Below are 57,579 nucleotides of genomic sequence, written 5' to 3'. Positions count from 1 at the left end.
CGACCTGTTCTTGGGACGTTACAGGAACACAACCTGCTGAACCTACTACCGAATGTTGGGAGACCGCTACGTTCAATAACACAACCTGTTCTTGGGATATAACTGGAACACAAGATCCAATGCCAACGGATCTGGAATGTTGGGAAACCGCTACGTTCAACGGTACGACTTGTTCTTGGGATATAACCGGAACGCAGCCTGCTGAACCTACTACCGAATGTTGGGAGACCGCTACGTTCAATAACACAACCTGTTCTTGGGATATAACTGGAACACAAGATCCAATGCCAACGGATCTGGAATGTTGGGAAACGGCAACCTTTAACAACAATACCTGCGCCTGGGTAGTGACTAACGATGGGGACAATGTAGACCCTATATGTAATGATCAAGACATTCTTATAGAATTAGACCAATTTGGAAATGCAACAATTACTGCCAATCAAATTGATAATGGCTCAACCGATAATTGTGGTATCGAATCTATAACAGTGAACCCAAGTTCCTTTAACTCTAGTGACATAGGAGCTAACATCGTAGAATTAGCAGTTACTGATTATAGTGGAAATACTTCTTATTGTAATGCCACAGTTACTGTAATGCAAAATACCTTAGGGAATACCATATTTAATTACAATGAAGTAAATATTCAACCAAATCCGTTTAATTCACATATAATTGTCAATTTACCGGTAATATCCAGTAATGATGAATTTAAAATTAAAATCTTTGATTTGAATGGTAGACTTGTTTACAACAAATTCCAATCGACTGTGAACGGAAAATTAAATATTAATGGACTAGACAATTTAGAACAAGCTCCATATTTTATTAAAATAACAAATTTAAAAGATGGACATACAATTATTAAAAAACTAATTAAGTTTTAACACTTATAATTGATTTAAACAGTGCTAATAGACATTATTAGCACAGTTTTTAATTAGCTGATTTTAAGCGAATTATTATTGTTGCTTTGCATTTCATCGAATAAATTTGCATTTCATGGATAAATAATTTAGATTTGTCCCCAAGCTATTAATAATTAATTATTTAGTCCCAAACTAAAATTTAACCACTTATGAAAAATTTTACTTATTTAGGTATTAAGTATGCGCTATTCGTACTTGTATCACTTGGTTACAATAATCTTTCTTCTCAAACAATAATAGGAGGTCCTTACGATTTTGAATCTGGAAGTCAAGGTTGGTCTTCAGGAGGATCTGATTCTTTCCGTTATAATAATTCTTATTATGCGCATTCTGGGAATTACACTTTACTAATTAGGGATAATTCAGGCAATAGTTCCTCAGTAACATCTCCTATAATAAGTACTCTTCCCTATGATAAAATTGATATTAAATTTTATTTCTCTTCTTATGATATGGAAGACGGAGAAACTTTTATTCTTCAATATAGAAGTAATTCATCTGCCTCATGGACAACTATTGCAACTTATAGAAGTGGCAGAATTGAGTATGGGACTAAAACGGGAGATTTTCAACGAGATGAAAATAACGGAACGATATATTGTAAAACTGCAACAATTTTCAGTAGTGACCATACTTTTTCATTATTATCTCAATTTAGGTTTGAGTCTATAGGAACTGATGATAATGATAGAATACATTTAGATAACATAACAATTACAGGAACAATCTTTGGTTCAGCCCCTAATGCTCCTGGTGGAGTTTCTTCTAATTTAGATTTATGGTTAAAAGCAGACAAAGTTAATGGTTCAGGGATAATATCTGATGGTAGTTCAATTACAAGGTGGACAGATTATAACAAAGGTAATCATGCTGAAGCTGTAGCTAGTTATCAAGCTCCTAACTATGCTCACAATGTCAATAGAAATATAAACTTCAATCCAACAATTGAGTTTGACAACAATCATAATACTGCCGATAAGGATATGACATACCTTAATAGCAGGGAAGAGCTGAAAGGGACTGGAGGATTTAATAGCAGTGATACTTTTGTTGTTGTTATTCCAGACCCAACAATACCTCTGAATGAAGATTTAAGTGAACTCCCTTTAGATACTTTTACAAGTACTGATCCAACAGGAAACACATACACTGAAGATGTTACTGGTTTTGGATTTGGTAGATATACGCAAAGATTTTACAATGAAAGCTTAACTTATTGTATTGGTACCACAAACGAAGAGGGGAACGGAAGTTCTTACCCTGGAAATGGTTACGGAAGGGCTGACACAAATTCTGGGACTAATTATAACCAAATTGGAATCGTAAACTTTAGGGAAAATACTGCCAATGACAATATGGAGCTGTACTATAACGCTAATAATGTTGGTAATGAAGATAATGATCCAACAAAGTATGCTCGTATTAATAACACACGTTATTGGATAGGACGAAGTCAATATTGGAATGGTAGCTTTGATGGTAGAATTGCAGAAATTATAACTTATGATTCTAGAAAAAGCGACAACAACTTAACCCAAGAACGTAATAGAATACAATCGTACTTAGCCGTTAAATATGGCATTACCCTTGGTGTTAACGGTACGTCACAAGATTATGTAAATAGTGATGGTACAGTAATTTGGGATGCTGATGCTGAAAACTTTAATTATGATATTGCTGGCATAGGTCGAGACGATGCTTCCGAATTACTACAAAAACAATCTAGAAGTGTTAATAATGCCACTGCTACGCATTTCCACCCAAACCTTGACAACAATTATAGAAGTCAAGGAGTTTTAACCATGGGATTAGCTCAGGTATATAGCACAAACCATGACAACATTACCAATAATGGCACAACATTTAATGATAAGCAATTTTTGATGTGGGGTAATGATGGTGTGGATTTAGATAATCCTGCTGTAGTGGTAGATGTAGACATGAGTACAGACATCACTCCTAGCATTCCTGGAGGAACCCATGTGCAATTTAATGGTATTGCCAGAACTTGGAAAGTAGTGGAAAGTGGTGGTGACATACCTACGGTAGAAGTCCAAATACTTAAAAACGCTATTCGAACTGCCACACCACCAGATGGACGTTATTTAATGTTCATTTCTGATACCCCTAACTTTGACCCAACAGCAGATTATCGTGTGATGACTGAAGGTTTCAATGAATTGGGCGAGGCCATCGTTAAAACCAATTACGATTTTGATGATACCAAATATATAACTTTTGGTTGGGCTCCAGAAGTTCCATTTATACGTTCAGTATATTTTAATGGTACCACCAATTACATTGACATGGAAGACGCCTTGGACTTAAATGCCTCTGAATTTACCTTGTCTGCATGGGTAAACAGAAAAGCCAACTCTTTAAACAAGTCTATACTATCCAAACGTGATGCTGCCTATACGCAAGGTTACGATTTTAAAATTAATGCTACTGGAAGGTTTGAGGTTTCTTGGAAAACTGCTGCTGGATCCTTACAACAAATTGTATCAAATACCACAATTCCAGAAGACACTTGGCATCATTTGGCTGTAATATATCAAAGTGGCACTGCCTATTTATATATTGATGGTGTGTTGGATAAGCAAGAAAACAAAACTTCCCCAAATAACACAACGGAATCATTCTATATTGGTGCAGCCTCAAAACTAACCCCTCAAGCGTTTTTCCACGGAAACATAGATGAAGTTCGTGTTTGGAATACGGCTCTAGATATCGATCAGTTAAGATATATCATGAACCAAGAAATTGAAAATAATGCTGGGTTTGTTGGTGCCTCATACTTTATTGGAAAAGGTATTTCCCCTACCAAAAACGAAGTCGCAAGCATCCCATGGTCTAGTTTAGCAGGTTATTACCCAATGTCAACTTATACTTACACCAATACCAAGGATGAATCTGGAAATGGACATCAAGGAGCTTTAAGACACTTAAGAACGGTAGATAGACAAACAGCACCTTTGCCATATATATCGAATGGAACAGGAAACTGGGATACCAATGCGACATGGATAAATGGTGATTTACAAACCATTCCTGGTGCAAATTCCATTGTGGACAATACCGTAACTGTAGATTGGAACATAGTGGAGACCGATCACAACATTCTTATGAACAACAGTAGCTTGGCTCCAGGAACCAATGGAAACAGAACCTTATTGGCTCTCATTAATAGAGATAACGAAATTACCATAGATGGAGACAATACAGCTCAAGATGGTTTTGGTTTAACTATCACACATTATTTACAGTTAGATGGAAAAATCGATCTTGAAGGCGAATCGCAACTCATTCAAACCATTGATAGTGACCTTTCTGTGGGTACATCTGGAATTTTGGAAAAAGACCAACAAGGTGTAAGGGATTTATTTACTTATAACTACTGGAGTTCGCCTGTAGGTTATACTGCAACAGCAAATCCTAACAATTATAGTTACACGCTTAACAATCATATTTTTAAAGATGGAACCAATTCTTTATCTCCAACCAATATATCGTTTATTGGAGGCTATAATGGTACCTCTGGTTCTCCTATCGGGATTGCACATTATTGGATATGGAAATTTGGCAATATGCCTAGTGGTGATTATTCTGCGTGGCAACATGTTAGAAATACAGGAACCATTAAAGCTGGAGAAGGATTTACCATGAAAGGTGTAGCCAACACAGCTGGAAATTTAACTCTGGAACAAAATTACGTGTTCCAAGGAAAACCAAACAATGGAGATATTTTAACATTAAACTTAAATGCTGGTAACGACTACCTAGTTGGTAATCCGTATGCATCTGCCTTAGATGCAGACCAGTTTATTTTAGACAATGGCCCATTAATCGATGGAGCTGGCACAGACCCATTAATAAGTGGAACCCTATATTTCTGGGAACATTGGGGAGGTGGATCACATGTCACTTCTGAATATCAAGGTGGCTACGGCACATACAACCTATCAGGTGGTGTTGCTGCTGCAGCTTATGGAACCCCAGACCCAGATGTGGCTCAAGTGGGAACTGGAACCAAACGTCCTGAAAGATACATTCCTGTTGGACAAGGATTCTTTGTTACAGGTGAAACTACAGGTACCATTAATTTTAATAATGGTCAGCGTAGATTCCAAAAAGAAGGAACTGGATCTTCCCTATTTATTAGACAAGCCCAAGATGAACAACAAACCACAAATGAATCGGCAGATACCAGAATGAAAATCCGTATTGGTTTCAACTCTGTAAACACCATTCACAGACAGTTATTGCTTACAGAAGACACCAGAGCTTCTTTAGGTTTTGATTGGGGATTTGATGGCTTACTTTACCAAAATCAAATGGATGACATGTATTGGTTGCTAAACAGTGAAAAATACACCATACAAGGTATAGACAATGTTTCGGAAAGCACTGTGCTTCCAATAGGTGTTCATACTTCAGATCCAGGTTTAAACAATATTGTTATTGATATTTTAGAAAACGTACCTGATAATTTAAACATCTATGTTCATGATAAGGAATTGAATATTTATCACGATTTAAGAGATACTAAATATGAAATTTACTTAGAGGCCGGAACATACTTAGACCGTTTTGAAATTACATTTACAAACCAAGCTTTAGGTGTAGAAGAAACTGAAATGTCAAACTCCATATCAGTATCTTATATCAATACCAATGAAAGCATTTCGATTCAGAATCCTACACTGATGAAGATTAAATCTATTGAAATGTTCAATGTTATCGGTCAATCCATATTCACTGTGGATGAAGTAAAAACCGAAACTCAAACAGAAATTAAAACAAACAAATTAAGTGTTGGAACTTATATCATTAAACTAAAAACCGAATTTGGCTTGGTTAATAAAAAAGTGTTAGTCAATTAATATGTTGCCCAAATCTATTATAAATTAGACTATGCTTTTGAGAGAGGAGTCCTGGAAAAATTTTCAGGGCTCTTTTTTTAGCCTTTAAAATAAAAATAGCCACAAACTAATTGAAGTTTGTGGCTATCATAATAATACACAATAAAATTTATTGAAGCTTAGAAATTAGATCTTTTAAAGTTACCGTTTCTTGCTCTCCAGATCTCATGTGTTTTAATGTATAACTATCAGATTTCAATTCCTTCTCACCTACTAAAACAACAAAAGGAATATTTCGTTTGTTAGCGTGATTCATTTGCTTTTTCATTTTAGCAGCATCTGGATACAATTCAGCATTAACACTATTTAATCGTAATTGTTTAATAGCTTTTAAACAAAATAAGGCTTCGGTTTCTCCAAAATTAATAAAGAGCACATCAATGTTTTTAGCAACCGTTTCAGGAAAAAGGTTCAGTTCTTCCAAGACCAAATAAATTCTATCTAAACCAAAACTAATACCTACACCACTTACATCTCTCAATCCAAAAATACCTGTCAGGTCATCGTATCGTCCTCCTCCACCTATGGAGCCCATTTGTACCTGTTTTGGAGCAGAGACTTCAAAAATGGCACCTGTATAGTAGTTCAATCCTCTAGCAAGCGTCACGTCCAATTGCAATGTTGCTGTTTGCAAACCAAGTTCCGTAATGGCTTTGTCTATAAATTCCAGTTCCTCTATACCTTTTATTCCTTCTTCGGAAGCGTTTAAAATAGTTTTCAATTGCTCCACTTGAGCACTAAAAGATCCCGAGAGCGTAAATAAAGGCTGAAGTTTTGCAATGCCTTCCTTTGAGATGCCTTTTTCAAGCATTTCTTCTTTTACCTTCTCCTCGCCTATTTTATCCAATTTGTCAAGTGCTACCGTAAAATCGATTAATTTATCACTTGCTCCTATTACTTCGGCAATTCCTGAGAGAATTTTTCTATTATTGATTTTTATGGTGACACCATCCAGTTTTAAAGCTGTAAAAACAGCATCGTAAAGTTGTACAAACTCCACTTCTTGCCATAAAGAAGTAGAACCAACCACATCTGCATCGCATTGATAAAATTCCCTGAAACGTCCTTTTTGAGGTCGGTCTGCCCTCCAAACCGGTTGCATTTGGTAACGCTTAAAAGGAAACTCTATCTCGTTTTGGTGCTGCACCACATAACGCGCAAATGGAACGGTTAGATCGTAACGAAGGGCTTTTTCTGAGATTTTTGATGTTATGGCATTGGAGTCCTTAGAGGCATAAAGCGCATCATCTACTTTATTTAAAAAATCCCCAGAATTTAAAATTTTAAAAATTAGTCTGTCCCCTTCATCACCATATTTTCCCATTAAGGTGTCCGAATTCTCAAAACTTGGAGTTTCAATAGGTTGAAAGCCATACAATTCAAATTGTTTTTGGATGGTATGGAAAATATAGTTGCGTTTTGCTACTTGTTCTGGAGTAAAATCTCTGGTTCCTTTTGGAATGCTTGGTTTTTGTGCCATAATATTTCCCACTAAGGTGGGAATTGCTTTTAAATTATACTAAATCTCAACAAAAATAAAGAATAATACATGTCATTACGAGCTTTTTTAATAGAAAAACATGCCAAACATTTAAGTATCTTAAGTAAAAACGTCAAACAGATTGCCTTGTACTTCCCATTGTCACTCGCTGTCTTTATTCAGACAGGCTTGCTATGACACTAATTAATCAACTTATCAAAATACTTAAATAAATCGCCTTTGGTTATTACGCCTCCTTGTTGAATGAGTTTAAACTTATCGGCATTTCTATCTTCAGAATAGTCTTTTTTAGCTTGTAAAAACTCCACATCGTCATCCATTAAGTTTTCTCTTAGCCAATTAAAACCGTCTGTAGTAGTTAAATCTATTGGATTCTTGATTTTTATGGCTATTAAGTGCATGTGTTCATCATTAAGATGAAACAAATGAATTTGCTGTGGCGAAATATGTTCTATGTACACAACCTTATTCAAGACACCTTCCCAAACCAGATCGCTAAACACATCCAATTCCTGTTCGGCCACTTCGGGTTTGTTTTTCTTAATATCATCCCATTCCTGAGCTGTAATGGTTTGTGTTGCAAGAAAATTTATGAATTCTTTATGCAGTTCTTCAAATTGTTCTTTTGTTAATCTCGCGTATTTCATTTGATGCTTTTATTGATTTATTGGACAAATGGTTCCCGTAAAACAGGCTTAAATAAGCATTATAAGTTCCGTGAACTTGCCTGTTGGCAGTTGCTCATAGAAATCCTATTTTAAAAAAAAAGCCCCAACAAGGTTGAGGCTTTTCATATGTTGACCAGAGATATTATGATTGAGCAATAACTTCAAAAGGGATTTCGAAAGTTACTTCCCTGTGCAAACGAATTACAGCATTGTACTGACCTAAACGTTTGATGTTTCCACCTGTAATACTAATGAATTTTTTGTCGATTTCGTGACCTGCTTTTTCAAAAGCTTCCACTAAATCCAATTTGGTAATAGAACCAAATAATTTATCTCCTGCAGAAGCACCTTCTGTAGCTTTAGCTGGGATTTTAATTTCCAATGCTTTAATTGCTTCAGCAGTTTTGCTAGCATCTTCAATTACTTTCTTTTCTTTATAAGCACATTGCTTTAAGTTTTCGGCAAGTACCTTTTTAGCAGAAGCTGTAGCCAATACAGCTAGCTTTTGTGGAATTAAAAAGTTTCTACCATAACCGCTCTTAACTGTTACAATATCGTCTTTAAATCCTAAATTTTCAACGTCTTGTTTTAATATAAGTTCCATTGTTATGAGTATTTTATTTTAATAAATCGGCCACGTAAGGCATTAATGCTAAATGACGTGCTCTTTTAACAGCCACAGAAACTTTTCTTTGGTATTTTAAAGAAGTTCCTGTTAAACGTCTTGGTAAAATTTTCCCTTGTTCGTTTACAAAACCTAACAACCAGTCTGCATCTTTGTAGTCTACATACTTAATTCCAGATTTCTTGAAACGACAATATTTTTTATTTTTGTTGGTTTCTATATTTAAAGGCGTTAAATATCTAATTTCTCCGTCCTTTTTTCCTTTTGCTTGTTGTTCTATAGATGACATAATTACGCTTTTTGTTTAAGTTTTTCTCTTCTTCTCTCTGCCCAAGCCACAGCATGCTTGTCTAAAGTAACCGTTAGGTAACGCATAAAACGCTCATCTCGTCTAAACTCCACTTCTAATGGATTGATAACTTCACCAGCTACTTGGTATTCGAATAAGTGATAAAAACCACTTTTTTTGTTTTGAATTGGGTAAGCTAATTTTTTTAGTCCCCAATCTTCTTTAGCTATCATCTTGGCTCCACGAGAAACAAGAAAATCTTCGTATTTCTGTACTGTTTCCTTTATCTGGGTCTCAGATAAAACGGGATTTAAGATGAAAACAGTTTCGTAATGATTCATATTAAATTATATTTATTGTTAAAAATGGGTGCAAAAATAGGTATTTTATTTATATATTACAACATTAAAAGAAACATATTTAATGCTTAAATTTGAAATGTTAAATTATGTTAAAATTAACGTTTTACCGATGTTTTTTGGTTTTTAACCGAATTTTTCGTACTATTGTCGATATCTTAACCGAAATAAACTAAATGTTATGACTTTAAACTGTGTAGTAGTTGATGACTCAGCAATTCAGCGCCTCTCAATTGTTAAGTTGATTGAAAATCATCCATCCCTTAACCTAATTGCAGAATACAATAGTGCTCTAGAGACTAAAAATGGACTTAATACCCATAAAGTTGACTTAATCTTTTTAGACATTGAAATGCCAGTGTTAAATGGGTTTGAACTTTTAGATGTATTAAACAACAAGCCTCAAATTATATTTGTTACCGGAAAAACCGAGTATGCTTTTAAGGCATTTAATTATGATGCCACAGATTACCTGCACAAACCGATAACCAGGGAACGTTTTAATACTGCTGTTGACAAAGCTGTAGAGCAACATAAATTAAAATTAGACTTTAACGAAACCGAAGGCGAGCACATTTTTGTAAAAAGCAACCTTAAAAAACGTAAAGTTTACATTAAAGACATTAAATGGATTGAAGCGCTTGGCGATTATGTAAAACTGGTTACCGAAGAAACCAGCTTGGTAGTACTTTCCACCATGAAAGCTTTTGAAAGTGAACTTCCTGAAGGCAAGTTTTTAAGAATCCATAAATCCTATATTGTCAATTTAGATAAAATTGACAGGTTTAACAGTAAGAATGTTGAAGTTGGCGCTTACGAAATCCCTTTAAGCAGAAACAAAAAGACCCAACTGGTAGATGCTTTAAACAACATCACTTAAAACTAGTAATTATCAACATTTAAAATTACTCTTACAGCCCTAAAATCTTTTACAGCGAAGAAGCTATTATTAATTTTAATAATAGCTTCTTTAGTTTTAGATACAGATTGCTTTGGTGGAATTTTAACAATTATATGTTTTATAAATTGATTTCTTATCCTGGAAACAGGTGGAAATTCAGGTCCTAAAATATCGGTTTTAAAAACCATACGCAAGGATTTGGCATACCAGTCGGCAGCAACATTTACCTTATTGTAATTACGGTGTTTAAAGGTAATTTTAATTAGTCTGTAAATAGGTGGATATTTAAAGTTTCGGCGTTCGTCCATTTGCTCCTCATACATTTCCATGTAAGAATTTGTAGTTACTTGCTGTAAAATCTTATGGTATGGATTATAGGTTTGAATGAGCACTTTCCCTCTTTTTTCGGTTCTTCCTGCTCGTCCAGACACTTGCAACATAAGTTGAAAACTACGTTCATGAGCCCTAAAATCCGGAAAATTAAGCATGTTGTCTGCATTCATGATACCTACCAATTTTACATGTCTAAAATCCAAGCCCTTGGTAAGCATTTGTGTACCAACCAAAATATCCACTTCTTGCTGTTCGAAAGCCGTGATTATTTTTTCGTAACCATATTTCCCTCTGGTCGTGTCCAAATCCATTCTAGCCACTTTATAATTGGGAAAAAGCTTGTTTACCTCCTCCTCTACTTGTTGCGTACCAAAGCCTTTGGTATCCAAATCCACACTCCCACAGGCTTCACAGGCTTTAATCATTACTGAGTGATAGCCACAATAATGACAACGCAGTTGATCTTTGTATTGATGGTAGGTTAAACTCACATCGCAATTTGGGCATTGTGGAGACACACCACAGGTTTGACATTCTACAATGGGCGAAAAACCTCTCCTGTTTTGAAACAGAATAATTTGATGACCTTCTTTAAGCGTTTCTGTCATTTCTTCAATCAATCTGTCGCTAAAATGTCCTGTCATGCGTTTGCGCTTATGCTTGTCCTTAATATCCACAAGCTCTATATCAGGCATCAATACATTATTGTACCTGGTGGATAATTCAACCAACCCATACTTCTGCAATTTGGTATTGTAATAACTCTCAATACTGGGAGTTGCAGAGCCTAAAAGTGTTTTACATTGAAACAAATGTGCCAAAACAATAGCTGTATCTCTTGCATGATATCTTGGAGCTGGATCAAATTGTTTATAAGACGATTCGTGCTCTTCGTCCACAATAACCAATCCCAAATCATGAAAAGGCAATAAAACCGAAGAACGAGCCCCTAAAATTATTTGTGCTTTAGACGAATGATGTATTAAGTGATTCCAAACCTCAACACGTTCCTGAGATGAATATTTAGAATGGAACACCGCTACTTTTTCTCCAAAATAATCCTGTAACCTATTTACCAATTGCGTTGTTAAAGCAATTTCAGGTAACAGGTACAGAACTTGTTTCCCTTGTTGTAAAACCTCTTCAATTAATTTGACATAAATTTCTGTTTTACCAGAAGACGTGACACCATGTAACAAAGTAATATGGTACTTTTCAAAAGATGCCTTAATTTCTTGAAAGGCTATTTTTTGAGGTTCATTAAGCGTTTTTAAAGGATTGTTTTTTTCTCCAGAATATTGAATCCTATCTGTTTGAATGTAATATTCTTCTAGAATGTCTTTATCTATCAATGATTTTACTATGGCTGAAGACGCATTGCTTTTGTCTGTCAATTCCGAAACTTTTATGGGCTTTTTGGTTTGAGCCGAAAGTGTAAACAATGTTAGTACGACCTCTCTTTGTTTTGGCGCTCTGCTAAGGTCTTCCAAAAGATCTTGCAGATGTTTTTCCGAAGAAAATTTTGTCTGTAATTTTACATAGCGTACCAGTTTGGGTTTGTATTTTTCATAAATTTCCTCTTCAACCAAAACAATGCGCTTATCCAACATGCTTTTAATAACAGGCAGCACATTTTTTTTATCCAAAATACTTACTATATCTTGGATTTTAAGGGATGTTTGATGGTTTAAAGCTTCAAAAATCAAAAACTCCTCATCCTGAAGTTCTGTCTCATTTACTTGTGTTTCGGTGTTTTTTGTGATGATGGTCTCACTTTCCAACAAGAAGGCGTTTGGCAAGGCTGCTCGCATGACATCGCCCAATGTGCACATGTAATATTCTGAAATCCATTGCCAATGTTCCAATTGTTTTTGGGTTACAATTGCTTCGTTATCTAAAATTTGATGAATGTCCTTGGCCTCATAGGCATGTGGTTCGGTAGTATGAATGTTAAACACCAAAGCTGTATAAAATTTTGCTTTTCCAAAAGGCACGGACACACGCATTCCTGGTGTTAAAAAACCGGCTTCAGCTTCCGTAATGCTATAGGTAAACAGTTTTGGAAGTGGTAAGGGAAGTATGACGTCTATAAAGTGCAAGGCTGAATGGTGTTTTTGTTAAGTTTTTTCTATCTGTTAAAAAAAGGGAACCTTAAGGTTGTTTATCCGTATCGTTTGGTTTATTGGTATTTAAAATATAAACATTACTCTTTATTTTTTTCAATCGGTTCAGTGAGGCGTTCAACTCGTAGCCCAAAAGCAAAATGTTGGAATTCAACCACAAATAAAACAGCAAGATCAATAAGGCTCCAATAGAACCATAAAGCTCATTATATTTGGAGAAATTTTCAATATATATTCCAAATAAATACGAACTTAAAATAATTAAAATGGTTGTAAACAAAGCGCCAACAGAGAAAAACCTGGATTCTTTACCTTCCCTGGTTCCAAAATAATACAATACAGCTGTAGCCAGGTAAACCATAATCACAAAAAACACATATTTAGCAAAAGGAATCCAGAATTGCAGATTGCTTTTTTCCAAAATTCCATGACTTTCTAAATTCCCCAATACATAAATTTCAAAATACCCTAGCACCACAACAGTGATTATCAATAAAAAAGATAATATTAAAGCCACTCCCATGGCAAATAGATATTGTTTTACCACATTTCTGGTGAGTTGTTCGTGGTAAGAACTTTCAAAACCAGCAAATACTGCGCTAATACCATTTGCCATTAAAAAAATGGACACTAAAAACACAGAGGACAATAAACCTCCACGCTCTGTAGCTTCAATATTCTCGAAAATATTTTTAAAGAAAAAATCGGATGTGGTAGGTGGTAAAAATGAATTTAAAAAATTTAAAAACTCTATTCTAAAATCGTCAATTGGGATTAATGGGATTATAATCAATATAAAGAGCAAAAAAGGAAACAAAGCTGTAAAAAAGCTAAATGCTATGGCACTTGCTCTGGTTGTTAACGCGCCTTTTCCAATACCTATAATATACAATTCCATTAAATCGTACAACGAAAGCCCTTCCAAACCAGGTAATTTAATTTTTTTCAAAAAGCTTACAATCCAGTTTAAAACAGGGATTTTGCTTAATTTATCTTCTATGGGCTTGGTCATTTATTAATTCAAGATTTTTAATTTAAGATTCAAGATTTTCTTGTTTTTAGACAAATTTTGAATGTTGAACTTTGAATTTGAAACTTTAAATTAAGAATCATACTGCTTTTAGGCTTAAGTCCATGTTGTAAACAGAATGGGTTAACGCTCCCGAAGAAATGTAGTCCACACCACATTCGGCATATTTTCTAATGGTTTTTTCGTTGATGCCTCCAGAAGATTCTGTTAAACAAGTATCTCCAATTAAAGCCACTGCCTTTTTGGTGTCCTCATAGTTAAAATTGTCTATCAAAATCCTGTAAACACCTTTGTTTTGGAGAATTTCCTGGATCTCTTCCAAATTTCTTGCTTCTACAATAATCTTTAAGTCCCTATTGGTGTTTTTAAGGTACGCTTTGGTTTTATTGATGGCTTTTGTAATGCCTCCAGCAAAATCTATGTGGTTGTCCTTTAACATAATCATATCGTAAAGTGCAAACCTGTGGTTTTCGCCTCCTCCAATTTTAACAGCCCATTTTTCTAAAGCCCGAATGCCAGGAGTGGTTTTCCTAGTGTCTAAAATTTTAGTTCCTGTACCTTCCAGCAAATCTACAAACTGCTTGGTTTTGGTAGCTATGGCACTCATGCGCTGCATGGCATTCAACACCAATCGCTCAGCCTTTAAAATAGATTGGGAAGCACCTTCAACATAAAATACAATGTCGCCATATGCCACCTTAGAACCGTCTTCAATTAGGATGTCCATTTTTAGGTCTTTGTCTATATGTTGGAAAACTGTTTTGGCAAACTCCACGCCAGCAATTATGCCATTGTCCTTGACCAATAATTTGGCCTTTCCTGTAGCCTGTTCCGGAATACATGCTAACGAGCTATGGTCTCCATCTCCTACATCTTCACGAATGGCGTTTGCAACTATTAATTCTATTTCTTTTTGGAACTGTTCTTTACTAATCATTTGCGAAATAATTTACCGTAAAAATACTAATTGAAAAGTAAATTCTTGGCATTCTAAATTCTTAATTCCAATTAAAACGTAAATTTGTTTTTAATTTTTAACAGGATTGGGGTTTAAGCTCTACTTATCAAGATATGCAAATAAAACTTTTAGCCATTGGCAAAACAGACAACAAGCAACTTCAAGCTTTAATAGACGATTATCAGAAACGTTTGGGCTTTTATGTAAAATTTGAATTTGAGATTATTCCGGATTTAAAGAAGGTTAAAAATTTAAGCGAAGACCAACAGAAACAAAAAGAAGGCGAACTGATTTTAAGCAAACTGCAAAATCAGGACATATTGATATTATTGGATGAAAACGGTAAGCAATTGAGTTCTGTTGGATTTTCGGAATATTTACAAAAACACATGAATTCTGGTATCAAGCAATTGGTTTTTGCAATTGGTGGTCCTTATGGTTTTTCCAATGAGGTTTACAGCAAAGCCCAAGGGAAACTATCTTTTTCTAAAATGACTTTTTCACATCAAATGATTCGGTTGTTTGTTGTGGAACAACTTTACAGAGGGTTTACCATTTTAAGGAACGAGCCTTATCATCATCAATAAACCCAAACCCTAAAATAAAATTCCTAAACCCAAACACATTAACGCTACAACAACTACCTTTGTCTTAACCAACAACTCTATATTGAACTTGCTTTATCTAATTATAAATCAACAAAGTGTTTTGACATTTAACATCATTGCGCCTATGCTAGAAAACAATGTTTTATGGGAAACCAAAAAATAACAAATACTCACAAAAAAACCACAAATTCACTATTACCAGTAAACTTGTGGTTTTATTTTTTTAAAAACGAATTTAAAGAAACTAATGTGTGGAATAAGTCTGCTTTCTTTTTTTAAGCTGAATATCCAAATCGTGAATGGTTTCTTTTACTGCCATCTCAAAATTTTTCTCTGTTGAAGTAGCAAATATTCTAGGTCCAGGCAAACTTAACTCCATATTACAAATTTTACCTTGTTCTTTTTGATTGTTATCTTGTTTAAAAAACACATCACAAGAAATTAACCAATCGTATTTTTTTGCTAATTTTTCTAATTTTTCGGTTGTGTATTGAGATAGGGATTCGCTGGAATCCATGTTTACGTATTGAATGATAATGTTCATGATAATTGTTTTTTATTGAATTTGTAATCTATTACAATATTATTTAAAAAGAAACATATTTCAACTGATATTTATCAATTACATAAAAAATACATCTTAAAAATTTCTTAAAAAAACTACAAGTCTCGTGTTCGTTTTTTAAAAGTTGGTTCACATATTGAAAAAATATCTATTGTTCCTAACCAATTTAAAAACAGTTTAATCACTCTTTCTCATAAGCAAGGCCAAACTGGTTACATTGGAATCTAATTTGGTTGGCCAAGGCAGTTCGCCCAATGGCAATACAACCAAATCGGCTCCTTCTTTAATGAGTCTTTCAACGGCCACATGAGGTCCATAAATAACAGTTCCGTTAGACCATAACGGTTTTGAGTTTGGAAAATAATCGTGCAATAAGATAACACCATTTTTCTTAAGCCTACTCAAGGCCAAAGGGACTTCTTTGTAAACAGTGGCTTGAGAATGGTCTCCATCCAAAAAAATAAAATCGTATTGTTTATCGTTTTTGGACAGAAACTCCAAAGAGGTATTGGAAATAAAAGTAACGAAGGAATCGTAATTAAAATTTTCAATCATTTCCAAAGGTGAATATTTAGTGCCATAATCCAACCAAGGCTTTGTTTTGGTACAATTAACATCTCTTATATCCAAAGTGGTAAAATCTACCTTGTTACCTTGTTTAACTTGACTGTGATAAAGTGCAGAAGCAATATTTAAAGTGGAAGCTCCTATGTGAGTTCCTATTTCCAGAATGGTTTGAGGTTTAAAATAATTAATTAAATAATAGATAGCTCTTCTGTCACCATAATTGACTCCACCAGTATTACCAGGAATGGTAAATTTTTCGATTTCTTTTTTGGATTGAGCCCATTGAGCTTCAATAGTATCCGAATTTAAGATACTTGAAAGCGATATACCATGTGCAGAACGTAAATTGGAAGCATCACAAGCAACTGTTTCAAGCTTACTGAATTCTTCTGCATCCTTCTTTAGTCCTGCTGCTCTCTTATACGAATGAATCTGGTTCATTATAAAATTTGGCATGGCTTTTTTTACCATCTTTTTAAGTCTCATATCTCTATTTTATTTTTGATTATTTTTAATTAAAGTCCACAACATAACATTCAGATAACTAGTTGTTTGTTTGCTAAAAATGTTGTTTGACCAAGTTAATTCTTTTTACAATAAAAACAAATCCTTTGTGTTTTAACTGAAAAACCTGTGTAATTTAAGGAGTGCTTTTAACCTATGATAAGCTGTTTAACACATATTTAATCGATTTATCCTGTCTATGCCTTTAATAAAATGAAACATCTTTGACCAAAAATTTTGTCACATAGCGAAATGATTATATGGATGTTGCATGTGACCTTGTAAAAAAAATAAATATAAACACATGAAATAAAAAGTGACATCGGGAAAATTAGCTGTAACTTTGCAGCAAATTTAAAATGGCATTCAAATTGTCATTCAACAAAAACAATCTATGTCATTTAACACATTAGGCCTTTCTGAAGCCATTCTTAAGGCAATCAGTAAAAAGGGATATAATGAACCGTCTCCTATTCAGCTAAAAGCCATTCCTCCTATCTTACAAGGTAAAGATGTCTTGGCTTCTGCCCAAACCGGAACAGGAAAAACAGCAGGATTTACCTTGCCTTTACTTCATATTCTTTCTGAAAGTGAAAACTCTAAATTTAGGCCAATTCGTGCCTTGATATTAACCCCAACACGTGAATTGGCTGCCCAAGTGTATGCCAACGTAAAAGAATACAGTGAATTTTTAAACATAAGAAGTGCCGTTATTTTTGGAGGTGTCAACCAAAAACCGCAAGCAGCAGCCATACGTCAAGGTATAGATGTTTTGGTGGCCACTCCAGGACGTTTGCTGGATTTGGAAAGTCAAGGGTTGTTATCGTTAAAAAGAGTAGAGATATTTGTTTTGGATGAAGCCGATAGGATGTTGGACATGGGCTTTTTGCGCGATATGGAACGAATAATGAGCAAAATGCCTGCCAAACGCCAAAACTTAATGTTTTCGGCAACCTTCTCAAAAGACATCAGGAAATTGGCAAACGGCATTTTACATCATCCTGTTCAAGTAGAAGCGACACCAGAAAACTCAACAGTTGATGCCATTAACCAAAAAGTATATCGTGTTGCAAGTGGTAAAAAAACCGATTTAATCATCAAGTTAATTTCCGAAGGCAACTGGAAGCAAGTATTGGTCTTTACAAGAACCAAACATGGCGCCAACAAACTGTGCAAAAAAATGGTGAGTGCCAATATTTCTGCAGCAGCCATCCATGGCAATAAAAGTCAAGGTGCCAGGACCAAAGCTTTGGCTGGATTTAAAAATGGAAGTATTCGTGTTATGGTAGCCACAGATATTGCAGCTCGAGGTTTGGATATTCCTTTGTTACCACATGTGGTTAATTTTGAATTGCCAAACATTTCAGAGGATTATGTGCATAGAATTGGCAGGACAGGTCGTGCTGGAGCCAGTGGAGAAGCCATATCTTTGGTAAGTGCAGACGAAACGACCTATTTAAGGGATATTGAAAAATTGGTAGGCATGAAAATCCCTGTAGATATCCTGGAAGGGTTTGAACCAGACCCAAATGCGTCAACAGAACCAAAAAAACGAGGTGGTGGACCAAACAGGAATTCCAACAGAGCTTTCTCCAACAAAGGCAAGAACAGTAATCGTAAAGCCAAACAGAATCCCAATAGAGCACCAAAAAGCAGAAGATAAATTTGTTGTGACAAAAGAATTAAAAAATAAAATAATAGCTGTTTGTAATCAGAAAATAGCCCAAAAAGGTACTCATGTTGGTTTGTCTTTTTATGCCTTTTTCGCAAATAAAAACGATAATCCGGAATTACTGATGGAAGCTGCCACCTGGTGGATTTTAACCCAAAAATTGGATCATTTTGAAAAAGCTGTGAAAATAAAAGAATTGGTTCAAGATTTATAAATGAGCACACAACCCAACAATCCCTTGCATGGTATTAAACTGGAGCAAATTGTAACAGAACTTGAAGCCCACTATGGTTGGGAGTATTTGGGACAAAAGATACGTATTCGTTGTTTTCAAGACAACCCATCCATAACATCCAGTTTAAAGTTTTTAAGACGAACGCCTTGGGCCAGAACCAAAGTTGAGAACCTGTATTTAAAGATGATAAAACATCAAAAAAATTAAAAAGGTGTTTTAAGCTTTTTATCCACCTTAATTTTATATCCTACAGAAATTTTGGCTTTGGTATTACTGAATAAGTAATTTAAGCCATAATCTAAATTAGTGGTATAAATACTGCTTCCATAAACCAACGTGGCATAAAAACGCTTATAACTATAACCAATTCCTGCATTATAATCCAATTTATACAACAAAGGATTGGAGACCCTATAATCATTTACGTCTGATTGTGCTTTTTTATACATAACTCCAATTCCTGGGATGACATTTAAAGTGGCAAAAAAGTTGGCTGGCAAAACAAAAACAGCCAATAAACCTCCCGAAATCCCCAAGCCAGTTCCTTTAAATTCGTTTAAATAGGCATCAGGATTAAATGTCTCATTGTCTGGAATCAAAGAGCTGTCTCCAGAAAAATTATCATAAACCATAAATCCACCAATACCACCTGTTATATAATGCTTTCTTTCTTCTTTAACCAAACCTGCCCTTAACGTTGAAGAAGAAAACGAAATTCTATCAAACGTGTACAAATAACTTAGACCTAATGATAGTGAAGTGATATCGTCCCTAAAAAATTCAGGAGCATTAAAATTGTTTTTTACATTAAACCCTTTGTACCTCTGAACGTACAAACTTACCAAATGATTATAACCTACAATCAAAGAACCTTGCATATCAAAACGTTGCGTAGGATTTTCTTCCTGACCTTTTAAATTAAAAGCAATATCTATAATTAATTTGCTGGTTCCCAAACCAAAACCCACACCAGCTCTGTTATTGGGTTTAAAAGACAACTTGTCGTTATCGTTTATCAAATTAAAACTTTGCCCTTTGTAATTGGTAAACAACCTAATGGACCAATTGTTCATATCCCTATCTATTAGCAAGGTATCCAATACTTCCCTGGCACTTAACGAATCCAACTCTTTTAATTTCTGGGCTTGCATAGACATGCAAAAACACAAAAGACAGATAAATAGAAGTGGTTGTTTCACCATAAAGATTTTGGAGATTGTAAATTTTTAAAATTTTCAATGAATTTAATATTATTTTCCGTTGTTTTGAAATAAAATAACAGGTCTTTTTAACAATTTATCGCCTATGCAACTCGTATTTGCCACCAACAACCTAAACAAACTCAAGGAAGTTCAAGTATTGATACCAGCATCCATTAAGCTGCTTAGCTTAAAAGATATTGGCTGTTTGGAAGATATTCCTGAAACTCAAAACACCATAGAAGGCAATGCCATACAAAAAGCAGAATACATTAAATTACATTATGGTTACAACTGTTTTGCAGACGATACAGGTTTGGAAGTTCCAATTTTACATGGTGAACCAGGAGTGTATTCTGCCAGATATGCAGGACCACAACGCGATGCCGATGACAATATGAATTTATTGCTTGAAAAATTAAAAGACAAAACCAACAGACAAGCCCAGTTTAAAACGGTTATAGCATTGCATCTAGATGGAGAACTAAAAACCTTCACAGGTATTTGCAAAGGGAACATTACCAAAGAAAAACATGGTGAACACGGTTTTGGGTACGACCCTATTTTTAAAGCCGAAGGGAACACAAAAACGTTTGCAGAATTATCCCTAGAAGAAAAAAACCAAATTGGACATCGTGGAAAAGCTGTTGGACAATTGGTTGATTATCTTAACACGTTAACAAATCAATACGCATAAGAACTACAGTTATATCCATTTAAAAATTGTTCTTGCAAACCTCTCATGCAACTAATATTTAGATTCTTACACAATTACCATTAACATATAAAATAAAAGTGTACCTTTGCACGAAATTTATCAGAGCCTAAAGTTCTGAAAAAAAATTCCTCAGAGAGAGGATGTGTTACTGGAGGTTTAGGTTTAAGTATGTCGATTCGCTTCTTTTGTAACACCACAAAATATAATCGAATACTTATTTAAACGAATGAACACATTCCAAGATTTAGGTCTTAATAACGACCTATTGCAAGCTATTACAGACATGGGTTTTGAAACCCCAAGTGATGTCCAAGCCAAAGCCATCCCTATTTTACTTGAAAAAGAAACCGATTTGGTTGCCTTAGCGCAAACCGGAACAGGTAAAACTGCTGCTTTTGGCTTTCCCATGTTGCAAAAAATTCAAATAGATAGCAGAACAACCCAAGGATTGATTCTATCCCCTACCCGTGAACTTTGCTTACAGATCACCAACGAACTTAAACAATACGGAAAATATTGCAAAGGACTTCATGTGGTTGCCATTTATGGTGGTGCCAGCATTACAGAGCAAGCCAGGGAAGTTAAAAGAGGTGCCCAAATTATTGTGGCAACTCCTGGTAGAATGAAAGATATGATTAGTCGTAACATGGTTGACATCTCAAAAATAGAATATGCTGTGTTGGATGAAGCTGATGAAATGTTGAACATGGGATTTTATGAAGATATCACAGATATTTTATCACATACACCACAAGATAAAAGTACATGGCTTTTTAGTGCTACCATGCCTAAAGAAGTAGCCAATATTGCTAAAAAATTCATGAAAAACCCTATTGAAATAACCGTAGGGAACAAAAACGAAAGTACCAATCAGGTGTCTCATGAATACTATTTGGTAAATGCCAGAGACCGTTATCAAGCCTTAAAGCGTTTGGCAGACGCCAATCCAGATATTTTTTCGGTTATTTTCTGTAGAACCAAACGCGATACTCAAAAAGTAGCCGAGCAATTAATAGAAGATGGCTATAGTGCTGGCGCTTTACATGGCGATTTAAGTCAGAACCAACGTGATTTGGTCATGAAATCCTTCCGAAACAAACAAATACAAATGTTGGTGGCTACAGATGTTGCTGCTCGTGGGATAGATGTGGACGATATTACACATGTTATAAACTATCAATTACCAGACGAAATTGAAACCTACACACACAGGTCTGGACGTACTGGACGTGCCGGAAAAACAGGTGTTTCCATGGTTATTGTTTCAAAAAGTGAGGTTCGGAAAATAAAAAGCATTGAGCGCATTATAAAAAAAGATTTTGTAAAAAAAGACATACCAGATGGGATGGAAATTTGCGAAGTTCAATTAATGTCGCTTGCCAATAAAATTCACCATACAGAAATCAACCATGAAATTGATAAATATTTGGAAAGCATCAACAAGCTCTTTGCTGACACTACCAAAGACGAATTGATTAAAAAATTCTTCTCGGTTGAGTTTACCAGATTCTTTAATTACTACCAAAAAACCAAAAACCTGAATATAACTGATACCTCACGTGGTGAAGACAGTCGTGAAAGTGGACGTGGTTTTGGCGGAAACAGCAACGACACACGTTATTTTATTAACGTAGGTAGGAAGGATGGTTACGACTGGATGAAATTGAAAGATTTCTTAAAAGAAGCCCTAGACTTAGGAAGGGACGATGTTTTTAAAGTAGATGTAAAAGAAAGTTTCTCATTCTTCAATACTGAAAAAGAACTTCAGGAAAAAGTATTGGCTTTCTTTACAGATTTTAAACATGAAGGACGCTTTGTAAATGTTGAAATAAGCGAAGACAAAGGTAAAGGAACCAGTAGGAACAAAAGACGTCGTGATGGTGGAGGAAGTAAAAGACGTAGTGATGATAAACCAAGAGGAGACAGACGTTCTGGTTCTAGAGGCGAGGGTAACAGAAGCGACAGACGCAGCTCTGTAAGCAACGAATCCCGACCAAGACGTTCTAAGTCTGAAGCTGGTTTATCAAGGCCTAGACGATCCAGACGTTAAACTTTACTGCCTTAACAGTCAGTAATTTTGTTAATTTTTAGTCAAAATATAAGAACCCTAGACGTATTTTCGTTTAGTTTAGTACTTTTATGCTCAATATGGCTTTAATGAAAAAACTATTTTTTCTTTTTACTCTTTTTTTAGGAACCTCCCTAATGTTTGGTCAGGAAGACACAACTGTTAAAGGGGTTGTTATTAATGCTACCGAAGGTGTGCCTTTGGAAAGTGTTAATATTGTTAATATCAATCAAGTAAAAGGAACAACTACCAATGCCAGAGGGGAATTTGAAATTAAAGCCAAAGCAACAGATACCCTTCATTTTTCGTATTTAGGGTTTAAGTCCATTCGTGTTCGGGTTACGAACGACTGGATAAAGTTTGGCAGTTCTACCATAGAATTGACTGAATTGGCTTTTGCCTTGGAAGAAGTAGTAGTCAACGAGTTTAAACTTACAGGTTTTTTGGAAGTGGATATTCAACAAGTTCCTATGAACACCAATTATCGTTACAGTATTTCCGGATTACAAACAGGATATGAAGCAGGTGGTTCATCATCAAATGCTGTAACCAGAGTCCTTGGCGCAGTTTTTAATCCAGCCGATTTTTTACATAGCATGTTTGGCAAACAACCCAACGAAATGCGTAAGTTAAAGAAAATGAAGCAAGACGACGAAATAAGAACCCTTCTGGCCAATAGGTTCGATAGGGAAATGTTGGTGGCACTGTTGCAAGTGGATCGAGTGGATTTGGATGAAATTATCAGACAATGCAATTATTCCAAGAATTTTATTGAAACTGCAAACGACCTGCAAATCCTGGACGCCATTAGCGAATGTTATGAAGAGTATAAAGTGCTAAGCCGAAATAGGAAATACGGCAAATTATAAATTAAAAAAACCGAAAGAAATTCTTTCGGTTTTTTTATTTATGTTTTCTGCGATATTGAAACAACTGCTAAGATGACTCATAAAACCGCTCCACAATCTCATCATAACTTTTAATGGTTTTCTTGATCCAATCCAATCGTTTTTGTTGCTGTTCTTCCAAACTAAGTTTCCAGTCTATATCTGTTTGTTTTAGTTTGGTGGTTACATGCTGTAAAACAATAGCTGCAGAAACCGAAATGTTTAAACTTTCTGTAAATCCGTACATAGGAATTTTCAAGAACGTATCTGCTTGGTCAATAACCTCTTGAGACAGTCCTTCTGTTTCTCTTCCGAAGAAAAAACAAGATTTTTTGGTCACATCAAATTCATGAAGCAAACAGTTGTTGGCATGAGGTGTGGTAGCTACAATTTGATAGCCTTTTTGTTTTAAATCCTGAATACAGGTTTTCACGGAATGGAACCTGTTTAAATCCACCCATTTCTGGGCTCCCATGGCAATTTCCCTATCAATACGTTTGGAATTTCTTTCTTCCACAATATGCACTTCCTGTATTCCAAACACATCACAACTTCTAATGACTGCACTGGTATTGTGAAGTTGGTACACATCTTCTGTAGCCACCGTAAAATGTTTGGTTCGTTCCTCTAAAACCTTATCAAAACGTTGCCTTCTGTTTTCGGTTAGGTAACTTTCCAGGTATGCCAATAATTTTAAATCTACCATGTCATAAAAATAAAAAACCTGACTGTGACATCAGGTCTTCAGTATTAAAACTTAAACATCTTAATCGTTTGCCCCTATATTGCCTTGAGAAACAATGGTTGGTTGTGCTTCACTTAAAAGTACGTTTATATGACCATTAACACCCAATACATCATCGTAACCAAATACAGCATTATCGTCCAAAGCAGATACATTGGTTTCGCTTATTCCTGTGTTACCATCCACTGGATTAAAAGTGAAGATAATATCACCAGTTGTAGCAACATCGTTGGAGTAAATATAGGCAGGATGCAGCCCATCCACAGGTGTGTTTTGCAACGCAATTACAGCCAAAGCCTCACCATTATTTCTACCGTAAAATGTAGCTGTTCCAGAGATTCCTGAGGTATTCACTTCGTTTAAAACATAAGATGTGGAAACACCAGACAATTCGTTTTGTCCAATGTCACCTTGTGCCACAATGGTTCCTAAACTCATATCGCTTTCATGCACATTAATATAACCATCAAAATCTATGATATCTATGTATAAAAACGCAACATCGTTATCCAAAGCAGCTATATTGGTTGCACTTATTCCTGTGTTCCCATCAACAGGATTAAAGGTAAATGCTATATCTCCACCTTCTACAGCAGTGTTGTTATGGATATGTGCAGGATGCATCATCCCATTTACTGCATTGGTTATTTGAATAATGGCAAGGGCTTCACCATTTTCCCTTTCATAAAAAGTGGCCAGTCCAGATATTCCAGGCACATCCTTTTCACTTAAACTGTATGTTTTGGAAACATCTGTCAGTTCGTTTTGTCCAATATCACCTTGAGCAAGAATATGGTCTGGTTGCGACTCACTATAAAGCACATTCACGTATCCATCAAAACTCAACAAATCATCATAGGTTATGCTTGTTCCACTATCTAATGTTGAAAATGTGGTGGTACTGAAGCCAGTAGTATCGTTAACATCATTTAATGTAATAGCAATGTCACCACCTTCGGCAGCAGTATTGAAATTTATGGATGCAGGATGCGATGTTCCAGTAGAAATTCCAGTCAAACGAATTTCTACGGTTGTAGAATTATCATCGTTTTTAATAAACTTTGCTGTTCCATTGACATTGTTATCGAAAATTGAGGATACAGCATAGGTTTTAGAAGTTAAACTTGAAGGAATAGGTGTAATGTGATCATCACTACTGCAACCCATTAACACCATACATGGCAACAAGACATTTAGCAACTTAAGCAGCTTCTTCATATTCAAAAAATTAATTATCTGTAATATTACACATAATATATAAATTTTTAAAATGAAGTCGTCTTCCTTTTTTGTTTTATTTATGAACTAAATTTTATAGTTTCACCAAATGAAACATCTAGTTGTACTTACAGGAGCAGGAATAAGTGCCGAAAGTGGCATTAAAACCTTTAGAGATGCCGACGGACTTTGGGAAGGACATGATGTTATGGAAGTGGCCACACCACAAGGTTTTGCCAAAAATCCAGAATTGGTTTTAAATTTTTATAACCAAAGACGAAAACAGTTGCTTTCTGTAAAACCAAACGAAGCCCATATAGCTTTAGCTGCTTTGGAAAGCACTTATAAAGTAACCATAATCACCCAGAATGTGGATGATTTACATGAACGTGCTGGAAGTTCCAACATCATTCATTTGCATGGCGAGTTGCTCAAGGCCAGAAGCAGTAAGAACGAACAGGATATTAAAACCTGGAAAACAGACATCCAATTAGGAGACTTGTGTCAACAAGGACACCAAATGAGACCACATATTGTTTGGTTTGGAGAAGCTGTGCCAATGATAGAAAAAGCAATTGATATTTGTGAAACAGCAGATATTTTGGTTATTATAGGCACTTCCATGCAAGTGTATCCAGCTGCCAGTTTAATGGATTTTGTTCCAAGCCAAACACCTATTTACTATATAGACCCTAAACCTGCAAGGGTTCGCAACCAGAAAATTACGGTTATCCCAAAATCGGCTACGGAAGGGGTAAAAAATTTATTGGATTTTTTAAAAAACCCATGAAAATTGAGACAGACTACTAAATTTAAGCTTTCTTTTTTTCCTTTTTAGGAGGCATGGTTCCAAATACTCTATCCCAAAACGTATTGGAAACACCAAACGCTTTATTGGGATATTTGTAATGATGCAGACTATGATGATGCCATAAATCCCTAAAACGTTTGGGAGGACGCATTACATGTGTGGCTCTATGCACAAAAGAGTACATTAAATAACCTATAAAAAAGCCAGGGAAGAACCCATAGACCAAATTTGAATACCCAATCATCCAAAAAACAACATAAAACATCCCGAACAACAAAGAAGCCAGGATGATACCAGGAACTGGTGGCATTAATAAACGTTCTTTATCTGTTGGGTAATGATGATGCGCTCCGTGCATGATAAAATGAAACCTTTGAGACCATTTAGCTTCTGTAACCCAATGAAACACAAAACGATGTAACATATATTCAGCAAACGTCCAAAAGAACAAACCAAATACAAACAAACCTAAAAAAGCCCAAACACTCAATCCTATAACACCAATAGCTATATAGACCAAAATGGCATTAACCAAACCATAAACTATAATATTTGAGATAGGATCTGTTTTGGTTAACCGTTCCAAAAAAGGGTTCTTAAATATTTCTGCCTGACCGGTTTGAAAATCTGTTGTTACTTCAGGTTTCATAATTCTAACTTATTTATTATTACAAAATTATAAAAAATTAAAAGATAGACTAAAAAAAATATCTATCTAGAATAATTTGGCGATTCTTTGGTAATGGTCACGTCGTGAGGATGGCTTTCATTAATTCCAGAGGCTGTAATTTTTACAAACTGTCCAGTTTCTTTTAAGGTAGCAATATCTTTTGCACCACAATATCCCATTCCAGCTCTCAACCCTCCTACAAACTGATGGATGCTTTCAAACAATTCCCCTTTATAAGCCACTCGTCCAACTATGCCTTCTGGCACCAACTTTTTAATATCATCTTCTACATCTTGGAAATAACGGTCTTTACTACCTTGTTTCATAGCTTCCACAGAACCCATACCTCTATAAGACTTGAATTTTCTTCCTTCATAAATAATGGTTTCACCAGGACTTTCTTTGGTTCCTGCCAATAGAGAGCCAAGCATCACGCAATCTGCTCCTGCAGCAATGGCTTTAGGAATATCGCCTGTATAACGAATACCTCCATCAGCAATAATGGGAACACCACTTCCTTTAATGGCTTCAGCCACATCCAAAACAGCTGAAAATTGTGGGAATCCAACTCCAGCAACCACACGTGTGGTGCAAATAGAACCTGGACCAATACCAACTTTTATTGCATCTGCTCCTGCTTCCACTAAATATTTGGCTGCTGCACCTGTGGCTATATTTCCTACTATGACATCCAGTTCCGGAAATTTAGCTTTTACTTGTTTTAAAACTGCCACAACCCCTTTGGTATGGCCATGAGCTGTATCTATTATAACAGCATCCACACCAGACTTTACCAAAGCTTCGGTACGTTCCACAGCATCTGCTGTTACTCCAAGAGCGGCAGCTACACGTAAGCGTCCATATACATCTTTATTTGAAATAGGTTTTTGAGTTAGTTTGGTAATATCCCTAAAGGTTATTAAACCTGCTAATTTATAATTGTCGTCAACAATCAATAATTTTTCAATTTTATGGTCTTGCAAAATTACTTCTGCTTGCTGTAAAGAGGTTCCAACTGGTGCTGTTACCAATCTGTCGCTAGTCATTACTTCAACTATGGGTTTTTCACCATCTTTTTCAAAACGCAAGTCTCTATTGGTTACAATCCCTTTTAAAAACCCTTGGTCATCAACAATGGGAATACCTCCTATACTGTGCTCTTTCATGTTTTGTTTGGCATCAACAACCTTGGCATCTGTAGTAAGCGTTACAGGATCTGTAATCATACCGCTTTCTGCACGTTTCACTTTTCTAACTTCGTTGGCTTGTTGTGCTATTGTCATGTTTTTATGAAGCACACCAATGCCACCTTCACGTGCAATGGCAATAGCCATAGCACTTTCTGTAACCGTATCCATAGCTGCAGAGACTATTGGGATGTTTATGGTAATATTTTTAGTGAATTTGGTTTGAATGTTTACTTCGCGAGGTAATACTTCTGAGTAAGCTGGTACCAATAGGACGTCGTCGTAGGTTAAACCTTCGCCAACAATTTTGTTTGAATGTGATGTCATGATGCAATTACATTTATAATTGCGTGCAAATGTACAATATTTATGGCGATTTAAGTTTTAAGTTTTTATTAAATTATTGGTATTCGGTTTTACAATAAACCCTTAAAGTGTTTAAAGCATAGTCATATCTATTTTCTTTGTTTGATAAATCGCCAGTAAATGCGACTTCCTTAGGTACCATAAACGTGTAAATGCATTTTCCTTTGGCCATTTTGTCGATGGTTTTTAAGGTCCTGGCATCAACCTCTTTATAAATTTCATCCAACCAGACATATTGTTCCTGGTAAATAATGTTTTCATCCCAAGTCAATGCTTCATCAGATTGTAATACCGAATCTGAAAAATAAAGTTCCCGAACCATTTCAAAAGCCTTCATAAAAACCGTTTCGCTACCTTTTTCTGCATAATGTTTCACTTCTTTTCCAGTAAATATGCTAAAAGGAAAGGATTTGATTTTTTCTAATTTATTTGAAATGAAATGTGCCATTTTAGGCCACACCACGTCCATTTTTTTTTCATTTAAAGCCTTGTTGAGCCATAAGTAAAAATCGGTTCGCTGTTTAATGGTTTGATATTCTGAAGAGAGATTGTGCTTTAAATTATACACATTGGCCTGTTGCCAAACCAAGGTGTTGTTTTTTCTGTCTTTCCGAAGCCAATCGGATGCTTGAAGTTCTGTGTTTCCTGTTTGGGATTGATAGGTTTTTAAACAGTTCCATTCTTTGGAATGGCTGTTTAATGTTGAAAAAAAACACAATAAAATAAAAAAATGCCTCATAAAAATTAATCATTTGTCTTGTTAAAAGTACAAGAAAATAAATTATGAAGTCTTTTTTTCAAAAAGTTGATATAAAATAATTAAAATTGAAAGAGAGTAACTTGCTGTCATAAAAAAACCGGAAACCATTACAATATATTTCATCCATACAAGTCCTGACCAAAGCAAATAGAGGCCTCCAAAAGTAAGCACAACAGATAAAAAAGGTTCAATCATTAAAAAAAGTTTCAGTTTTTTATGAAGCTTGGTCGTGCTTAAAACAAGACCAACCAAAAAGAAAATTAGGGACATGGAGAGAATGTGGTTATGAACCAAGGTAAGCATTTCTTGTTCGCTTTTTTTGAATTTCATTACAGTGGCATCTTCATTGGATTCGTTTCCCAAAAACTGCTCTTCAATCCCATTTGGGTTTGCCGTTGAAGTTTCGCCTACAAAAAGCAAACCTGTATAAAAACCAACACTCAACACAATAACAAAAGCTGCGATCAATAGCTTTATTTCTTTTGGGAACGTATGTAACAATCCGTTTAGCTGCATGTTATATAATTTCTTTGGAATGAAGTATTTTAAGTGATTGCAACAAGTTATTCATAGCAGCAGTCATGGATCTTACCGAAATGGTTGCTCCAGAAATGGCCATAATATTGTCTCCATATCTTAAATCGTCGTTTTGTGTTTTACCCACAAACTGTTTTAACCAACGTTTGCTGCCTATCTCGCCACCATAATCTTCTCTATACACTAAAACTTTGGCATTTAGCACCACCAATTCTGCATCTAAAAGTACCAAATAATCAAACTGGTCTGTTTTGCTTGGCGCTTTGGATACATAAGCATATCCAAGTAGTTTGTTATTAGTTTGAATTTGAAAAAAGTTATCTGATCCAAATTCAGAAGGCAGCTGCTTGGAAATTTCAGCAGGAACCTTAAAAGGATTAAATTGGAAGGTTTCTACCTGAAAGGTTTCAGATATTTCCTTATCCACTTTCTTTTGGATGTTTTTAGGCAGGCTTATATTTTGATAAACCAGAAAAACCACTAGCATGACAATATATTTCAAATTCATTTTACAAAGATATTTTAAATGTTTAGGCTTAACAACTAAAAAGCCAAATAGCTAAAGTGACATGTGCATATCAACTTTAGCTATAGGACAATTAAAAACTAATTCTTGAATTAGAACCAAACACCAATTCCAAAATTCAATTGGTTTGGTAAGTCGTTATTTGTGGCATCGTTTTTAAACTGATAATCTGCTTTTACAACAGCTCCAGGAGTCAATTTATAACTTAAACCCAAGGTCCATTCGGTTCTGTTAAAAGCGTCATTCACCAACAGGTCCCCTTCTACTTTTGCATTGGTATCATAGTCTTCATAACGAGCAAAAGCATACAGTTGTTGTTCTTTTGTTAAAGGCAATAAATTAAAGGCAGCTTCTAAATACCAACCTTGCATAGCACTTCCCAAGCCTTGGGTAGGATCTGCATCTAAATCGTAATACAACTCATTGTAAGCTTCAGTATCTGTTAATCCTGCATAAACAAATTGTCCACGAGCTGTAAGTCTCTTATAAGCATATCTGGCATCCAGTCCAACCATGGATAAACCAACGCTAGAGCCATCAATATCTTCAACATCGTCTTGTGCTTGAGAACGACCAACATATCCAGATAATCCCAAACGTAGTCCAGGAAGTCCGTAATAATCCAATTTTGCCGAAAGGTTAGGAGAATCTACCGTAGATTGAATCCCTTTTTGTCTTCCGTTTCTTAACCCATCTTTTCCTCCTAAAACTTTAGAACCGTTTACTGAAGCAAAACCTGTAAACACATATGCTTGATATCCTAGAGAAATCTCATCGAATCTACCGGAAACCCCAACCCCTATTTCTCTCCAGGTAGTTGGCACAATACTTTTATCCATGCTAGGACGCTCCACGCCATTAAAAGTAGTAGGTTCGTGATATTCGTTAACAATGCCCATAGGCACTAACATTAAACCTCCTCTAAGGTTTACCCTATCAGATAAGCTATATTGTAAAAAAGCTTGTTCTACATATACTTCTTCTACGTGTTCCAACTCCACTTCTGTTACAAACTGTACTTTATCGCTAAATTTGTAACCAAATAGCAATACAAGACGTTGCACATCCAACTCACCATTGTCTCCTTCTGGTTGGTTGTAAGTTATCTCTCCATAACCTCCAACGGTTACTCCAGAACTCACATTCCCAGATAAAATACGTTGTGCAGCATTTTCCTGTTGCTGTGGATTTGTGTATAAAGAGTCTGGAACGGTTTGCGAAAATGTCATGGTTGATATTAGTAAGGCCACGACCAATAATACGTTTTTCATTTTTAGTTAATTTGTTTTTATTTAGATTTATTATAAATAATTTTGATAAATATTTGGCAAAAGTAATACCTCATATCAAATCTTCAAAGTTTATTTAGATTAATTTAAAATAAAAAATGAACAAAATTTTTAACTTGCTGAAAACATGAAAATTATATGAAAAGAAATTTTAATGGTATGCTGAAAAAATCTTGGTGGCTTCGTTATAAGCGCTTTCAAAACTTAAAGCATTCAGGTTGGAAACTTTTTTTTGAGTGAAATATGAAAGCAACTTTTCTGTAGGCATATTACCTGTTAGCTCGTCTTTGGCCATTGGACAACCACCAAAACCTTGAATGGCTCCATCAAAGCGAGTACAGCCAGCGTTATAGGCTGCATCCACTTTTTCAAACCAGGTAGTAGGCGTGGTATGTAAATGTGCTCCAAATTCAATTTCTGGATACTTAGGTATTAAGTTTGAGAATAAATAACTGATGTTTTCTGGATTGGAACTACCAATGGTGTCGCTTAAGGACAAAATTTTAACTCCCATGTTATTGAGTCTTTCGGTCCACTCTCCTACTATGTCCACATTCCAGGGATCTCCATAAGGGTTTCCAAAGCCCATTGATATATAAACTACCACTTCTTTATCTGTTTTATCTGCAATCTCCAAAATCTCGTTTAACGTCACCACAGATTGCGCAATGGTTTTATGTGTATTTCGCATTTGAAAGTTTTCAGAAATGGAAAACGGATACCCTAAATAATCAATTTGTTGATGTACTGAAGCATCCTGTGCGCCACGAGTGTTGGCTATAATGGCAAGAAGTTTGCTTTCTGTTTTACTTAAATCTAGTTGTTCTAAGACCTTGGCTGTATCCACCATTTGTGGAATGGCTTTTGGGGACACAAAACTCCCAAAGTCTATGGTATCAAAACCAACCCGTAACAAAGACTGAATGTACTGAACTTTTTTTTCTGTAGGAATAAAGTCTTTAATGCCTTGCATGGCATCTCGTGGGCATTCTATAACTTTAACGTGTTTTGACATTAGTTCTTCATTGGAGATGTAAAAATAGTACTATTTTTTAGAAAACAAGATGAAAACAGCAATTCCAACAAACACAACAATTTGCAACCATTTTAAATATCTCCCTATGTGTTTATGTTGCTGTATGTAAATAGAAATAGTGCCAGCCAAAATTGCAATGGATGAAAAAATAATAAAAGACACTGCCATAAACAAAAAGCCCAAAACATAAAACTGTGTGACATCACTTAAAGTGGTACTGAACAAAAACCCTGGAAACAAGGCCAAAAAAAACAAGGAAACCTTTGGGTTTAAAACATTCATTAAAAAACCTTGTTTAAACAATTGTAACACTGTTTTCTTTGGCACATGCCCAGATTTAAAATGTAAAGAACCATCGCTTTTAAAAACCTTATAAGCTAAATACAACAAATAAGCAGCTCCAAAAAGTTTAATAATTAAAAACAAATAATCGTTCTTTTTAATCAATACCGAAACACCAAAAGCCACTAGAGTAGTGTGTACCAAACAGCCAGAAATCAATCCGGAAACCGTTGCCAAACCAGAAGATTTTCCGTGTGATATGCTTTGCATGAGTACATAAATGTTATCAGGTCCTGGAGAAATAGCCAAGGCCGAAGTAGCAATTATAAACGATATGAGAATGTCGTAATTCAGGTAACAAATTTCTGTAAATATAAAGCAGTAAATTTATTTTCTACTACAATAATGCTTTATTAATAGTCTTAACCAACTTAGGCCCTTCATAAATAAAACCTGTGTAAAGCTGTATTAAATCGGCTCCTGCATCTAGTTTTTCCAAGGCATCTGTGGCAGTATGTATGCCTCCTACTCCTATAATTGGGAAGGCTTTATTGCTTTTTTCTGCTAAAAACCTAATAACTTCTGTAGAACGGTTTGTTAATGGTTTTCCACTTAAACCTCCAGTTTCATCTTTCTTGTCACTTGTTAAGCCATCTCGCGAAATGGTTGTGTTTGTTGCAATTACACCATCAATTTTAGTGTCGTTAACTATGGCAATGATATCCATTAATTGAGAATCTGTTAAATCTGGAGCTATTTTTAAAAGAATTGGTTTTGGGTTTTGTTTTTTTGAATTTTCACTTTTTAGTTCTTTAAGAAGCTTTGTTAAAGGCTCCTTATCCTGCAACTCACGAAGGTTTGGTGTGTTTGGCGAACTTACGTTTACCACAAAATAATCCACATAATCATATAAGGCGTTGAAACAAACTTTATAGTCGTTTACAGCTTCTTCATTGGGAGTGAGCTTATTTTTTCCAATATTCCCACCAATCAAAATCCCACGTTCTTTAAAAGATTTCGAAGGTTTTTTAAGTCTTGTAACAGCTTCATCCACACCTCCATTATTAAAACCCATTCGGTTTATAATGGCTTTATCGGATTTTAATCTAAACAACCGCTTTTTTGGATTTCCAGGTTGTGCTTTTGGAGTCAGAGTTCCTATTTCAACAAAACCAAACCCTAGGTTTCCAAGCTCATTATAAAGTTTGGCATCTTTGTCAAATCCTGCAGCCAATCCTACAGGGTTTTTAAATGTTAAACCAAATAAGGTTCTTTCCAAACGCGAATCTTCAACAATATATAAACCTCTTAAAAGGCTGGGGATTAAAGGGATTTTATTGATGAAACGAAGCAAAGAAAATGTAAAATGGTGAATTTTCTCAGGATCAAAAAGAAAAAAAACGGGTCTAATAAGTAATTTGTACATAGTGGTTGTGTTGTTTGGCAAAAATACTATTCATTTGATTAAAAATGCTAACATTAGTTTTATAAATTATTGGTATTTTTGACAACGTTATCAACATCACATTCCTACAAAAAACATATCAAGATGATAGACAAACAACATATAATAAACAGATTTGTAAGCTACATAACCATAGACACGGAATCCGATCCTAAAAGCGATACCACACCAAGCACCAAAAAACAATGGGATTTGGCCAACAAATTGGCTGAAGAACTAAAAGCCATTGGTATGCAAGATGTTACCATAGATGAGAATGCTTACATTATGGCAACCTTACCAAGCAATGTGGATCATGAAGTACCAACCATAGGCTTTATATCGCATTTTGATACCAGTCCAGATTTTACAGGAGCCAATGTAAAACCTCAGATAGTGGAAAATTACAATGGCAAGGATATTGTTTTAAATGCCGAAGAAGATATTGTATTGTCTCCAGACTATTTTGAAGACTTGCTGCTTTACAAAGGGCAAACACTTATAACCACAGATGGTACAACCCTTTTAGGAGCAGACGATAAAGCTGGGATCACAGAAATTGTTTCGGCGATGGAGTATTTGATCAATCATCCGGAAATACAACATGGACCTATTCGTGTTGGCTTTACTCCAGACGAAGAAATTGGTCGTGGTGCCCATAAATTCGATGTGGAAAAATTTGGTGCAGATTGGGCCTACACCATGGATGGCAGCCAAATTGGTGAGTTGGAATACGAAAACTTCAATGCTGCTGGAGCTGTGGTAAAGGTAAAAGGCAAGATTGTACATCCAGGATATGCCAAAGGAAAAATGGTTAATTCCATGTATATAGCAACCGAATTCATCAATTCCTTACCAAGGTTGGAAACACCAGAACATACCGAAGGATATGAGGGCTTTTTCCATCTGTACTCCATTCAAGGGGAAGTTGAAGAAACCATTTTGGAGTATATTATTAGGGATCACGACAAACAACATTTTGAAGCCAGGAAAGAAGTTATGGTTAAATTAACCAACGATATCAATGAACAATACGAAAGAGAGGTTATTACCATAGACATCAAAGACCAATATTTCAATATGAAAGAAAAGGTGGAACCTGTTATGCATATTGTGGATATTGCCGAAGAAGCCATGAAACAACTTGGCATCAAACCTTTAATAAAAGCCATTCGTGGTGGAACAGATGGTTCACAATTAAGTTATATGGGCCTACCTTGTCCCAATATTTTTGCTGGAGGTCATAATTTTCATGGTCGTTATGAGTATGTTCCTGTGGAAAGCATGATAAAAGCAACCGAAGTTATTTGCAAAATAGCAGAATTAACGGCTTTAAAAGCCAAAAGCTAACGGATTTATAAATATTGTGATTTTTTAATTTCAAAAAACCCCATAATGAAAAAAGTAAGTTCTGTTGAAGAGTATATAGAAGAAAACTCCCATTTTGGTGAGGCTTTATCGCTTTTAAGAGATCTTATCAACACTACTGAATTGGAAGAAACCCTCAAATGGAATGCTCCTGTTTATACATTAAACGGTAAGAATGTGGTTGGATTTGGAGCTTTTAAAAATCATTTTGGGATATGGTTTTTTAATGGTGTTTTTTTAAAAGACCAAAACAATCTCTTGGAACAAGCCCAAGAAAAAACAAAGGGCTTAAGACAAATGCGATTTGAATCCATAGATGACGTAGACAAACATGCTGTTTTGGCTTATGTGACAGAAGCCATAGAAAATCAAAAATTGGGCAAAGAGATAAAACCAGAAAAAATGGGGAAAACGATTGTTATTCCCAAAGAGTTACAAATTGCATTGGAAACCAATAAAAACTTTCAAGCAGCTTTTAAGGCACTTACTCCAGGAAAACAACGTGAATATTGTGAGCACATAGCATCTGCCAAGCAGGAAAAAACCAAAATGTCCAGATTGGAAAAAATAAAACCCATGATCTTAAAAGGCATGGGTTTATTTGATAAGTATAAGAATTGCTAGATAGCTTACAATAAAAAGCGATAATTCAACGATACCAGAGCAGATTTCCTGTTTCCTAGTACACCAAATTCAGTTCTTAACTGCCAATGTTTGTTGTATTGAAATTGAGCACCAATAAGTCCGTTCCATTTTTGTTGAACTTGTTTGTCTAGTCCATATTTTATAACAGCTTCTCCATCGGCTGCTTCCAAACGCTCTACTATTGGTGTTAATATTCTATCGGCAATCACCTTTTCCGGAATGGTCGCTTCGTTGTCATACCAATCATAATAATTGTTAACAATTTCATCTCTTTTGGTTCCATCGGCAGCAGGTAAGGCGTCTTTTAATTTTAATTGTCCTGCTGTAACACTACCCATTTCCACAAACATGGCTCCTACCCAAACTGCAATATTCCTTTCGGGTTTATTTTTAAAAACAAAGCTGTGTCCTGTTCGGAGTCCTACAACCCTAACCTGAACTGCTTCATCTAATAATTCTGGTTTGTTCCAAGTAAAATTGGTATCCAATGAGAAAAATACGGGACCTACTGCTCCTGCAGCCATAATTCCTATACCATAAGTTGATATATTTTGCTTAACAATGGATTGCAGACTTATTGGATAGACTATGTTCACCTCTGTTGTTGACTGTCCATATCCTAAAAGTCCATACACATTTAAAAATGGAAAAACCCAGACATCTGGTCGAAAATTAACACTGTAGGAGGTATTTGTATTATTGCCAAATTCAATAAAGTTAACAGGAGTTAAACCTATATCTGTATTGCTTGACTGAATCCCTAATTGAAGATTGGATATGGTTATCCCCTGCTCCATCCAAACAAAATTGCCCATGGCACCAACAGGATAAGGAATATCGAATCCTTTGGAATAAGCTTTCTGTCCCCAAATTGGAAACATATGGTCATACTTTACCTGTTTTAAGCTATCCCTATAGGCTTCAAATTTTGGGCTAATTTTTATTGTAGGCTCTTGTGCAAATGCTGTGTTAACACTTACAGCTCCCATAATACATAATACCCATGTTTTAAATAATTTCATTTTTAATCTTTTACAGGTTAATTGTTGTTTGGTTCCATTTCATTATGCTTATTTGCGCTCTTTTTGGCTCCAATTGGCAAATTCATTTTTAAAAATAAGGAATTGTTTTTTGTGTTGGAATTTCCTTTGTACACGTTTACAAACCCTTGAAAAAATTTAACACCAACCGATAGGCCTCCTGTTTTACTAAACTTATAGCCAACACCCAAACCTGCTCCAGCTTCTATTGGGTTTATGTTGTTTTTATTCTCTTGCCTAATTCTAATCTCTACCTCATCGTTTTCGTAATAATATTCTACAAAAGCTTTATATCTCAAACCAAATTGTGGTCCAGCTTCTACGTATATTTTATTATCAAAAACATATTTTGCAAATGCAGGTACCAAAAAATAGTTGATTCTTTGCGAGTAACTTCCTTGGTCATCTATGTAATCTATCCCTGAAGCTTCAACATCAGATAAGCTTAAGTCATCTATTCCCAAATTAGATTTAACCAATACTCCAGTATATAAATACAGTTGATTTTTTAGTTTAAAATCGAAATAAAAGCCCAAATTGAAGGTGCCCAATCTATTGGAACTTTCCAAGCCTGAAATGTCAGACCAATTATAGCCTCCTTCCAAACCAAATTCAATATTTGGGGAATTGAGTTTTTCTCCAAACAAGAGTGTTAATAGAACTTGAGAACTTGTGGTGTGGCTAACAAATACCAAAAAAAAGCATAGTAAGTACTTTTGCATAATAAATCTATAACAGTAACAATATCGGAATTATTTATTTAAGTTTAATAAAAAAGTCACTCAAAATTTGAGTGACTTTTCATAATAATATTTAAGTAGTAACTTACTTTTTAGTTTCTGCAGGAGTATTCAACTTTTTACTCATTTCCATTGAAATGGCAGATTTGTCAAATTTTATTTTTCCAGCAAGTGTTTCTATAACACAACTGGAGTCAGCATCGTTTAACTCAACAATTTTTCCATGCATGCCACTTTTAGTAATTACTTTATCGCCACGTTTTAACTCGGCAGCAAACTTTTTTTCTTGTTTTTGACGTTTCATTTGAGGTGCAATCATAAAGAAATACACTACTACAAACATTAAAATAAACGGCAAAAAACTACTAATTCCTTCTCCCATGTAATTAATCGTGGTTATGACCTTCGTGACCTGGTTGTGTACTGGATTTTACGGCAGCTGGTGCTCCCATGGCTCCAACTGGTGCTTTTGCTTGAGCTGGTTTTACTGGTGCATTAGGATCTGGTTTAACAAAAGCAGTGATTTTTACAGTTTCTTTTCCTGCTTCTGTATTGGCAGTAATGGTAACTGTTTTAGAAACTTTATTGGCTCCAGTTCCATTAAACTTTACAGTAAAATGACCAGATTCCCCTGGTTGTAATGGTTCTTTACTCCAATCTTGAGGAACTGTACAACCACAAGAACTTTTAATATCTGTTATTACCAGTGGTGCTTCTCCAGTATTTGTATAATTGAAAACAGTTTCAACGTTTTGTTTGGATTCAATTTCACCAAAATCGTGTTCCGTTTTATCAAATGTAATTACTGGAAATTTTGAAGAATTTGCATCTCTTTCTGCTGCTACAGCAACGTTTTCTTCATTGATTTTTTTTGAAGCATCTTCTTTGCAAGATGAAAATGCTATGAAACAAAGAGCTGATAACCCTAAGATTGCTTTTTTCATGATAAATTATTTTTTTTGTTTAATTTAATTTGTAAAAGTAATAATAATTTCTAACTACATCAACCCTCTACCTGTTTTATTTAAGGTATCGGTTTCTTGATATTCTTTTACCAACTTATCCAAAATCCCATTTATAAAAATACTGCTCTTTGGAGTGGAGTATTCTTTAGCGATTTCCAAATATTCGTTTATGGTTACCTTTACAGGAATAGAAGGGAATTTCTGGATTTCGCAAATAGCCATTTTCAATAAAACCGTATCCAAACTGGCAATGCGCTCTGAGTCCCAATTTTGGGTCTTGCCTTTGATGACTTCAGAAAATTTGGATTGGTTTAACAGTGTTTTTTTAAACAGTTCAATAGCATAAGCTTTATCGTCCAGGTCTTTATAGAGTTTTGGTAAAAAGTACGTTGCCAAGGCGTCTTGTTTTACTTTACGTAAAAGTTTTAAAATGGCAGTGTTAACCACTGGAAGATCGTCTATCCATGTCAAGTTCTTATCTTCCAGATAATCGTATAATTTATCATTTGGAGCTATAATGTCGCTAAAAATATCTACCACAAAAGCTCTATCCTCTTTAAAACTGGTGGTTTTGGTTTGCATGTATTGAGCATACAGATCGCTTGCCAATATTTCACGGAAAATAACATCCACATATTCGGAATCCAAATCCCAATTGGAGATCTTTCTCTGTTCCAATTCATCTTGAAGTAAGACATTGTTTTTTAGCATTAAAAGCACTTCGTTGTTTACCAGTTTTTTGTTGGGATTTTTTTCTTCCTTGGTAGCAAGGTGTTTTTTACTGGTTTTGTCCAGGTAATCTTCAGATTTTTTTTGGATTTCTATTAGTAAGGAAATCAATAATAAATACAAGTTGTAAATATTATCTAAACTGTGTAGCAAAAACTTTTGCTCTTTATCAAAACTATCACTTTCACCTCCTTTAAAGGAATAGATAGTTTGCATGACTTTAATTCTAATATGTCTTCTGTTTAGCATATGTACAAAGAACTTTAATGTGTAATTTTATATGAAATTCCTGTTTTATATAAACAACAATCTGCTTTCAATTAAAAAGGCGAAAGTTTTGTAACTCTCGCCTGGCAAAAATAATATTATTTTAAAGAATTATCTCTTATTCTCTTTTTTTCTTGTATCAATTCTATTTTGAGCTATGTTTAAAGCTGCATGGTTGGTTGTGATGTTATGCGTTTTAGCATTTGATAATATTTCCAAGGTAGTATTGTATATATTTTCGGTTTTACGCATAATCTCCTTTCTATCGTAACCTTCCAACTCTGCGTACACATTTATGATACCTCCAGCATTAATTAAAAAGTCTGGTGCATATACAATGTCTCTTTCTTGAAGGATTTTACCATGTTTTTCTTCAACAGCCAACTGATTGTTTGCTGCTCCAGCAATAACTTTGGCTTTAAGTTTGTATATGGTATCATCGTTAATAGTGGCTCCTAAAGCACATGGCGCATAAATATCCATGTCTTCTGAATATAAATCGCTTCCACCATAAATGGTAACACCATATTTTTTTCTGATGGCTTCCAAACGTTCCTGGTTGATGTCTGCTATGGTTACTTTGGCTCCTTCGTCCACTAAATGTTCTACAAGGGCTTCCCCAACATTCCCAATACCTTGAACAAAAACCGTTTTGTCTTCCAAGACATCTGAACCAAATTTAAATTTAGCAGCAGCTTTCATTCCCATAAAAACGCCATAGGCTGTAATAGGAGACGGATTTCCAGCTCCTCCCAACTCTTCGGATATTCCTGTTACATAAGGAGTTACCTGTCTTACCAAATCCATATCTGCTGTTTCCATTCCAACATCTTCAGCAGTAATATATCTTCCACTTAGAGAATGAACAAACTCACCAAATTTTTTCATTAACTCTGGCGTTTTTTGAGTTTTTGCATCTCCTATGATAACGGCTTTACCACCACCAAGGTTCAATCCGGTTATGGCAGATTTATATGTCATACCTCTAGAAAGACGAAGCACATCATTTAAAGCTTCCCATTCATTGGTGTAATTCCACATTCTGGTTCCTCCAAGTGCTGGACCTAAAACAGTATTATGGATTCCAATTATTGCTTTTAATCCTGTATCTTTGTCGTTGCAAAACACAACTTGTTCATGATTATCGAATGAAAGTTGACCGAAAACCGGATCAGCTTTGTGAAGTTCGTTTGCGTTGATAACGTCTGTAACCATTTTTTTATATTTTAAAGTTATAGGTTGTGTTTTTAGATTTTTTTTAAAAACAACGTGCAAAATTAGTCCATTATTAAGGTTTACACAAATTATTAATGCTAAAAAGCGAAATTGTTAAAAACTTTATCTGTTTCCATAAGTTAAATGAAAGAGCTACAACATCTTAACAAGTATTTTTTTAAGTATAAATGGCAAATAATTATTGGGATCCTAATAACCATTGTCTCTAAAATTTTTCTCTTGTTCACTCCAGAACTTATTGGGAGTTCCATTGATGTGGTTAACGAATACCTTCAAGGTGAAGTTTCAGATATTGCTACTGTTAAAAAAGAGCTATTAATAAACATAGTATACATTATTGGAGCTGCCTTGATTACTGGTATTTTAACCTTTTTTATGAGGCAAACCATAATAAATGTGTCGCGATACATAGAATACGATTTAAAAAATGAAATCTATAAGCATTACCAAGTGCTGCCTTTAAAATTCTATAAAAACAATCGTACTGGAGATTTAATGAACAGAATAAGTGAAGATGTTGGGCGTGTACGCATGTATGTAGGTCCTGCCATTATGTACAGTATCAACACCATTACCTTATTTGCCATATCCATAGGTTTTATGTACAAACAAGCGCCTTTATTAACGCTTTACACCATTATTCCTTTACCTATATTGTCTTTTATTATTTATAAGTTAAGTAAGGAAATACATAAAAGAAGTACCATAGTCCAACAATATTTGTCGCATTTATCCTCTTCAACCCAGGAGTCTTTTAGTGGCATTTCCATCATTAAAGCCTATGGTTTGGAAACCATAACCTCAAAAAACTTCCATGATTTATCAGAAACCAGCAAACAAAAACAATTAAACCTTGTAAAGGTAAACGCCTTCTTCTTCCCTATGATGATTTTACTCATAGGTATTAGCAACCTGATTGTAATTTATGTGGGTGGACTTCAATATATTCATGGTGACATCAGCTTGGGTGTTATTACAAAATTCATCATATATGTAAACATGCTTACTTGGCCAGTAGCAACCGTTGGTTGGGTAACCTCTATTGTCCAGCAAGCAGAAGCTTCCCAAAAGCGAATCAATGAATTTTTAAAAATCACACCGGAAATTACCAATACAGCCCAAGAACCTTCAAACATTATTGGTGACATTGAGTTTAAAAATGTACATTATACCTACAACGATACGAATATTGAAGCCCTGAAAGGCATTTCTTTTAAACTAGAACACGGTAAAACCTTGGCCATTATTGGTAAAACAGGATCGGGAAAATCCACCATTTTAGATTTAATAGGAAGGCTTTATGATATTGATAAAGGCGAGTTACTCATAGATCAAAAACCTATAGACAAACTTCATTTAACCAGTTTAAGGGACAGCATTGGTTATGTACCTCAAGATGCTTTTTTGTTTTCTGACACCATAAAAAACAACATTAAATTTGGGAAAGAAGATGCTACAGACCAAGAAGTTATTCAAGCTGCAAAATATGCACAAGTACACAATAACATCATGGGCTTTTCCAAAGGCTACGATACCGTTTTGGGAGAAAGGGGCATCACCTTGTCAGGAGGTCAAAAACAGCGTATTTCAATTGCAAGAGCTATAATTAAAGACCCAAAGATTTTATTGTTTGACGATTCTTTATCTGCTGTAGACACAGAAACCGAAGAACAGATATTAAAGCACCTGCAAGATTTGGCTCAAGGTAAAACAACCATTATTGTGAGCCACAGAGTCTCTTCGGTTAAAAATGCCGATCAAATTATTGTCCTGGACGATGGTAACATTGTACAATCTGGAAATCATGAAAGCTTAATAAACACTGATGGTTACTACAAAAATCTATACTTAAAGCAATTAAGCGAAACCAATCAATAACTATTAAAGGACAGTTAGTTACAATAAAAGTTGTTTTAATTCTAAACATTTGTTGTAAATTGAATGAAAAGAAATAACACAAAATGTTGGTTGGTAACTCTTTTTTTTAGATTTTTGGAAAACTATTATAAACAACAATACGATTATGAATAATAATGATATGATGGAGAAAGAAGAGATTTTTTCTAAAGTATTAAGAGCTGGAAGAAGAACTTATTTCTTTGATGTTAGATCTACTAAAGCTGGAGATTATTACCTAACTGTTACTGAAAGTAAAAAGTTTACAAACGATGATGGTTCGTTTCATTATAAAAAACATAAAATCTATCTATACAAAGAAGATTTTACAGAGTTCAACAGTATTTTAAATGAAATGACAGATTATATCATTAACGAAAAAGGAGATGAAGTCATCAGTGAGCGTCATCAAAAAGACTTTAAAAAAGAATATGATACAGACACAGTGGAAACGTCTGTGGATGGCTCTTCTACTGAAAAATTTACGGATGTGGATTTTGACGACATTTAAAAAACAAAACTTATACCTAAAAAGCCATTACTCCGTAGTGGCTTTTTTTATACATAAAAATTACAATTTGACACTTAGCAAAGCTATAATCAAGACAGTTATAAAATAGACCAAGGCATAGACAAACCCAAAATAAAATGCCATAAATACAGCACAAAGCAACATCCAAATAGGCACCAAGGTTATGGCAATGGCAAACCTAAATGTAGCAATGAACTCTACCTCGACTATTTTAGGCTTTACATAATATCTCCAAATGAATACAGGCACAAAAAGACTTAAAACGAGTAAACCCCTAAAAATTTGCTTGATTACGTTGTTATTGGTTTTTGCTGTACTTTGACAATCTTTGAAATGTGATTCAATACATTTGTTAACTGCTATCGGATTTAAAAAATCAACCTGCAACAAGTTTAATTTCTCAATGGTTTGCTTGTAAACCTCTGCATCTATATGTGTGGTTAAGCCCTTTAATTTTTCTTGTACAATGTGTCTTAAAGCTACTATTTCTTGATTGGAAAATGTAGAAACCATGGTTCTTGCTGGAATGGGTTTGCCATAATACAAGGCCACGCTATCTCCAAAAGTAGTCCCTTCTTTGTAATTTAAACCAATAGGAACCAACTGCAAATCCAATTCCGGGTATGTGGTCAAGGTTTCAAAAATAATTCGGGTAAACCCTTTGCTTAAGGGCCTAACCGATCTGTTTATATGATGATTCCCCTCAGGGAAAAGCGCAACTGCTTCGTTGTTTTTAAGCTTCTGGGTACAAGTTTTAAATATGTAATTGTTTTTACTTATGGTACTCCAACCATCCCTAACCCTATATACTGGTAACATGTTTACACTGTATAGCAATTTTGAAACCAACTTTTTCTTAAACACACTAGCTCGCGTTAAAAAATAAGAAAACCTTCCAGAAGTGGTAGCTATCAATAAAGCATCAATTAAAGCATTCTGGTGGTTGGACAATAACAAAATAGGTTTGTTTTTAGGAATACCTTCTTCCTTAACAACACTTATTTTTTTGTAATAAAAAAAAAGTCCCATGCTAAGGTAAACCCTAACCATATGTAACCAAAGTTTTTTCAAGATACTTCCAATATTTTCTTTTCTTTATAAGACCAATAATAAGAGATAACCAAGCCTGAAACTATATGCCATATGCCCCAAAATGCAGCCATAATGGCCATTCCTCCCAAACCATTGAAAAAAGTAAAAATGAGCAGCAATCCCAATCCAGAATTTTGAATTCCAGTTTCTATAGCCAATGTTTTTTGATTTTGATATGACAGCTTAAAGGCTCTTGCAACCATAAAACCAAGTAAAATGGCCAAAAAATTATGCAGGACTCCAATACCAATTACATGATGTGCATAGGTATTGAATACATCAATATTATTGTTAAAAGCTATAACAACTATCACCACAAACACTAAAATAGATAATGGTTTTAAACGTTTGGAAATTAATATTGCCAAGTTTTCGTTTTTTGCCCGAAACAACATACCCAAGACCAAAGGGATTCCTAATACAACAACCACAAGCTCCAATAATTCCAAAGGATTTAACTGAACTTCTTTTAACAGTAAAGAGGTTGGCTCATACAAATAACCATAAAACTGAAAGTTAAATGGCGTCATAAACACAGCAATAAAAGTGGCAAACGCAGTTAAACTAACCGATAGTGCTGTATTTCCATTGGCAAGATGCGTCATAAAATTGGAAATATTACCTCCAGGGCAAGCTGCAACCATCATCATACCCAAAGCTATGCTTGGTTGCGGCTGTATAATTAAAACCAGTAAAAAAGTAATCAATGGCAATAAAACAAATTGTAGCAACACCCCAATCAACACCAGTTTGGGCTGTTTGAACAAGCGTTTAAAATCCCCTGGTTTTATCCCCAAAGCTACACCAAACATAATCACTGCCAAGGCTATGTTTAATACCCAAAGGCTTTGATTATCGAAATTAATTTTTACCTTATCAAGTTCCAACATGAATTTATGAGACTGGTGTGCCGTTTTTCACCTTATTTTCAGGGTTCAACAAAACAACATCTTGTCCATTTACTGCTCCTAAAACCAAACAATCGCTCATAAAAGTGGCAATTTGTTTTTTTGGAAAATTTACAACGGCTACGATTTGTTTTTGCAGCAACTCTTCTTTTTTATAAAGTGTTGTTATTTGTGCAGAGGTTTTTTTTATTCCCAATTCACCAAAATCTATGGTTAACTGATAAGCTGGTTTCCTAGCTTCAGGGAAATTGGCTACCTCTATAATGGTTCCAACCCGTAAATCTATTTTTGCAAAGTCTTCAAACTGAATGGTATCACTCATTTTTAAAATTTGATTGGTTAGTTTTTTAAGTGAAAATTATATTGATTTTAAACAAATAAAGTTGCAATATAAGTATATCCAAGTAATTCCTTTCCATTTGGATTATTGATTATAAAATTGTAATTTATATTTTTAGATAAAATTTACAACATATGGCTAGAACACCTTCAAACATGCTTCCTTTAGGAACAAAAGCACCTACTTTTAATTTATTGGATACCGTTTCGGAAAAAAATTATTCTTTAGAAAAACTAAAAGGTTTAAAGGCAACGGTTATCATGTTTATTTGCAATCATTGCCCTTTTGTAAAACACGTGAATAAAGAAATAAGCCAAATGGCGAAAGATTACAAAAGCAAAGGGGTGAATTTTATTGCTATTTCCAGCAACGATGTTGAAAATTATCCAGAAGATGCACCAGACAAAATGAAACAAAATGCCTTGGAGCAAGGTTTTATTTTTCCATATTTATATGACAAATCCCAACAAGTGGCAAAAGCATATCAAGCTGCCTGCACACCCGATTTTTATGTGTTTGACCAAGATTTAAAATTGACTTACAGAGGGCAACTGGACGATTCCAGACCTGAAAACAATATTCCCGTTACAGGAGCAGATGTGCGCCATGCCTTGAATTGCATAATAGAAAACAAGAACAACAACAATACTCAAAAACCAAGTATTGGCTGTAACATTAAATGGAAAGAGTAACATCTTACTATTTGTTTTTCTCTTCAATCCATTTGCTTAAATATTTTGTGCTTTGCAGGTATTGATGTTGCAGCATTTGTCCTGTAAAATTTTCTAATCGATGCGTTTCCAGTTGCATGCTAATCCCTTCTATTCTTTCCAATATATTGTTTTGAAAGGACGCTTTTTGAAAACGTTTATTTAAAACTTCAAAACCGTTTTGTTGTTTTTCAAACCATAACTTTTCATCCAGATATAATTTCACACTTTTATAGGAGAAATCTTTAGGGTTATCCACCACAAAACCATTGGGTTTTAAAGAACCAAACATTCCTTCAGCTCCTACTGATGTGACAACACATGGTGTTCCAGACATCATGGCATCAACCAGCTTTCCTTTTAAGCCTGCTCCAAAACGAATGGGAGCCAAACACACCTTTGCTTTTTCCATTACTTTGGATACATCTTCAGCAAACCCTTTAATTAAAAAACCTTGGGTTTCATTATGCAAATTGGTCACTTTTTGAGACGAATAAGCTCCAAAAACATGTAATTCTGCCTTAGGCAACTGTTTACGTATCAAAGGCCAAATGGTTTCCTTTAAATATAAAACAGCATTGAAATTAGGCTCATGAAGAAAGTTCCCAATCGTTATAAAATGCTGTCTTTCTTGAAAATTAGGAAGCTTTTCAATTTTAGATGTCGAAAGGAGGTTAAGTAAAAATGGCACGTATAGCAACAAAGATTCTGGAACTTTAAAATCTGTTTTCAAAAGGTCCATCTCTGCTTCAGAAATAATCAAACTTAAATCGCACCTGTAAATACTTGCAATTTCACGTTTTGAAGTGTCGTTGTATAAATGATTCAAATTGAACGATTCTCCTGCCTTTAAAGCCACTTGTCTTCCTTTTCTAAGACCATGTAAGTCTTCAGTGTCTAGTATTTTAATGGCATTAGGACATTGCTCTGCCACTCTCCAACCAAATTGTTCTTCCATCATAAATCTATCAAACAAGACTATTTGTGGATCAAGTGTTTTTACAAAAACATCAAAGCTAACATTGTTGAGCTCTATAGCAACTTGCTTCACGCCTATTGTTTCCAGATTAAAAGCCTTGTCGCTTTTGGCACAAGGACTCGCAAAAGTAATGGTATAATTATACGATAGGAAGAGCTCTATAAGTTGTAGCATTCTACTTCCTGCAGCAGAACTGTTGGGTTCTGGCCATACATAACCAATGATTAAAAGTTTTTTTGTCACAAATACTCGAATGTATTTTGTTAATGTGGCAGTCACTAAATCTATAAACCACAACTAACATTTTTTTATTCCGGTTTTGGTTCCAAGCTATATTTAAATCGCACTTGTTTTGCCCAAGAAACCATATCCTGTATTTGGGCATCAGTAAGTTTGGCTTCGGTATGTGTCCAAGTATAAGAAGGCAAAGGCATTTCTTTTTCTTCAACCATTTCTATTAATTCTTCAAACTTATGGTCCTTTTTCTTTGTAGATAAGCCTTCCCAATTAGACATGTTAAAGTGCTTTTTTCCATCTTTTACATGCTCTGCCAACCAATAATTAACAGGTGTAATGTTATTGTACCAAGGATATCTGGTAACATTGCTATGGCAATCATAACAACTTTCCTTTAAAATGGCCTTAATATTTTCTGGTGGATTGGTCTCTGACAAAAAAGGTTCAATGGAAGCCAATTCACCTACGTTTTTCTCTGGCCCAAAAAATTGTGCAACCACAAATACCACAAGCAATAGAATGAGTATTTTTTTAATGATTTTCATATCTCTGTTTTTTTTATGTTACATAATGGTTTCTTAAAACCTTGAATGTTGAAAATTAGCATTCAAAACACATAATAAATACATGATTTTTACATGTTGATTCATTTTAATTATTTTTAAAACTTAAAAATATGAATTTCCAGTGACTAAAGACCAACTTTATAACGAATTAAATTATGTAAACCATTCGCGGGAAAAGCGTTTGCATTATGCCAATTATATTATTGAAAACCCAGATTTGTTGCCAGAATTATTGGAAATACTATTTATGGTAAATGATAACATATCCTGTCGTGCTGCTTGGGTCCTGGAATTTGTATGTGGTGAAAATTTGGAAATGCTCTTACCTTATCTGGATGTGTTTACTGAAAACATACACAAAGTTCATTTAGATCCTGCTGTAAGACCCATAGCCAAAATTTGTGAGCATGTTGCAAAAGCTTACTACTCCAAAGAGCAAAATACCTTAAAACAAACCTTAAAAGCCAAACATAAAGAACGGATTATTGAAACGTGTTTTGATTACATGATAAACGATGAAAAAATTGCTCCCAAAGCCTATTCCATGAACACGCTTTACTTGTTTGGAAAAGATGTTGAATGGATCCATCCAGAGTTGGCGCTCATTTTAGAACGGGATTTCCAAATGCAAAGTTCCGGTTTTAAAGCAAGAGCAAAACATATTTTAAAGAAAATAAAAAAATAGGTTCAAAAAATTTAAAAATCCTATAGGAATATGTTATAAAAATAGAAAAAAATCGTTATGCTTTAAGCGTCTATCGTTAATGATTTCCTTATCTTTGCAGCTTTCAAATTTGCATTCAAACGGTAGTGAAAATGCACAAAACCAACACAACACATGTCTTTAACATCCTTAAATGCTATTTCTCCTATTGATGGCCGTTACAGAAATAAAGTAAACGAATTGGCACCATTTTTTTCTGAAGAAGCTTTAATAAAATATCGTGTTCAAGTAGAAATTGAATACTTTATTGCTTTATGCGAACAGCCTTTACCACAACTAAAAACCTTCAACACTGGTTTGTTTGAAGATTTAAGGGCTATTTATAAAAATTTCACAACCATAGATGCTTCTGCCATTAAGGAAATTGAAAAAGTGACCAATCACGATGTGAAAGCTGTTGAATATTTTATAAAAGAAAAGTTTGATGGTTTGGGCATTTCAGAATACAAGGAATTTATTCATTTTGGGTTGACCTCACAAGATATAAACAACACAGCAGTTCCTTTAAGTATCAAGGAGGCCATGAATCAGGTGTATGTTCCAGAATTCAACATACTTCTAAACAAACTTAAAGAGCTTTCCAAGGAATGGGAACAGATACCAATGTTAGCCAGAACCCATGGACAACCGGCTTCCCCTACGCGTTTAGGAAAGGAAATTAACGTTTTTGTTGTAAGAATGGAAGAGCAATTTAATTTGTTGAACGATATTCCAAGTGCATCAAAATTTGGTGGAGCCACTGGAAATTTCAATGCTCATAAAGTGGCTTATCCACATATAGACTGGAGAGCTTTTGGGGAAAATTTCGTGCAAGGAAAACTAGGTTTACAACACTCTTTTCCAACCACACAAATTGAACATTACGACCACATGGCTGCATTGTTTGATTGCATAAAACGCATCAATACCATTTTAATTGATTTAAATAGAGACATCTGGACCTATGTGTCCATGGATTATTTTAAACAAAAAATTAAAGCTGGTGAAGTTGGCAGTAGTGCCATGCCACATAAGGTAAATCCAATAGATTTTGAAAATAGCGAAGGTAATTTGGGTATTGCCAATGCCGTTTTTGAGCATTTATCAGCCAAACTTCCTATTTCCAGATTACAGCGAGATTTAACCGATAGTACTGTGTTACGTAATGTAGGTGTGCCTTTTGGGCATACACTTATTGGGTTTAAATCCACTTTAAAAGGACTCAACAAATTATTGCTAAATGAAAGTAAGTTTGCAGAGGATTTAGAAAACAATTGGGCTGTTGTGGCTGAAGCCATTCAAACCATTTTACGTCGTGAGGCGTACCCAAATCCTTATGAAGCTTTAAAAGGTTTGACCAGAACCAACGAAAAAATCACTCAAACCTCCATTTCAAACTTTATTGATACCTTAGAGGTTTCAGATGCCATTAAAAAAGAATTAAAAGCCATTACACCAAGTAACTATACAGGAATATAACATGATACTTACAGACAAACAATCGCTAATTCTCTGTACTGTGGTGGTTTTAGGGTTTTCTATCTCTGGGATAATTGGTATTCTGGATAATTATGTGATTGTTGCTGTGTTATTGGTTTTGTTCTTATTGGTGGTTTTTAATCTGTTCACCAACAAAAAATTATTTGAAAAAGAACAAAAAAGTCAGGAGGTTGCAGAGGAAACCGTTTCAGCCCTAAACGAAGAGGATATTTTATAATTTACAAAAAAGGCTTCTAATTATTTAGAAGCCTTTTTTATTACTTTCAAGCCTGTTGAAAGGGTGTTATAAAGGTTGTTATTTAAAAAATCCTGCAATATCTTCTAATTGCGAGCTGTCTATATCTGCGTTTTGTATGGCATTAACTAAGGTTGCCATTTTTTCAGGTCTCATATCGTTTCCTAAAATTCTTACAATCCCAAAGCCCATATCCTTGGAGCTGGTAAACACAATAAATTCATCGGCTGCATCATCATCACCTATATATTTAACCACTACTTTTGCAGCTCTATCGTTAAACTCCATAAGTTCAATGTACTTTTTGTCATTTAAAATAGATTTTACTTTTGAAAGTTCCTGGGCATAGGCATCTTGGTTGTTTTCGGTAAGTTTAAATCCTAAAAAATTTAATCTTTTAACCGAATTATATGCTTCCTTTTGGTCCTCTGTTAAGGTGGTTTGATCCAATTCCACAATGGTTGTAGGAATATCGGCAGAAATAAAGTCTGGTGTTTCTTGATTATCTACAAAATACGTTTGTAAAGATTCCCCATTATTACAACTTACCAGCATGATACATGCCAGTAAGCTAAAAAATGTTAATTTGATTGATGGATTCATGGAATTATTTTTTTTCTTGTTTTTCTAAATGTTCACCACCTTTAATGTTCATTTTTTGGGTAAGTTTCGATATTTGGTTTAAATCTATATCTCCCGTTAAAGACACCACAACGGTTTCAAACTCTCGTTTTTCGCCATTCATATTAATATTTGCGTCTTTGGTAACAGCACTTAAACCATCAACAAACATAAGGAATTCGCTCACATGATCTGCGTCTCTACCTTCTTTTACATAGAAAGTCATGTTTACGCCATCGTCTTTTACAACCATTAATTCCTCTAAAGAACTTTTTCTGGATTGAACCCATTTGGATACATCACTGGAAATGGCTTTGTTATCTGTAGTGATCACTTTAAAACTGGTTATACTATTAACCATTTTAATGTATTCTTGAGCTTCAGGATCATCAGAATTGATGTCCATCTTAGCTAACATTTGAAACATTTTTGGTTTAATGGACACATACGTTACATCTGGATTTTCGCTGTATTTGGCAAAAATATCCTGTGCCATGGATGTTAATGGCAATAACATGATAGCCATTAAAAAAAGGATTGCTTTATTTTTCATTTTACTTGTTTTTAAATTATTAATCGATTTCATTTTTTGTTCATTGTTTAGTCCTTTAAGCTTGGCGTAAAGGAGGTTTATTTAAATATAATTTTGCTTTTGGTTTCCATTTCGCCTAGATAATTAACTTTAGACATGCCTGTTTCCACTTGATTGAGATAACTTATTTTTTGGGTGCCTTTATTAAGACTGGTGGAAATTAACTCCAAAGATTTAACCACTTCGTTATAAGCCATCATAGGATCGTCATAAGTTCCTAGATCGTCATCTTCTTGAAACAGTGGCATGCTAAAATAGAAACCTAATAAAAGAACTGCCACAGCTGCAACCGAAATCCACTTGTAATTAAAGATTCTTTTGGTTTTTAATGGAACGGTTTTGGTAAACGTTTCTTTTTGATTTACTGAAAAGTAGGCAAACATAGGTTTGTACATTTCTAAGTGAGGCGCAACGGTTTCTCGTGAAAAATAGCTTTTTAACTGTTGCTCTTCGGCTAGGCTTGTTTCCCCATTTTCGTACTTTTCTAGTAACTTTTCTATTTTATTTGGTGCCATAACTATGCGTATTGGTTAATTGTTCTCTTATTGCTTTTCTCGCTCTGGACAAAGCCACTCTAACTGCAGTGTTGTTCATATCCAACATTTTTGCAATCTCATCCAATTCATATTGTTCTATATCCCTTAATTGAATGACCATTTTCTGTTGTTCAGGTAAATTTTCTATTATTTTTCCCACCCAATCAACACTGTCGTTTAATTCTATTTGTTTTTGTAAAGACGTGTTGTTGTCTTGATAATTACTATGTACAATTTTTAAATTTTGTGCATGTTTTGATTTTAATTTATCCAAACAAAAATTTTTTGTCATCGTCATAGAAAATGCTTCCACATTTTTATATTCCTCAATTTTTGTTTTATTATTCCACAGTTTCAACAAAATTTCCTGTGTAGCGTCCTCAGCTTCTTCTTTAGAAACCAGCAAGCGTTTTGCTAAACGAAATACTTTGTCTTTAAAAGGCATGACAATATGTAAAAATTCTGCCTGTGTCATAGTTTTGTTTGGTTTGTAACAGTTGGTTTATGCCTGTTTACTATTACGACGATACATGTATTGTTTTGTTACAAAAAATTTTTAGTCTAAGATAAAGTAAGTATTTTTATTCCTGTTAAAAGTTAGAAAAGCCTTGCTATAATTATGAAAAACCTAAAATTACTCTTCATATTATTTTTTATTTCCTTAATAACTGTAGGTTGCTTTGAAGATTTGGACGATAATCCTATTTCCACGAAAGACCTAAACGACTTTGTTTGGAAAGGTTTAAACAGGTATTACTTGTATAAAGATAACGTACCAGATTTAGCAGATGATCGATTTACAGCTTCTGAATACGAAACCTTTTTAAATAGTTTTACTGCTCCCGAAGACTGTTTTGAAAGTCTTATGTACCAAAGACAAACCATAGATAGGTTTAGTTGGATAACCGATAACTACATAGAATTACAACAACAACTAAACGGAACCACCTACAATAACGGCATGGAGTTTGGCCTGGTGAGGTTTTCCAGTACCAGCAATGATATTTTTGCTTATGTACGTTATGTGTTACCAAATACAGATGCTGAAAACAAAGGCATACAACGAGGTATGATTTTTAATGCAGTAAATGGTGTCTCGTTAAACCTAGAAAATTACAGACAGTTATTAAGCCCAAATAATTACACTATTAATCTTGCTACCTATAATGATAATGGCACACCAGAGATCGAAGATGATTTTGTAGTACCAACCAACACGAGTGTGAACCTAACAAAATCACCATATACAGAAAACCCTATTTTCATCAAACAAGTTCTGCAAGTTGCAGATCAAAATGTGGGCTATTTAATGTATAATGGGTTTACAAGGGATTTTGATTCGCAATTAAACGATACCTTTAATTATTTTCAATCCCAAAACATTCAGAATTTGGTACTGGATTTAAGATACAATTCCGGTGGATCTGTTAATACTGCTATTTTATTATCCAGTATGATTACCGGACAATTTACAGGACAGACTTTTGCAACACAACAATGGAATAGCGACATACAATCGCAACTGGATCCAAATGCTTTAATTTACACGTTTACAAATAATGATGATGGCACACCATTAAACAGCTTAAATCTTGGAAAGGTGTATGTACTTACATCCAAAAGCACTGCTTCTGCCAGTGAATTGGTGATTAATTGTTTAAATCCATATATTGAGGTTATACAAATTGGAACAGCTACCACTGGAAAGTACCAAGCCTCCATAACCCTTTACGATTCTCCCGATTTTAGTGGTCAAAATATTAACCCAACACATACCTATGCCATGCAACCCTTGGTTTTAAAAACACTGAATGCTGTTGGAAACACAGACTATATTGATGGTCTTTATCCAAATTTCCCTGCTAAGGAGACGTATGGGAATTTAGGGACTTTAGGAGATCCTGATGAAACTCTGTTGGCCATTGCTTTACAACATATTGTTGATACTGGTAAGATGTCCTTGCAACCGTTTAGCAACCTGGAACTGGTTGGAGATAGCAAGGATTTCACTTTGACAAAAAACAGGATGTATATTGATGGAAAATAGCAATGTCATTCAAAAAAAAGTGATGAATCTCATTTTAACTAAATGAATGATGCTTCAGTTGTACCTACCTGTCGGGAGACAGGTAGGTTTCTGATTGACAAATTCAATTATACTTACAAAGTAAGACTAAATCCAATATTCACATTTCTGCCTTTTGTAGAATAGCCATACAATTCTTGATAATCTTCGTTTAAAATGTTTGTAACATTAGCAAAAAGAGTCATTTTATTATTTAAAATGTTATGGCTCACATAAAAATCCAACAGGTTATAACTTTTTAAATTAACCTCTTCATTCATATAGCTTATGTTATTATAAAATGAATCTGTTCTACTATCTGTAAACTGGTAAGAAACACTCATAAAGGTTGATTCACAAAGCTGATAGCCCAACAAACCATTTACTTTCAATTCTGGAATTCTTAAACTTAAATCTTCGTCCACCTTTGTATAAGTGGCATTTGCCGAAAGTTTTAATGCTTTTGTAATATTATAATCGGCAACAAATTCAATACCACTTGCCGTAAAGTTTTCATTAACATTTTGATATTGATAAACCCAACTTCCCAAATCAACAAAATCTATAAAATTTTCTTCCTTTCTGTTAAAATAAACCACACTTACAGTTGCTTTATCGTTGAAATGAATTTCTGCTCCAACCTCAAACGTGGCATTTTCTTCTGGCTGCAGGTCCTTGTTGCCATATATGGGATCAAAAAGTTGATATAATGAAGGTGTAATATAGGCAGTACCATAACTAGCCAACCCTTTTAAATAGCCAAAATTAAAATCCTTTTTATAAGAAGGGTTTAAACTGTAAACCACATGGTTGCCATATTCACTATGATTGTTTAAACGTGCTCCAGCATTTACTTGTAAACCAAATGCTGAGACATAAACCACATTTGCATAAGGATCTACATTTGTATATTTGGCAATCTCCGGATCAATACCTTGCTCAAAATCGGTTCCACCAAAAGGAATGGTAAAACTCTCCATATGGTCTTGTTTTACCTGCACACCCAAAACTGTATAAAGTGTTTTGCTAAAAGTATATCTGTTAAACAAATCGGCTGTAAAACTTTCAGCATTGTATAAAGCAGGATAACTGGATTCTATGTCACGTTCTACTTTATTATAGGCTGCATTCAAGGAGAGACTCCCTTTTTTATAGGTGTATTCTGGCGAAAATCCGTATCTCTGTTGTTTGGTTGTTGATAGGTCGTTGGAATCCATACCAGCAAACCCATCGTCAAAATCGGCTTTAAACTTATCCCAACTTCCGTACACTGTCATTTTAAACGCTTCAGAAAATCTATAACCCAATTTCAAGTTACCATTAATGGCGTTGTACACATCTGTTTCGGTGCCATTTGCTAAAGACGACAAACCATCTGTATACTGATTTCCAAAACTCGCCAAGTAGCTTAACTTATTTAAAGTACCATTTACAGAAACATTATTTTGAAAGTTATTTAAGTTGTAATTGGTGTCTTCTTGGGACTGATTGGTACCAATAGTACTTTTAAAATTTGCAGATATCGCTTTTTTGGATGCTTCTTTCAGTTTTATGTTAATCACTGCTGTTCCAGCTCCAGATCCATAAAGTGTACTGGAAGCACCTTTTAAAATCTCAATGGATTCTACTTGATTGGCATTTAATAAACGTAAATCGTAATCGTTAGCTATTTGTGAAGGATCTGATACAGCTATGCCATCTATAAGAATTAATACCTGTCGGTTTTTTCCTCCTCTTACATAGTAATTTAAATTTTGTCCAGCTTGGCTATTGGCACCATTGATTTCAATTCCTGCTGTTGCATTAATAATTTCAGCAACCGATTTTCCTTGCTGCTTTTCAAGCTCCTCTGAAGTTATTTTGGTAATAACCTTTCCGGAATTTTCACGGTTTAAATAAAATTTAGAATCTGTTATTACAACTTCTTCTAAAGTTTCTACTTCTGTTGACACGGCTTGTTGTTGTGCAACAGTAAATAATGACATACCACAAAGTACGCCAAAAACAAATGTTTTTTTGTTCATTTCAATTAATAATTGCTCGAGAATAGCATGAATTTCATACCCAACTTTTGTCCCGAAAGTTTGACTTATTTTTTGTTGAATTTGGCAGGTCTCCTGACTTGCGTCTTCATGTTAGGTCTTCCCATTCCGAAACATCGGACAGTGACATTGAAGTTTACATGAAGCTTAATAGCTTACAGTTGCGGGAACAGTTCAAGAATGAAGATTGATGATTTGTTTTTGATTACTGATTTTGGAACCCGTTGTCCTTCAATCGGCAATCTGTAATCAACAAGCTTTTCACTTGATTCCCTTTTAATTGGCGAAACCATCCCGAACTTGTTTGGGGACCTTTTAAACAATCCTCGAAAAAAATTCTTTGTGGCAACATCAAACCAAAATTCTCTGCAAAAGTAATGGAATAAAAATGTATTTCTATAAAAAGATTACTTTTTCTTATTGAGTTTGTAGATAAGATAAATAAACCCAACTAAAAAATGAAATATTATGATTCCTGCTACTATATATATTGTTAAATT

General features: G+C 34.7%; 58 protein-coding genes and 1 riboswitch. Of the genes, 20 read left to right on the top strand and 38 right to left on the bottom strand.

The window, feature by feature from the left end; translation table 11 throughout:
- Positions 1–890: T9SS type A sorting domain-containing protein (locus tag D778_RS09380; RefSeq protein ID WP_040492033.1), on the top strand; the 890-nt coding region annotated here is incomplete at its 5' end.
- A 191-nt stretch (positions 891–1,081) separates the two neighbouring features.
- Positions 1,082–5,815 carry a DUF8202 domain-containing protein gene (locus tag D778_RS09375; RefSeq protein ID WP_007650023.1) on the top strand — a complete coding sequence of 1,578 codons (4,734 nt, stop codon included), beginning with the start codon at positions 1,082–1,084 and terminating at the stop codon, positions 5,813–5,815.
- 148 nt (positions 5,816–5,963) lie between these two features.
- Here D778_RS09375 and hisS read toward each other — a convergent pair whose 3' ends face one another.
- The 5 genes from hisS to rpsF form a co-directional block, all read right to left on the bottom strand.
- The gene (gene hisS, locus D778_RS09370) at positions 5,964–7,334 is read right to left on the bottom strand and encodes a histidine--tRNA ligase (RefSeq protein WP_040492031.1); all 1,371 of its coding nucleotides are present in this window, start codon (positions 7,332–7,334) and stop codon (positions 5,964–5,966) included.
- Positions 7,335–7,534: 200 nt separating this feature from the next.
- Positions 7,535–8,002, bottom strand: coding sequence for a DUF6495 family protein (locus D778_RS09365; protein WP_007650020.1), 468 nt, complete (start codon positions 8,000–8,002; stop codon positions 7,535–7,537).
- Positions 8,003–8,165: 163 nt separating this feature from the next.
- Positions 8,166–8,627, bottom strand: a complete 462-nt coding sequence (rplI, locus tag D778_RS09360; protein WP_007650018.1) for a 50S ribosomal protein L9 — start codon at positions 8,625–8,627, stop codon at positions 8,166–8,168.
- Positions 8,628–8,640: 13 nt separating this feature from the next.
- Positions 8,641–8,937 (bottom strand): 30S ribosomal protein S18, encoded by a 297-nt coding sequence (gene rpsR / locus D778_RS09355; RefSeq protein ID WP_007650017.1) that lies wholly within the window; start codon positions 8,935–8,937, stop codon positions 8,641–8,643.
- 2 nt (positions 8,938–8,939) lie between these two features.
- Complete coding sequence (gene rpsF, locus D778_RS09350; protein WP_007650016.1) at positions 8,940–9,278, bottom strand: 30S ribosomal protein S6; 339 nt, start codon at positions 9,276–9,278, stop codon at positions 8,940–8,942.
- Positions 9,279–9,477: 199 nt separating this feature from the next.
- Between rpsF and D778_RS09345 the strand changes: the two genes are divergently transcribed.
- Positions 9,478–10,176 carry a LytR/AlgR family response regulator transcription factor gene (locus D778_RS09345; protein ID WP_040492027.1) on the top strand — a complete coding sequence of 233 codons (699 nt, stop codon included), beginning with the start codon at positions 9,478–9,480 and terminating at the stop codon, positions 10,174–10,176.
- A 2-nt stretch (positions 10,177–10,178) separates the two neighbouring features.
- Here the strand turns inward: D778_RS09345 and priA are convergent, their stop codons facing one another.
- From priA to nadC, 3 genes are all read right to left on the bottom strand, one after another.
- Positions 10,179–12,629, bottom strand: coding sequence for a replication restart helicase PriA (gene priA, locus D778_RS09340; RefSeq protein ID WP_007650012.1), 2,451 nt, complete (start codon positions 12,627–12,629; stop codon positions 10,179–10,181).
- A gap of 52 nt (positions 12,630–12,681) precedes the next feature.
- A complete protein-coding gene (locus tag D778_RS09335) occupies positions 12,682–13,665 on the bottom strand; it encodes a YihY/virulence factor BrkB family protein (RefSeq protein ID WP_007649997.1) in 984 nt (327 codons plus the stop codon).
- A 97-nt stretch (positions 13,666–13,762) separates the two neighbouring features.
- The gene (gene nadC, locus D778_RS09330; RefSeq protein ID WP_007649995.1) at positions 13,763–14,620 is read right to left on the bottom strand and encodes a carboxylating nicotinate-nucleotide diphosphorylase; all 858 of its coding nucleotides are present in this window, start codon (positions 14,618–14,620) and stop codon (positions 13,763–13,765) included.
- 134 nt (positions 14,621–14,754) lie between these two features.
- Between nadC and rlmH the strand changes: the two genes are divergently transcribed.
- Positions 14,755–15,228: a 23S rRNA (pseudouridine(1915)-N(3))-methyltransferase RlmH gene (rlmH, locus tag D778_RS09325; protein WP_007649993.1), complete on the top strand. Its 474-nt coding sequence runs from the start codon at positions 14,755–14,757 to the stop codon at positions 15,226–15,228.
- Between the two features lie 265 nt (positions 15,229–15,493).
- Here rlmH and hpf read toward each other — a convergent pair whose 3' ends face one another.
- Together hpf and D778_RS09315 are read right to left on the bottom strand one after the other, a co-directional pair.
- Positions 15,494–15,793, bottom strand: a complete 300-nt coding sequence (gene hpf, locus D778_RS09320) for a ribosome hibernation-promoting factor, HPF/YfiA family (protein ID WP_007649991.1) — start codon at positions 15,791–15,793, stop codon at positions 15,494–15,496.
- Positions 15,794–15,991: 198 nt separating this feature from the next.
- A complete protein-coding gene (locus D778_RS09315) occupies positions 15,992–16,867 on the bottom strand; it encodes an O-methyltransferase (protein WP_040492025.1) in 876 nt (291 codons plus the stop codon).
- Between the two features lie 412 nt (positions 16,868–17,279).
- On the opposite strand from D778_RS09315, the gene D778_RS09310 reads away from it, so the two are divergent.
- The 3 genes from D778_RS09310 to D778_RS09300 are packed head-to-tail and all read left to right on the top strand — an operon-like array spanning position 17,280 to position 18,999.
- On the top strand, positions 17,280–18,548 hold the full coding sequence (locus D778_RS09310; protein WP_007649989.1) for a DEAD/DEAH box helicase: 1,269 nt from the start codon (positions 17,280–17,282) through the stop codon (positions 18,546–18,548).
- Between the two features lie 7 nt (positions 18,549–18,555).
- On the top strand, positions 18,556–18,771 hold the full coding sequence (locus D778_RS09305) for a DUF6500 family protein (RefSeq protein WP_007649988.1): 216 nt from the start codon (positions 18,556–18,558) through the stop codon (positions 18,769–18,771).
- Positions 18,772–18,999, top strand: a complete 228-nt coding sequence (locus D778_RS09300) for a VF530 family protein (protein WP_007649987.1) — start codon at positions 18,772–18,774, stop codon at positions 18,997–18,999. It begins immediately after the preceding gene.
- Here D778_RS09300 and D778_RS09295 read toward each other — a convergent pair.
- Positions 18,996–19,943, bottom strand: coding sequence for a DUF4421 family protein (locus D778_RS09295; RefSeq protein WP_007649986.1), 948 nt, complete (start codon positions 19,941–19,943; stop codon positions 18,996–18,998). The genes D778_RS09300 and D778_RS09295 overlap by 4 nt on opposite strands.
- Positions 19,944–20,097: 154 nt before the next feature.
- Here D778_RS09295 and D778_RS09290 point away from each other — a divergent pair, with 154 nt between their 5' ends.
- The 3 genes from D778_RS09290 to D778_RS09280 all read left to right on the top strand — a co-directional run bounded on the left by D778_RS09290 (position 20,098) and on the right by D778_RS09280 (position 23,646).
- Positions 20,098–20,688, top strand: a complete 591-nt coding sequence (locus D778_RS09290) for a non-canonical purine NTP diphosphatase (RefSeq protein WP_007649985.1) — start codon at positions 20,098–20,100, stop codon at positions 20,686–20,688.
- A 247-nt stretch (positions 20,689–20,935) separates the two neighbouring features.
- Positions 20,936–22,759 (top strand): DEAD/DEAH box helicase, encoded by a 1,824-nt coding sequence (locus D778_RS09285; RefSeq protein ID WP_007649984.1) that lies wholly within the window; start codon positions 20,936–20,938, stop codon positions 22,757–22,759.
- A 107-nt stretch (positions 22,760–22,866) separates the two neighbouring features.
- Positions 22,867–23,646, top strand: coding sequence for a carboxypeptidase-like regulatory domain-containing protein (locus tag D778_RS09280; RefSeq protein ID WP_040492047.1), 780 nt, complete (start codon positions 22,867–22,869; stop codon positions 23,644–23,646).
- A gap of 67 nt (positions 23,647–23,713) precedes the next feature.
- Here the strand turns inward: D778_RS09280 and D778_RS09275 are convergent, their stop codons facing one another.
- Together D778_RS09275 and D778_RS09270 are read right to left on the bottom strand one after the other, a co-directional pair.
- The gene (locus D778_RS09275) at positions 23,714–24,370 is read right to left on the bottom strand and encodes a TrmH family RNA methyltransferase (protein ID WP_007649982.1); all 657 of its coding nucleotides are present in this window, start codon (positions 24,368–24,370) and stop codon (positions 23,714–23,716) included.
- Between the two features lie 60 nt (positions 24,371–24,430).
- Positions 24,431–25,627 (bottom strand): hypothetical protein, encoded by a 1,197-nt coding sequence (locus D778_RS09270; protein WP_040492023.1) that lies wholly within the window; start codon positions 25,625–25,627, stop codon positions 24,431–24,433.
- A 109-nt stretch (positions 25,628–25,736) separates the two neighbouring features.
- Here D778_RS09270 and D778_RS09265 point away from each other — a divergent pair, with 109 nt between their 5' ends.
- Positions 25,737–26,417: an SIR2 family NAD-dependent protein deacylase gene (locus D778_RS09265; protein ID WP_007649980.1), complete on the top strand. Its 681-nt coding sequence runs from the start codon at positions 25,737–25,739 to the stop codon at positions 26,415–26,417.
- Between the two features lie 22 nt (positions 26,418–26,439).
- On the opposite strand, the gene D778_RS09260 is transcribed toward D778_RS09265, so the two are convergent.
- The 9 genes from D778_RS09260 to D778_RS09220 all read right to left on the bottom strand — a co-directional run bounded on the left by D778_RS09260 (position 26,440) and on the right by D778_RS09220 (position 34,517).
- Positions 26,440–27,087, bottom strand: coding sequence for a sterol desaturase family protein (locus D778_RS09260; protein ID WP_007649978.1), 648 nt, complete (start codon positions 27,085–27,087; stop codon positions 26,440–26,442).
- 62 nt (positions 27,088–27,149) lie between these two features.
- Positions 27,150–28,622 carry an IMP dehydrogenase gene (guaB, locus tag D778_RS09255; protein WP_007649972.1) on the bottom strand — a complete coding sequence of 491 codons (1,473 nt, stop codon included), beginning with the start codon at positions 28,620–28,622 and terminating at the stop codon, positions 27,150–27,152.
- Positions 28,623–28,695: 73 nt separating this feature from the next.
- On the bottom strand, positions 28,696–29,400 hold the full coding sequence (locus D778_RS09250; RefSeq protein WP_007649970.1) for a hypothetical protein: 705 nt from the start codon (positions 29,398–29,400) through the stop codon (positions 28,696–28,698).
- A 42-nt stretch (positions 29,401–29,442) separates the two neighbouring features.
- On the bottom strand, positions 29,443–29,937 hold the full coding sequence (locus D778_RS09245; protein ID WP_007649968.1) for a hypothetical protein: 495 nt from the start codon (positions 29,935–29,937) through the stop codon (positions 29,443–29,445).
- A 1-nt stretch (position 29,938) separates the two neighbouring features.
- Positions 29,939–30,466 carry an FMN-binding protein gene (locus D778_RS09240; protein WP_007649966.1) on the bottom strand — a complete coding sequence of 176 codons (528 nt, stop codon included), beginning with the start codon at positions 30,464–30,466 and terminating at the stop codon, positions 29,939–29,941.
- A gap of 110 nt (positions 30,467–30,576) precedes the next feature.
- On the bottom strand, positions 30,577–31,755 hold the full coding sequence (locus tag D778_RS09235) for a porin (protein ID WP_007649962.1): 1,179 nt from the start codon (positions 31,753–31,755) through the stop codon (positions 30,577–30,579).
- Between the two features lie 169 nt (positions 31,756–31,924).
- Positions 31,925–32,788: a hydroxymethylglutaryl-CoA lyase gene (locus tag D778_RS09230; RefSeq protein WP_007649960.1), complete on the bottom strand. Its 864-nt coding sequence runs from the start codon at positions 32,786–32,788 to the stop codon at positions 31,925–31,927.
- A 30-nt stretch (positions 32,789–32,818) separates the two neighbouring features.
- Complete coding sequence (locus tag D778_RS09225) at positions 32,819–33,445, bottom strand: LysE family translocator (protein ID WP_040492020.1); 627 nt, start codon at positions 33,443–33,445, stop codon at positions 32,819–32,821.
- 43 nt (positions 33,446–33,488) lie between these two features.
- Entirely contained in the window at positions 33,489–34,517 is a 1,029-nt protein-coding gene (locus tag D778_RS09220; RefSeq protein ID WP_007649956.1) for a quinone-dependent dihydroorotate dehydrogenase, read from the bottom strand.
- Between the two features lie 123 nt (positions 34,518–34,640).
- Here D778_RS09220 and pepT point away from each other — a divergent pair, with 123 nt between their 5' ends.
- Positions 34,641–35,885: a peptidase T gene (gene pepT, locus D778_RS09215; protein WP_007649953.1), complete on the top strand. Its 1,245-nt coding sequence runs from the start codon at positions 34,641–34,643 to the stop codon at positions 35,883–35,885.
- Positions 35,886–35,930: 45 nt separating this feature from the next.
- Positions 35,931–36,527 (top strand): YdeI/OmpD-associated family protein, encoded by a 597-nt coding sequence (locus D778_RS09210; protein WP_007649950.1) that lies wholly within the window; start codon positions 35,931–35,933, stop codon positions 36,525–36,527.
- Positions 36,528–36,532: 5 nt separating this feature from the next.
- On the opposite strand, the gene D778_RS09205 is transcribed toward D778_RS09210, so the two are convergent.
- The 6 genes from D778_RS09205 to D778_RS09180 form a co-directional block, all read right to left on the bottom strand.
- A complete protein-coding gene (locus tag D778_RS09205; protein ID WP_007649948.1) occupies positions 36,533–37,570 on the bottom strand; it encodes a hypothetical protein in 1,038 nt (345 codons plus the stop codon).
- A gap of 17 nt (positions 37,571–37,587) precedes the next feature.
- Entirely contained in the window at positions 37,588–38,310 is a 723-nt protein-coding gene (locus D778_RS09200) for an outer membrane beta-barrel protein (RefSeq protein ID WP_040492016.1), read from the bottom strand.
- Positions 38,311–38,413: 103 nt separating this feature from the next.
- On the bottom strand, positions 38,414–38,710 hold the full coding sequence (gene yajC / locus D778_RS09195; RefSeq protein WP_007649946.1) for a preprotein translocase subunit YajC: 297 nt from the start codon (positions 38,708–38,710) through the stop codon (positions 38,414–38,416).
- Between the two features lie 4 nt (positions 38,711–38,714).
- Positions 38,715–39,272: a DUF1573 domain-containing protein gene (locus tag D778_RS09190; RefSeq protein ID WP_007649939.1), complete on the bottom strand. Its 558-nt coding sequence runs from the start codon at positions 39,270–39,272 to the stop codon at positions 38,715–38,717.
- Positions 39,273–39,326: 54 nt separating this feature from the next.
- Positions 39,327–40,271, bottom strand: coding sequence for a transcription antitermination factor NusB (gene nusB, locus D778_RS09185; RefSeq protein ID WP_007649937.1), 945 nt, complete (start codon positions 40,269–40,271; stop codon positions 39,327–39,329).
- 129 nt (positions 40,272–40,400) lie between these two features.
- Positions 40,401–41,504 carry a Glu/Leu/Phe/Val family dehydrogenase gene (locus D778_RS09180; RefSeq protein WP_007649936.1) on the bottom strand — a complete coding sequence of 368 codons (1,104 nt, stop codon included), beginning with the start codon at positions 41,502–41,504 and terminating at the stop codon, positions 40,401–40,403.
- A gap of 144 nt (positions 41,505–41,648) precedes the next feature.
- Between D778_RS09180 and D778_RS09175 the strand changes: the two genes are divergently transcribed.
- Both D778_RS09175 and D778_RS09170 read left to right on the top strand, forming a co-directional pair.
- A complete protein-coding gene (locus D778_RS09175) occupies positions 41,649–43,403 on the top strand; it encodes an ABC transporter ATP-binding protein (protein WP_007649935.1) in 1,755 nt (584 codons plus the stop codon).
- A gap of 145 nt (positions 43,404–43,548) precedes the next feature.
- Positions 43,549–43,932, top strand: coding sequence for a PUR family DNA/RNA-binding protein (locus D778_RS09170; RefSeq protein WP_007649934.1), 384 nt, complete (start codon positions 43,549–43,551; stop codon positions 43,930–43,932).
- Between the two features lie 60 nt (positions 43,933–43,992).
- On the opposite strand, the gene D778_RS09165 is transcribed toward D778_RS09170, so the two are convergent.
- From D778_RS09165 to D778_RS09155, 3 genes are read right to left on the bottom strand one after another with little or no spacing between them, the layout of a single operon-like run.
- Complete coding sequence (locus D778_RS09165) at positions 43,993–44,982, bottom strand: lysophospholipid acyltransferase family protein (RefSeq protein WP_007649933.1); 990 nt, start codon at positions 44,980–44,982, stop codon at positions 43,993–43,995.
- Positions 44,983–45,020: 38 nt separating this feature from the next.
- Positions 45,021–45,935 (bottom strand): bile acid:sodium symporter family protein, encoded by a 915-nt coding sequence (locus D778_RS09160; RefSeq protein WP_007649931.1) that lies wholly within the window; start codon positions 45,933–45,935, stop codon positions 45,021–45,023.
- 4 nt (positions 45,936–45,939) lie between these two features.
- Complete coding sequence (locus D778_RS09155; protein ID WP_007649929.1) at positions 45,940–46,275, bottom strand: tRNA-binding protein; 336 nt, start codon at positions 46,273–46,275, stop codon at positions 45,940–45,942.
- A 152-nt stretch (positions 46,276–46,427) separates the two neighbouring features.
- Here D778_RS09155 and D778_RS09150 point away from each other — a divergent pair, with 152 nt between their 5' ends.
- On the top strand, positions 46,428–46,985 hold the full coding sequence (locus D778_RS09150; protein ID WP_007649927.1) for a thioredoxin family protein: 558 nt from the start codon (positions 46,428–46,430) through the stop codon (positions 46,983–46,985).
- Positions 46,986–46,992: 7 nt separating this feature from the next.
- On the opposite strand, the gene D778_RS09145 is transcribed toward D778_RS09150, so the two are convergent.
- Together D778_RS09145 and D778_RS09140 are read right to left on the bottom strand one after the other, a co-directional pair.
- Complete coding sequence (locus D778_RS09145; RefSeq protein ID WP_040492043.1) at positions 46,993–48,225, bottom strand: glycosyltransferase family 4 protein; 1,233 nt, start codon at positions 48,223–48,225, stop codon at positions 46,993–46,995.
- Positions 48,226–48,290: 65 nt separating this feature from the next.
- Entirely contained in the window at positions 48,291–48,764 is a 474-nt protein-coding gene (locus D778_RS09140; protein ID WP_007649924.1) for a heme-binding domain-containing protein, read from the bottom strand.
- 142 nt (positions 48,765–48,906) lie between these two features.
- On the opposite strand from D778_RS09140, the gene D778_RS09135 reads away from it, so the two are divergent.
- The 3 genes from D778_RS09135 (at position 48,907) to D778_RS09125 (ending at position 51,205) form a co-directional block, all read left to right on the top strand.
- A complete protein-coding gene (locus D778_RS09135; RefSeq protein WP_007649922.1) occupies positions 48,907–49,470 on the top strand; it encodes a hypothetical protein in 564 nt (187 codons plus the stop codon).
- Between the two features lie 153 nt (positions 49,471–49,623).
- Positions 49,624–50,967 carry an adenylosuccinate lyase gene (gene purB / locus D778_RS09130; protein WP_007649921.1) on the top strand — a complete coding sequence of 448 codons (1,344 nt, stop codon included), beginning with the start codon at positions 49,624–49,626 and terminating at the stop codon, positions 50,965–50,967.
- Position 50,968: 1 nt separating this feature from the next.
- Entirely contained in the window at positions 50,969–51,205 is a 237-nt protein-coding gene (locus tag D778_RS09125) for a hypothetical protein (protein WP_007649918.1), read from the top strand.
- Between the two features lie 78 nt (positions 51,206–51,283).
- On the opposite strand, the gene D778_RS09120 is transcribed toward D778_RS09125, so the two are convergent.
- The 4 genes from D778_RS09120 to D778_RS09105 all read right to left on the bottom strand — a co-directional run bounded on the left by D778_RS09120 (position 51,284) and on the right by D778_RS09105 (position 53,447).
- Entirely contained in the window at positions 51,284–51,826 is a 543-nt protein-coding gene (locus D778_RS09120) for a DUF4252 domain-containing protein (protein WP_040492013.1), read from the bottom strand.
- A 4-nt stretch (positions 51,827–51,830) separates the two neighbouring features.
- The gene (locus D778_RS09115) at positions 51,831–52,397 is read right to left on the bottom strand and encodes a DUF4252 domain-containing protein (protein ID WP_007649915.1); all 567 of its coding nucleotides are present in this window, start codon (positions 52,395–52,397) and stop codon (positions 51,831–51,833) included.
- A 77-nt stretch (positions 52,398–52,474) separates the two neighbouring features.
- Entirely contained in the window at positions 52,475–52,951 is a 477-nt protein-coding gene (locus D778_RS09110) for a hypothetical protein (RefSeq protein ID WP_007649914.1), read from the bottom strand.
- Positions 52,938–53,447, bottom strand: coding sequence for an RNA polymerase sigma factor (locus tag D778_RS09105; RefSeq protein ID WP_007649913.1), 510 nt, complete (start codon positions 53,445–53,447; stop codon positions 52,938–52,940). The genes D778_RS09110 and D778_RS09105 overlap by 14 nt, the downstream gene beginning before the upstream one ends.
- A gap of 144 nt (positions 53,448–53,591) precedes the next feature.
- Here D778_RS09105 and D778_RS09100 point away from each other — a divergent pair, with 144 nt between their 5' ends.
- A complete protein-coding gene (locus tag D778_RS09100) occupies positions 53,592–55,019 on the top strand; it encodes a S41 family peptidase (RefSeq protein WP_007649912.1) in 1,428 nt (475 codons plus the stop codon).
- A 113-nt stretch (positions 55,020–55,132) separates the two neighbouring features.
- On the opposite strand, the gene D778_RS09095 is transcribed toward D778_RS09100, so the two are convergent.
- The gene (locus tag D778_RS09095; protein WP_007649911.1) at positions 55,133–57,061 is read right to left on the bottom strand and encodes a TonB-dependent receptor plug domain-containing protein; all 1,929 of its coding nucleotides are present in this window, start codon (positions 57,059–57,061) and stop codon (positions 55,133–55,135) included.
- Between the two features lie 66 nt (positions 57,062–57,127).
- Positions 57,128–57,388: riboswitch (cobalamin riboswitch) on the bottom strand.
- Positions 57,389–57,579 lie beyond the last annotated feature (191 nt).

The sequence above is a fragment of the Xanthomarina gelatinilytica genome (assembly GCF_000348685.1).
Lineage (GTDB): Bacteria > Bacteroidota > Bacteroidia > Flavobacteriales > Flavobacteriaceae > Xanthomarina > Xanthomarina gelatinilytica.
This window is presented reverse-complemented; position numbering and strand designations above follow the sequence as displayed.

Coding starts and splice junctions, on each gene's coding strand:
- D778_RS09375 (WP_007650023.1), top strand. CDS start 1,082: ATGAAAAATTTTACTTATTTAGGTATTAAGTATGCGCTATTCGTACTT.
- hisS (WP_040492031.1), bottom strand. CDS start 7,334: ATGGCACAAAAACCAAGCATTCCAAAAGGAACCAGAGATTTTACTCCA.
- D778_RS09365 (WP_007650020.1), bottom strand. CDS start 8,002: ATGAAATACGCGAGATTAACAAAAGAACAATTTGAAGAACTGCATAAA.
- rplI (WP_007650018.1), bottom strand. CDS start 8,627: ATGGAACTTATATTAAAACAAGACGTTGAAAATTTAGGATTTAAAGAC.
- rpsR (WP_007650017.1), bottom strand. CDS start 8,937: ATGTCATCTATAGAACAACAAGCAAAAGGAAAAAAGGACGGAGAAATT.
- rpsF (WP_007650016.1), bottom strand. CDS start 9,278: ATGAATCATTACGAAACTGTTTTCATCTTAAATCCCGTTTTATCTGAG.
- D778_RS09345 (WP_040492027.1), top strand. CDS start 9,478: ATGACTTTAAACTGTGTAGTAGTTGATGACTCAGCAATTCAGCGCCTC.
- D778_RS09335 (WP_007649997.1), bottom strand. CDS start 13,665: ATGACCAAGCCCATAGAAGATAAATTAAGCAAAATCCCTGTTTTAAAC.
- nadC (WP_007649995.1), bottom strand. CDS start 14,620: ATGATTAGTAAAGAACAGTTCCAAAAAGAAATAGAATTAATAGTTGCA.
- rlmH (WP_007649993.1), top strand. CDS start 14,755: ATGCAAATAAAACTTTTAGCCATTGGCAAAACAGACAACAAGCAACTT.
- hpf (WP_007649991.1), bottom strand. CDS start 15,793: ATGAACATTATCATTCAATACGTAAACATGGATTCCAGCGAATCCCTA.
- D778_RS09315 (WP_040492025.1), bottom strand. CDS start 16,867: ATGAGACTTAAAAAGATGGTAAAAAAAGCCATGCCAAATTTTATAATG.
- D778_RS09310 (WP_007649989.1), top strand. CDS start 17,280: ATGTCATTTAACACATTAGGCCTTTCTGAAGCCATTCTTAAGGCAATC.
- D778_RS09300 (WP_007649987.1), top strand. CDS start 18,772: ATGAGCACACAACCCAACAATCCCTTGCATGGTATTAAACTGGAGCAA.
- D778_RS09295 (WP_007649986.1), bottom strand. CDS start 19,943: ATGCAAGCCCAGAAATTAAAAGAGTTGGATTCGTTAAGTGCCAGGGAA.
- D778_RS09290 (WP_007649985.1), top strand. CDS start 20,098: ATGCAACTCGTATTTGCCACCAACAACCTAAACAAACTCAAGGAAGTT.
- D778_RS09285 (WP_007649984.1), top strand. CDS start 20,936: ATGAACACATTCCAAGATTTAGGTCTTAATAACGACCTATTGCAAGCT.
- D778_RS09280 (WP_040492047.1), top strand. CDS start 22,867: ATGAAAAAACTATTTTTTCTTTTTACTCTTTTTTTAGGAACCTCCCTA.
- D778_RS09275 (WP_007649982.1), bottom strand. CDS start 24,370: ATGGTAGATTTAAAATTATTGGCATACCTGGAAAGTTACCTAACCGAA.
- D778_RS09270 (WP_040492023.1), bottom strand. CDS start 25,627: ATGAAGAAGCTGCTTAAGTTGCTAAATGTCTTGTTGCCATGTATGGTG.
- D778_RS09265 (WP_007649980.1), top strand. CDS start 25,737: ATGAAACATCTAGTTGTACTTACAGGAGCAGGAATAAGTGCCGAAAGT.
- D778_RS09260 (WP_007649978.1), bottom strand. CDS start 27,087: ATGAAACCTGAAGTAACAACAGATTTTCAAACCGGTCAGGCAGAAATA.
- guaB (WP_007649972.1), bottom strand. CDS start 28,622: ATGACATCACATTCAAACAAAATTGTTGGCGAAGGTTTAACCTACGAC.
- D778_RS09250 (WP_007649970.1), bottom strand. CDS start 29,400: ATGAGGCATTTTTTTATTTTATTGTGTTTTTTTTCAACATTAAACAGC.
- D778_RS09245 (WP_007649968.1), bottom strand. CDS start 29,937: ATGCAGCTAAACGGATTGTTACATACGTTCCCAAAAGAAATAAAGCTA.
- D778_RS09240 (WP_007649966.1), bottom strand. CDS start 30,466: ATGAATTTGAAATATATTGTCATGCTAGTGGTTTTTCTGGTTTATCAA.
- D778_RS09235 (WP_007649962.1), bottom strand. CDS start 31,755: ATGAAAAACGTATTATTGGTCGTGGCCTTACTAATATCAACCATGACA.
- D778_RS09230 (WP_007649960.1), bottom strand. CDS start 32,788: ATGTCAAAACACGTTAAAGTTATAGAATGCCCACGAGATGCCATGCAA.
- D778_RS09220 (WP_007649956.1), bottom strand. CDS start 34,517: ATGTACAAATTACTTATTAGACCCGTTTTTTTTCTTTTTGATCCTGAG.
- pepT (WP_007649953.1), top strand. CDS start 34,641: ATGATAGACAAACAACATATAATAAACAGATTTGTAAGCTACATAACC.
- D778_RS09210 (WP_007649950.1), top strand. CDS start 35,931: ATGAAAAAAGTAAGTTCTGTTGAAGAGTATATAGAAGAAAACTCCCAT.
- D778_RS09205 (WP_007649948.1), bottom strand. CDS start 37,570: ATGAAATTATTTAAAACATGGGTATTATGTATTATGGGAGCTGTAAGT.
- D778_RS09200 (WP_040492016.1), bottom strand. CDS start 38,310: ATGCAAAAGTACTTACTATGCTTTTTTTTGGTATTTGTTAGCCACACC.
- yajC (WP_007649946.1), bottom strand. CDS start 38,710: ATGGGAGAAGGAATTAGTAGTTTTTTGCCGTTTATTTTAATGTTTGTA.
- D778_RS09190 (WP_007649939.1), bottom strand. CDS start 39,272: ATGAAAAAAGCAATCTTAGGGTTATCAGCTCTTTGTTTCATAGCATTT.
- nusB (WP_007649937.1), bottom strand. CDS start 40,271: ATGCTAAACAGAAGACATATTAGAATTAAAGTCATGCAAACTATCTAT.
- D778_RS09180 (WP_007649936.1), bottom strand. CDS start 41,504: ATGGTTACAGACGTTATCAACGCAAACGAACTTCACAAAGCTGATCCG.
- D778_RS09175 (WP_007649935.1), top strand. CDS start 41,649: ATGAAAGAGCTACAACATCTTAACAAGTATTTTTTTAAGTATAAATGG.
- D778_RS09170 (WP_007649934.1), top strand. CDS start 43,549: ATGAATAATAATGATATGATGGAGAAAGAAGAGATTTTTTCTAAAGTA.
- D778_RS09165 (WP_007649933.1), bottom strand. CDS start 44,982: ATGGGACTTTTTTTTTATTACAAAAAAATAAGTGTTGTTAAGGAAGAA.
- D778_RS09160 (WP_007649931.1), bottom strand. CDS start 45,935: ATGTTGGAACTTGATAAGGTAAAAATTAATTTCGATAATCAAAGCCTT.
- D778_RS09155 (WP_007649929.1), bottom strand. CDS start 46,275: ATGAGTGATACCATTCAGTTTGAAGACTTTGCAAAAATAGATTTACGG.
- D778_RS09150 (WP_007649927.1), top strand. CDS start 46,428: ATGGCTAGAACACCTTCAAACATGCTTCCTTTAGGAACAAAAGCACCT.
- D778_RS09140 (WP_007649924.1), bottom strand. CDS start 48,764: ATGAAAATCATTAAAAAAATACTCATTCTATTGCTTGTGGTATTTGTG.
- purB (WP_007649921.1), top strand. CDS start 49,624: ATGTCTTTAACATCCTTAAATGCTATTTCTCCTATTGATGGCCGTTAC.
- D778_RS09125 (WP_007649918.1), top strand. CDS start 50,969: ATGATACTTACAGACAAACAATCGCTAATTCTCTGTACTGTGGTGGTT.
- D778_RS09120 (WP_040492013.1), bottom strand. CDS start 51,826: ATGAATCCATCAATCAAATTAACATTTTTTAGCTTACTGGCATGTATC.
- D778_RS09115 (WP_007649915.1), bottom strand. CDS start 52,397: ATGAAAAATAAAGCAATCCTTTTTTTAATGGCTATCATGTTATTGCCA.
- D778_RS09110 (WP_007649914.1), bottom strand. CDS start 52,951: ATGGCACCAAATAAAATAGAAAAGTTACTAGAAAAGTACGAAAATGGG.
- D778_RS09105 (WP_007649913.1), bottom strand. CDS start 53,447: ATGACACAGGCAGAATTTTTACATATTGTCATGCCTTTTAAAGACAAA.
- D778_RS09100 (WP_007649912.1), top strand. CDS start 53,592: ATGAAAAACCTAAAATTACTCTTCATATTATTTTTTATTTCCTTAATA.
- D778_RS09095 (WP_007649911.1), bottom strand. CDS start 57,061: ATGAACAAAAAAACATTTGTTTTTGGCGTACTTTGTGGTATGTCATTA.